The organism is Streptomyces sp. NBRC 110028 (assembly GCF_001417735.1).
GTDB lineage: Bacteria > Actinomycetota > Actinomycetes > Streptomycetales > Streptomycetaceae > Streptomyces.
Genome location: NZ_BBUZ01000035.1, coordinates 115,344 through 171,942, shown reverse-complemented (window position 1 = coordinate 171,942; position 56,599 = coordinate 115,344). Strand labels below are relative to the sequence as shown.

48 protein-coding genes (2 of these 48 only partly in view) are annotated in these 56,599 nt (G+C 73.7%); 23 read left to right on the top strand and 25 right to left on the bottom strand.

Annotation, left to right across the window (positions count from 1 at the left end; genetic code table 11):
- A protein-coding gene (cobN, locus tag ASC60_RS28160; protein WP_055555771.1) for a cobaltochelatase subunit CobN crosses the window boundary here: on the top strand, positions 1-1,436 show its 3' end. The gene continues 2,194 nt to the left of window position 1, outside the view; 1,436 of the gene's 3,630 nt are visible here — the last part of the coding sequence; its start codon lies off the left edge, out of view; the stop codon is at positions 1,434-1,436.
- 33 nt (positions 1,437-1,469) lie between these two features.
- On the opposite strand, the gene ASC60_RS28155 is transcribed toward cobN, so the two are convergent.
- The gene (locus ASC60_RS28155; protein ID WP_055555841.1) at positions 1,470-1,712 is read right to left on the bottom strand and encodes a hypothetical protein; all 243 of its coding nucleotides are present in this window, start codon (positions 1,710-1,712) and stop codon (positions 1,470-1,472) included.
- Positions 1,713-2,003: 291 nt separating this feature from the next.
- Between ASC60_RS28155 and ASC60_RS28150 the strand changes: the two genes are divergently transcribed.
- Positions 2,004-3,020 (top strand): cation diffusion facilitator family transporter, encoded by a 1,017-nt coding sequence (locus tag ASC60_RS28150; protein WP_055555769.1) that lies wholly within the window; start codon positions 2,004-2,006, stop codon positions 3,018-3,020.
- An 89-nt stretch (positions 3,021-3,109) separates the two neighbouring features.
- On the opposite strand, the gene gntA is transcribed toward ASC60_RS28150, so the two are convergent.
- The 6 genes from gntA to ASC60_RS28125 all read right to left on the bottom strand — a co-directional run bounded on the left by gntA (position 3,110) and on the right by ASC60_RS28125 (position 13,118).
- Positions 3,110-3,868, bottom strand: a complete 759-nt coding sequence (gntA, locus tag ASC60_RS28145) for a guanitoxin biosynthesis heme-dependent pre-guanitoxin N-hydroxylase GntA (protein WP_234357178.1) — start codon at positions 3,866-3,868, stop codon at positions 3,110-3,112.
- Between the two features lie 220 nt (positions 3,869-4,088).
- Positions 4,089-4,217, bottom strand: coding sequence for a hypothetical protein (locus ASC60_RS43800; RefSeq protein WP_267892827.1), 129 nt, complete (start codon positions 4,215-4,217; stop codon positions 4,089-4,091).
- Between the two features lie 179 nt (positions 4,218-4,396).
- A complete protein-coding gene (locus ASC60_RS28140) occupies positions 4,397-9,025 on the bottom strand; it encodes a cation-translocating P-type ATPase (protein ID WP_055555765.1) in 4,629 nt (1,542 codons plus the stop codon).
- Positions 9,026-9,160: 135 nt separating this feature from the next.
- Positions 9,161-10,606, bottom strand: a complete 1,446-nt coding sequence (locus tag ASC60_RS28135) for a lipase maturation factor family protein (RefSeq protein ID WP_055555763.1) — start codon at positions 10,604-10,606, stop codon at positions 9,161-9,163.
- A gap of 114 nt (positions 10,607-10,720) precedes the next feature.
- Entirely contained in the window at positions 10,721-11,773 is a 1,053-nt protein-coding gene (locus ASC60_RS28130) for a LacI family DNA-binding transcriptional regulator (RefSeq protein ID WP_055555761.1), read from the bottom strand.
- A 91-nt stretch (positions 11,774-11,864) separates the two neighbouring features.
- Entirely contained in the window at positions 11,865-13,118 is a 1,254-nt protein-coding gene (locus ASC60_RS28125; protein WP_199831071.1) for a hypothetical protein, read from the bottom strand.
- A gap of 171 nt (positions 13,119-13,289) precedes the next feature.
- On the opposite strand from ASC60_RS28125, the gene ASC60_RS28120 reads away from it, so the two are divergent.
- From ASC60_RS28120 to ASC60_RS28100, 5 genes are all read left to right on the top strand, one after another.
- Complete coding sequence (locus ASC60_RS28120) at positions 13,290-14,156, top strand: Fpg/Nei family DNA glycosylase (RefSeq protein ID WP_055555839.1); 867 nt, start codon at positions 13,290-13,292, stop codon at positions 14,154-14,156.
- Between the two features lie 105 nt (positions 14,157-14,261).
- Complete coding sequence (locus ASC60_RS28115) at positions 14,262-15,455, top strand: FAD-dependent monooxygenase (RefSeq protein WP_055555759.1); 1,194 nt, start codon at positions 14,262-14,264, stop codon at positions 15,453-15,455.
- A gap of 129 nt (positions 15,456-15,584) precedes the next feature.
- Positions 15,585-16,901, top strand: a complete 1,317-nt coding sequence (locus ASC60_RS28110; RefSeq protein ID WP_055555758.1) for an NAD(P)/FAD-dependent oxidoreductase — start codon at positions 15,585-15,587, stop codon at positions 16,899-16,901.
- 29 nt (positions 16,902-16,930) lie between these two features.
- A complete protein-coding gene (locus ASC60_RS28105; protein ID WP_055555756.1) occupies positions 16,931-18,763 on the top strand; it encodes a transketolase in 1,833 nt (610 codons plus the stop codon).
- A 149-nt stretch (positions 18,764-18,912) separates the two neighbouring features.
- Positions 18,913-19,983, top strand: a complete 1,071-nt coding sequence (locus ASC60_RS28100) for a phosphatidylinositol-specific phospholipase C domain-containing protein (protein ID WP_055555753.1) — start codon at positions 18,913-18,915, stop codon at positions 19,981-19,983.
- Between the two features lies 1 nt (position 19,984).
- On the opposite strand, the gene ASC60_RS28095 is transcribed toward ASC60_RS28100, so the two are convergent.
- Both ASC60_RS28095 and ASC60_RS28090 read right to left on the bottom strand, forming a co-directional pair.
- Positions 19,985-20,221, bottom strand: a complete 237-nt coding sequence (locus ASC60_RS28095; RefSeq protein WP_055555751.1) for a dodecin — start codon at positions 20,219-20,221, stop codon at positions 19,985-19,987.
- A 102-nt stretch (positions 20,222-20,323) separates the two neighbouring features.
- Positions 20,324-20,785, bottom strand: a complete 462-nt coding sequence (locus ASC60_RS28090) for a universal stress protein (RefSeq protein ID WP_055555749.1) — start codon at positions 20,783-20,785, stop codon at positions 20,324-20,326.
- Positions 20,786-20,892: 107 nt separating this feature from the next.
- On the opposite strand from ASC60_RS28090, the gene ASC60_RS28085 reads away from it, so the two are divergent.
- The gene (locus ASC60_RS28085) at positions 20,893-21,744 is read left to right on the top strand and encodes a metallophosphoesterase (RefSeq protein ID WP_055555747.1); all 852 of its coding nucleotides are present in this window, start codon (positions 20,893-20,895) and stop codon (positions 21,742-21,744) included.
- Between the two features lie 13 nt (positions 21,745-21,757).
- Here the strand turns inward: ASC60_RS28085 and ASC60_RS28080 are convergent, their stop codons facing one another.
- Together ASC60_RS28080 and ASC60_RS28075 are read right to left on the bottom strand one after the other, a co-directional pair.
- Positions 21,758-22,528, bottom strand: a complete 771-nt coding sequence (locus ASC60_RS28080; protein ID WP_055555745.1) for a DUF4239 domain-containing protein — start codon at positions 22,526-22,528, stop codon at positions 21,758-21,760.
- A gap of 949 nt (positions 22,529-23,477) precedes the next feature.
- Positions 23,478-25,133 (bottom strand): acyl-CoA dehydrogenase family protein, encoded by a 1,656-nt coding sequence (locus tag ASC60_RS28075; RefSeq protein ID WP_055555743.1) that lies wholly within the window; start codon positions 25,131-25,133, stop codon positions 23,478-23,480.
- Between the two features lie 131 nt (positions 25,134-25,264).
- On the opposite strand from ASC60_RS28075, the gene ASC60_RS28070 reads away from it, so the two are divergent.
- Positions 25,265-26,005 carry a PaaX family transcriptional regulator C-terminal domain-containing protein gene (locus tag ASC60_RS28070; protein WP_055555741.1) on the top strand — a complete coding sequence of 247 codons (741 nt, stop codon included), beginning with the start codon at positions 25,265-25,267 and terminating at the stop codon, positions 26,003-26,005.
- Between the two features lie 57 nt (positions 26,006-26,062).
- On the opposite strand, the gene ASC60_RS28065 is transcribed toward ASC60_RS28070, so the two are convergent.
- From ASC60_RS28065 to ASC60_RS28055, 3 genes are all read right to left on the bottom strand, one after another.
- Positions 26,063-27,067: a LacI family DNA-binding transcriptional regulator gene (locus ASC60_RS28065; RefSeq protein WP_055555739.1), complete on the bottom strand. Its 1,005-nt coding sequence runs from the start codon at positions 27,065-27,067 to the stop codon at positions 26,063-26,065.
- Between the two features lie 55 nt (positions 27,068-27,122).
- Positions 27,123-28,154 (bottom strand): acyl-CoA dehydrogenase family protein, encoded by a 1,032-nt coding sequence (locus tag ASC60_RS28060; RefSeq protein ID WP_055555737.1) that lies wholly within the window; start codon positions 28,152-28,154, stop codon positions 27,123-27,125.
- Positions 28,155-28,233: 79 nt separating this feature from the next.
- Entirely contained in the window at positions 28,234-29,400 is a 1,167-nt protein-coding gene (locus ASC60_RS28055) for an acyl-CoA dehydrogenase family protein (RefSeq protein WP_055555735.1), read from the bottom strand.
- 54 nt (positions 29,401-29,454) lie between these two features.
- On the opposite strand from ASC60_RS28055, the gene ASC60_RS28050 reads away from it, so the two are divergent.
- The 4 genes from ASC60_RS28050 to ASC60_RS28035 all read left to right on the top strand — a co-directional run bounded on the left by ASC60_RS28050 (position 29,455) and on the right by ASC60_RS28035 (position 32,546).
- Entirely contained in the window at positions 29,455-30,246 is a 792-nt protein-coding gene (locus ASC60_RS28050; RefSeq protein WP_055555837.1) for an SDR family oxidoreductase, read from the top strand.
- 45 nt (positions 30,247-30,291) lie between these two features.
- Positions 30,292-30,915 carry a TetR/AcrR family transcriptional regulator gene (locus ASC60_RS28045; protein WP_370592972.1) on the top strand — a complete coding sequence of 208 codons (624 nt, stop codon included), beginning with the start codon at positions 30,292-30,294 and terminating at the stop codon, positions 30,913-30,915.
- A 13-nt stretch (positions 30,916-30,928) separates the two neighbouring features.
- Positions 30,929-32,086, top strand: a complete 1,158-nt coding sequence (locus ASC60_RS28040) for an acetyl-CoA C-acetyltransferase (RefSeq protein WP_055555732.1) — start codon at positions 30,929-30,931, stop codon at positions 32,084-32,086.
- 142 nt (positions 32,087-32,228) lie between these two features.
- Positions 32,229-32,546, top strand: coding sequence for a hypothetical protein (locus ASC60_RS28035; protein WP_079038681.1), 318 nt, complete (start codon positions 32,229-32,231; stop codon positions 32,544-32,546).
- On the opposite strand, the gene ASC60_RS28030 is transcribed toward ASC60_RS28035, so the two are convergent.
- Entirely contained in the window at positions 32,535-35,993 is a 3,459-nt protein-coding gene (locus ASC60_RS28030) for a SpoIIE family protein phosphatase (RefSeq protein ID WP_055555728.1), read from the bottom strand. The two genes, ASC60_RS28035 and ASC60_RS28030, sit on opposite strands and share 12 nt — an antisense overlap.
- 158 nt (positions 35,994-36,151) lie before the next feature.
- On the opposite strand from ASC60_RS28030, the gene ASC60_RS28025 reads away from it, so the two are divergent.
- A complete protein-coding gene (locus ASC60_RS28025) occupies positions 36,152-37,000 on the top strand; it encodes a ribonuclease BN (protein ID WP_055555726.1) in 849 nt (282 codons plus the stop codon).
- Positions 37,001-37,073: 73 nt separating this feature from the next.
- Positions 37,074-37,808 carry a Mut7-C RNAse domain-containing protein gene (locus tag ASC60_RS28020; RefSeq protein WP_055555724.1) on the top strand — a complete coding sequence of 245 codons (735 nt, stop codon included), beginning with the start codon at positions 37,074-37,076 and terminating at the stop codon, positions 37,806-37,808.
- A 74-nt stretch (positions 37,809-37,882) separates the two neighbouring features.
- Here ASC60_RS28020 and ASC60_RS28015 read toward each other — a convergent pair whose 3' ends face one another.
- Positions 37,883-39,037, bottom strand: a complete 1,155-nt coding sequence (locus ASC60_RS28015) for a PP2C family protein-serine/threonine phosphatase (protein WP_055555722.1) — start codon at positions 39,035-39,037, stop codon at positions 37,883-37,885.
- Between the two features lie 95 nt (positions 39,038-39,132).
- Here ASC60_RS28015 and ASC60_RS28010 point away from each other — a divergent pair, with 95 nt between their 5' ends.
- A complete protein-coding gene (locus ASC60_RS28010; protein ID WP_055555720.1) occupies positions 39,133-39,945 on the top strand; it encodes an Fpg/Nei family DNA glycosylase in 813 nt (270 codons plus the stop codon).
- Between the two features lie 101 nt (positions 39,946-40,046).
- Here the strand turns inward: ASC60_RS28010 and ASC60_RS28005 are convergent, their stop codons facing one another.
- Both ASC60_RS28005 and ASC60_RS28000 read right to left on the bottom strand, forming a co-directional pair.
- Positions 40,047-40,646, bottom strand: a complete 600-nt coding sequence (locus tag ASC60_RS28005; RefSeq protein WP_199831070.1) for a LuxR C-terminal-related transcriptional regulator — start codon at positions 40,644-40,646, stop codon at positions 40,047-40,049.
- A 604-nt stretch (positions 40,647-41,250) separates the two neighbouring features.
- Complete coding sequence (locus tag ASC60_RS28000; RefSeq protein ID WP_107097184.1) at positions 41,251-41,544, bottom strand: hypothetical protein; 294 nt, start codon at positions 41,542-41,544, stop codon at positions 41,251-41,253.
- 25 nt (positions 41,545-41,569) lie between these two features.
- On the opposite strand from ASC60_RS28000, the gene ASC60_RS27995 reads away from it, so the two are divergent.
- The 4 genes from ASC60_RS27995 to ASC60_RS27980 all read left to right on the top strand — a co-directional run bounded on the left by ASC60_RS27995 (position 41,570) and on the right by ASC60_RS27980 (position 47,842).
- Positions 41,570-41,839: a hypothetical protein gene (locus ASC60_RS27995; protein ID WP_055555717.1), complete on the top strand. Its 270-nt coding sequence runs from the start codon at positions 41,570-41,572 to the stop codon at positions 41,837-41,839.
- A 103-nt stretch (positions 41,840-41,942) separates the two neighbouring features.
- Positions 41,943-46,379: a cation-transporting P-type ATPase gene (locus ASC60_RS27990; RefSeq protein ID WP_055555715.1), complete on the top strand. Its 4,437-nt coding sequence runs from the start codon at positions 41,943-41,945 to the stop codon at positions 46,377-46,379.
- A 131-nt stretch (positions 46,380-46,510) separates the two neighbouring features.
- Complete coding sequence (locus ASC60_RS27985) at positions 46,511-46,750, top strand: DUF6296 family protein (protein ID WP_055555713.1); 240 nt, start codon at positions 46,511-46,513, stop codon at positions 46,748-46,750.
- A 102-nt stretch (positions 46,751-46,852) separates the two neighbouring features.
- A complete protein-coding gene (locus tag ASC60_RS27980; RefSeq protein WP_055555712.1) occupies positions 46,853-47,842 on the top strand; it encodes a sigma-70 family RNA polymerase sigma factor in 990 nt (329 codons plus the stop codon).
- Here the strand turns inward: ASC60_RS27980 and ASC60_RS27975 are convergent.
- The 4 genes from ASC60_RS27975 to ASC60_RS27960 all read right to left on the bottom strand — a co-directional run bounded on the left by ASC60_RS27975 (position 47,753) and on the right by ASC60_RS27960 (position 50,335).
- Positions 47,753-48,145, bottom strand: coding sequence for an STAS domain-containing protein (locus ASC60_RS27975; protein WP_055555710.1), 393 nt, complete (start codon positions 48,143-48,145; stop codon positions 47,753-47,755). The two genes, ASC60_RS27980 and ASC60_RS27975, sit on opposite strands and share 90 nt — an antisense overlap.
- Before the next feature lie 131 nt (positions 48,146-48,276).
- Positions 48,277-48,519: a hypothetical protein gene (locus ASC60_RS27970; protein WP_055555708.1), complete on the bottom strand. Its 243-nt coding sequence runs from the start codon at positions 48,517-48,519 to the stop codon at positions 48,277-48,279.
- A gap of 49 nt (positions 48,520-48,568) precedes the next feature.
- The gene (locus tag ASC60_RS27965) at positions 48,569-49,411 is read right to left on the bottom strand and encodes a class II fructose-bisphosphate aldolase (RefSeq protein WP_055555706.1); all 843 of its coding nucleotides are present in this window, start codon (positions 49,409-49,411) and stop codon (positions 48,569-48,571) included.
- A gap of 30 nt (positions 49,412-49,441) precedes the next feature.
- Complete coding sequence (locus tag ASC60_RS27960; protein WP_055555704.1) at positions 49,442-50,335, bottom strand: SIS domain-containing protein; 894 nt, start codon at positions 50,333-50,335, stop codon at positions 49,442-49,444.
- A gap of 143 nt (positions 50,336-50,478) precedes the next feature.
- Between ASC60_RS27960 and ASC60_RS27955 the strand changes: the two genes are divergently transcribed.
- Positions 50,479-51,267, top strand: a complete 789-nt coding sequence (locus ASC60_RS27955; protein WP_055555702.1) for a DeoR/GlpR family DNA-binding transcription regulator — start codon at positions 50,479-50,481, stop codon at positions 51,265-51,267.
- A 59-nt stretch (positions 51,268-51,326) separates the two neighbouring features.
- Here ASC60_RS27955 and aroQ read toward each other — a convergent pair whose 3' ends face one another.
- Positions 51,327-51,800, bottom strand: a complete 474-nt coding sequence (gene aroQ / locus ASC60_RS27950) for a type II 3-dehydroquinate dehydratase (protein WP_055555700.1) — start codon at positions 51,798-51,800, stop codon at positions 51,327-51,329.
- Positions 51,801-51,988: 188 nt separating this feature from the next.
- On the opposite strand from aroQ, the gene ASC60_RS27945 reads away from it, so the two are divergent.
- Positions 51,989-52,366 carry an L-rhamnose mutarotase gene (locus ASC60_RS27945; protein ID WP_055555698.1) on the top strand — a complete coding sequence of 126 codons (378 nt, stop codon included), beginning with the start codon at positions 51,989-51,991 and terminating at the stop codon, positions 52,364-52,366.
- Between the two features lie 200 nt (positions 52,367-52,566).
- The gene (locus ASC60_RS27940) at positions 52,567-54,105 is read left to right on the top strand and encodes a S1 family peptidase (protein WP_055555696.1); all 1,539 of its coding nucleotides are present in this window, start codon (positions 52,567-52,569) and stop codon (positions 54,103-54,105) included.
- An 81-nt stretch (positions 54,106-54,186) separates the two neighbouring features.
- Here the strand turns inward: ASC60_RS27940 and ASC60_RS27935 are convergent, their stop codons facing one another.
- Together ASC60_RS27935 and polX are read right to left on the bottom strand one after the other, a co-directional pair.
- A complete protein-coding gene (locus ASC60_RS27935; protein ID WP_055555694.1) occupies positions 54,187-55,011 on the bottom strand; it encodes a uracil-DNA glycosylase in 825 nt (274 codons plus the stop codon).
- Positions 55,008-56,599: the 3' portion of a DNA polymerase/3'-5' exonuclease PolX gene (gene polX / locus ASC60_RS27930; protein ID WP_055555692.1), read on the bottom strand. The gene runs 154 nt beyond the window's last position; 1,592 of the gene's 1,746 nt are visible here — the last part of the coding sequence; the start codon falls outside the window, past its right edge; its stop codon occupies positions 55,008-55,010. The genes ASC60_RS27935 and polX overlap by 4 nt, the downstream gene beginning before the upstream one ends.

The window sequence follows — 56,599 nt, the reverse complement described above, 5'->3', positions numbered from 1 at the left end:
TCGTCCAGGCGATGGAGGACGCGGACTGGGCCCCGGAGGCCGCCGGGAAGGCCGCTCTGGACCTGCCCGAGGCGCAGCGGGGCGCGGTCACCGCGATCCTGGAGTTCGCCGCCCGCGAGGTCGTGCCGCGCCTCGCCGCCACGACCGACGAGATCGACCACGCCGTGCACGCCCTGAACGGCGGCTTCGTGCCCGCGGGGCCGTCCGGGTCGCCGCTGCGCGGGCTGGTCAACGTCCTGCCGACCGGCCGCAACTTCTACTCCGTCGACCCCAAGGCCGTGCCCAGCCGGCTGGCCTGGGAGACCGGCCAGGCGCTCGCCGATTCGCTGCTGGAGCGCTACCGCGCCGACAACGACGGCCAGTACCCGCGGTCGGTCGGCCTGTCGCTGTGGGGTACGAGCGCGATGCGCACCTCCGGCGACGACGTGGCCGAGGCGCTGGCCCTGATGGGCATCCGCCCGGTGTGGGACGACGCGTCGCGGCGAGTAACGGGACTTGAACCCGTTACTCCCGACCAGTTGGGCCGCCCGCGCGTCGATGTCACCCTGCGCATCAGCGGTTTCTTCCGCGACGCCTTCCCGCACGTGGTCGGGCTGCTGGACGACGCCGTACGGCTCGCCGCCTCCCTCGACGAGGCCGACGACGTCAACTACGTACGCGCCCACACCCGCGCCGACCTCGCCGAGCACGGCGACGAGCGCCGCGCCACCACCCGCATCTTCGGCTCCCGGCCGGGGACGTACGGCGCGGGGCTGCTCCAGCTCATCGACAGCCGCGACTGGCGCACCGACGCCGACCTCGCCGAGGTCTACACGGTGTGGGGCGGCTACGCCTACGGCCGCGGTCTCGAGGGCCGCCCGGCCCGCGAGGAGATGGAGAGCGCGTACCGCAGGATCGCGGTCGCGGCGAAGAACACCGACACGCGCGAGCACGACATCGCCGACTCGGACGACTACTTCCAGTACCACGGCGGCATGGTCGCCACCGTGCGCGCCCTGAAGGGCACCGCCCCGGCCGCGTACATCGGCGACTCCACCCGCCCCGAGACGGTGCGCACCCGCACCCTGCACGAGGAGACCTCGCGGGTCTTCCGGGCCCGGGTGGTCAACCCGCGCTGGATCGAGGCGATGCGCCGGCACGGCTACAAGGGCGCCTTCGAACTCGCCGCCACCGTCGACTACCTCTTCGGCTACGACGCCACCACCGGCGTGGTCGCCGACTGGATGTACGACAAGCTCGCCCAGACCTATCTGCTCGACCCGGAGAACCGCGCGTTCCTGGAGGAGGCCAACCCCTGGGCGCTGCACGGCATGGCCGAGCGGCTGCTGGAGGCCGAGAGCCGGGGCTTGTGGGAGCAGCCGGACCCGGAGGTGCTGGAGCGGGTCCGGGAGCTGTTCCTGGAGACGGAGGGCGGCCTGGAGGGCGGGGACGACTGAAGGTCCCTCCAAGGAAGCAGGACGGGCGGCGGCTCAGCCGGAGGACGGCCGGGCCGCCGCCCGGACCCGGTCCGGCCAGGGCGGACAGTTGACCAGTTCGGTCCACTCCCGGTCGTACGCCCCGGGCACCGCCCGCCCCGCGGACGACCAGCGTTCCACCAGCGCCGCGTAGATCGGTACGCAGCTCGACTGGTGCAGCGTCTGGTGAACCGTTCCGCCGCCTTCGGTGCTCCGGTCCGGCACTCTGCTCGGCTGCGAGAGAGAACGGCGTCGCATCGTCGTCGTCATGTTCGGCCAACGCGCCGCACCGCGCGGGGTCACCTCCTGCGCGCCGACCTCACCCGCACCGGCGTGGCCTCGTACACATCAGCGGACCCGTGATCGCCTGCCCGGGTGACGTCCGCTGCCGGGCCCGGTGGGCCGCGTATTCTCCCGGCGTGACAATGAAAAGCGTTGCCGAATCCATAAGGCAATGCCATCTGATAACCGTGTCCATTGCAGCCTTTGGAGAATTCTCCGAAGTGCTGTTCAATTACCGCTGTCCATAAGCGATCCGAGGAGGAGCGGGTGGAAGCCCATACGCACGGACACGGTGAGGGTCATGGCGGGCACACGCACGGTGTGGCGGAGAACGCCGACCGCCGGTGGCTGTCCATCGCTCTCGCGCTGATCACCGGATTCATGCTGGTGGAAGTCGTGATCGGAGTGATCGCGCGGTCGGTGGCGCTGCTTTCCGACGCGGCGCACATGCTCACCGACGCCGCCTCGATCGTCCTCGCGCTCATCGCGATCCGGCTTTCGGCCCGGCCCGCCCGGGGCGGCTATACGTATGGGCTCAAGCGGTCGGAAATCCTTTCCGCGCAGGCCAATGGGCTTTCGCTGCTGCTGCTCGGCGCCTATCTCGGCTATGAGGCGGTGGAGCGGCTGATCGACCCGCCCGAGGTGACCGGTGGGCTGGTGCTGGCCGTGGCGCTCGCCGGGATCGTGGTGAACATCGCGGCGGCGTGGTGCATGTCGAAGGCGAATCGCGCCTCGCTGAACATCGAAGGCGCCTTCCAGCATGTGCTGAACGACCTCTACGCCTTCATCGCCACCGCGATCGCCGGGCTGGTGGTGGTGACCACCGGCTTCGCCCGGGCCGACGCGATCGCCGGACTCGTCGTGGTCGCTCTCATGATCAAGGCGGGGGTGGAGTTGCTGCGGGCCTCCGGGCGCGTCCTGCTGGAGGCTGCTCCCGCCGGGGTCGAGCCCGACGAGATCGGAAGCCTGCTGGCGTCCCACGCCGAGGTGGCCGAGGTGCACGACCTGCACGTCTGGCAGATCACCTCGGGCGAGGTCTCGCTGTCCGCCCATGTCCTGGTCGCGGCGGAGGGCGACTGCCACGCGGTGCGGGAGGCGCTGGAGGAGGTGCTGCGCGAGGAGTACGGCATCACCCACACCACGCTCCAGGTGGACCACCTCGACACCGTGACGTCCCGGCCCCGGGCGGACGGGGAGGAGCACCGCCGCGCGGACGAACCGCTCGTGGAGCACTGTCTGACCGCCCACGGCCCGGTCCACCGGGCGGAGGCGCACGACCACTGAGCGCGACCACTGGCGGGGCCGCCGCGTGACAGGGCCCGAGGGCGGTTTCCGCCCCCGGGCCCAGCGCTGTCACCGCCGTACGCGGAGCCTCAGCCGACGGTGCCCGTGATGGCCGGGGCGGCCGCCGAGACGGTCAGCTCCCGCTTCGCCGCGCGCTCCAGCTCGGCCTGCCGGGCGGCCTCCCGGGCGGCGAAGGGGCACTGCCAGTCGGCCGGCTTGGGGCGGCCCGAGTACCGGCGGGCCTCGGACAGCTCCTCGTACTCGTACAGGTTGGGATTGATGTCCCCCTGCAGCTGGATGTCCTGCTTGCGGATCTTCTCCGCGAGCCGGTCCCACATCCCGGCGCCCTTGATCCGGCCGAACTGCTCATGGGAGTTGAAGGCCAGCATCGGGAAGGGCGGCCTGCGGCCGAACCGGCGGTGGGTCTCATGCAGGCCGATCACGAAGAAGGGATGGCCGGCCACGCTGAACGCGAACTCCGGGGACTGCGGATCGGACGAATAGCCCTCCGCCCAATGATGGAAATCCGCGTCCTGCTCATGGAGCAGTTGCAACTGCTGCCAGAGGAGCTCTTCGAATCGCAGCTCATCGACCCCGCGCGGTTGCTCGAAGGTCGCGATGAAACTGGTGAACGTCCGGGCGCTCCAGTCCGCCGAACTCACGAACTCCGCCAGATCGAGCGCCAGCAGCCGGGCGGAATCCTCGCCCCCCAGCAGGTCATAGTGGCGGTGAGTGATGCCTCCCCGGCGCCAGGCGGAACGCCCCGCCAGGCACGCGAACCGTTCCCCGAGGATGAACTCCTCGACGTCACCACGCGCATCCACCGTCATGGCCAGCCTTTCTTCCACCTACGTGCCTCCTCGCAGGGGTCATCTCCTTCACACATCCGAAAGCGCCCACCCCTCGCCGACGGTACCCGGAAGGACCGAGTCCGCTGGAGGACGGGGAAGGTCACTTGGTGATTGTGACGGGCCGAGGCCGATCAACGAAATTCGTGGCGAGCTTCGCACCGAAGAAATCGCCCACGGCGGGATGTTCGCCGCGAACGGTCGCCGGATAACGGTCGTATCAGGCGGCGGCCGGGCCGGTCGACGGCTTGAACGCGACGGTCAGAAGCGACTTCGCCACCTGTGCGAGCAGCGCTTCCAGGGTCATGTGGGCCAGCTTGGCCAGGACGGTCGTCAGGATGTCGGCCATGGGGTCACCTCACTGGACGGAAAAACGGAACAATTCGTAAGGGAGGCGGGCGCCGGAAGTGAGGCATCCGCTTCCATTTCCGGAGCCTGACCCGAGTGGGAGAGCGGGTCACGCACGCAGGGTGAAAATCGGGTGAACTCGGATGAACGATGGCAGAACCCCGGCGCGGGCCGGAGCCCCTAAACCGCCCCCTGGGCCGCGCGGGGAACCCGCCGGGAGAACAGCAGCCGCGGTGCGGCGGCGGCGCCCAGGGTCGCACCGGCCGAGCACACGCCCACCACCGTCCAGGCCACCGGCCCCAGCGGCGTACAGCCGAAGAAGTGGCTGACGACCGGCGTCTCGACCACGGCGAACAGGACGGCCGCCGATGCCACGCCGGTGACCAGCACCAGCGGACTGTGCCAGTCGGTGATGAACGTCTGGCCCAGCTGGGTGCCGACCAGCGCGGCGAGCCCCATGGTGCTCGCCCGCCGGTCCCGGCCCGTCATCCGCCCGCATGTCCACGCCGCCGCGGCGCCCAGCGCGGTGGCGGCGCCGCGCACGGCCAGGATCCGGCCCAGGTCGGAGCCGAGCAGGGCGGGGGAGGGGCCGCCGGCCAGCGGATCCTCCCCGTCCGTGCCCTTCCGGGCCCGGGCCAGGGCGACCGCGAGCGCGGGCAGCATGTCGGTGAGCAGGTTGACCAGCAGCAGCTGACGGGTGCCGAGCGGTGCCCGGCCCGCCGCCGCGGCGCCCAGCACGGTGAAAGCGACCTCGCCCGCGTTGCCGCCGACCAGGATCGCCACCGCGTCCCGCACGCTTCGCCACAGCGCCCGGCCCTCCCGCAGCGCGTCGAGGATCCGGGTCGGGTCCGGATCGGTGAGGACCAGGTCCGCCGCGGCCCGGGCCGAGGTCGAACCGTGCGCCGAGAGGCCGATGCCCACGTCCGCGAGGCGGATCGCGGCCGCGTCGTTGACCCCGTCCCCGGCCATGGCCACCACCCGCCCGGCCTGCCGCATCGCCTGGACGATACGGACCTTGTGTTCGGGGGAGACCCGGGCGAAGACGGTGGTCCGGGAGATCCGCTCGACCCGTTCCTTCTCCGGCAGGGTGTCCAGCTCCGCGCCGGTGAGCACCGGACCGGAGTCGGGGATGCCCAGCTCACGGGCGATGGCGGCGGCCGTGGTCGGATGATCGCCGGTGATCATCGCGATGCTCACCCCGGCGTCGGTCAGCCGCTTGACGGTCTCCGCGGCCCCCGCCCGGGTGGTGTCGGCGATGGCGATGAAGCCGAGCAGGGTCAGCCCCCGGGCCAGCTCGGCCAGGGGCACCCCCGGCGTGCCGGGCGTGTCGGCCGTATCGGGCAGGGCCTCGGCCACCGCCAGGACCCGCAGCCCGTCGGAGGCCAGCGAGTGCAGCAGGCGTTCGGTGGAGCGCAGCCGCTCGGGGGTCAGCGGTACGGCGCCGTCCGCCGCCACCGGCGCCAGGGCGGAGGTGCACCGGGCGAGCACGATCTCGGGCGCCCCCTTGACGGCGAGTCGCGGCCGCCCGGACTCGGTGCCCAGACACGCCGAGAAGCCGCGGCTGGCCTCGAACGGCAGCTCGGACGCCGGTCGCCAGGCGTCGTCCCCGTCGCAGTGCGCGGCCGCCGCGTCGACCACGGCCTGGTCGGTGGCGTGGGCGAGCGCCCGGCCGCCGTCGGGGCCGGGGCAGGCCCGGGCCGCGGTGCGCAGCAGCCGGTGGCCCAGGGCGTCGCCGATCGGCAGGTCGTGGTCGTACGCCGCCACCCGGGACACGGACAGTCGCCCCTCGGTCAGCGTGCCGGTCTTGTCGAAGCAGACCGTGTCCACCCGGCCCAGCGCCTCCAGCACCCGGGGCGAGCGGGTCAGCACCCCGCGGTGCGACAGACGGCGCGCCGCGGCGGACTGCGCCACGGTGGCCACCAGCGGCAGCCCCTCGGGCACGGCGGCCACCGCGACGGCCACCCCGGTGGCCAGCGCCTCGCGCACCGGCGTGCCGTGCAGCAGCCCCAGCAGGGTGACGGCGGCGCCGCCGAGCCCGGTGGCGGGTAGCGCGACCCTGGTCAGCGCGGCGAGCCGGCCCTCGATGCCGAGCGGAGTCACGGCGTCCCCGGCCAGTGCGGCGGCGCGCCCCGCCTCGGTCTGTGATCCGGCTGCCACGACCACCGCGTAACCGGTCCCGGCCAGCACGGTGCAGCCCTGGTGGAGCATGCAGGAACGGTCCGCCAGATCGGCGCCGGGCGTGGCGGCGGGATCCTTGGGAACCGGCCCCGACTCGCCGGTCAGCCCCGCCTCGTCCAGCTCCAGCCGGTCGCTCACCAGCAGCCGGGCGTCGGCCGGTACGACGTCCGAGGGCTGCAGCGCGATGATGTCGCCGACCGTCAGGTCCTCGGCGGGCACGCACCGCGCCGGGGCCGCCGCCAGCCCGGCGAAGAACGCCTCGCGGTCCACCACCATCCCCTCCGCCGGGGACATCGCGGGCGCCCAGTCGACCAGCCGGGCGTGCCGCTGCTCGCTCAGCAGCAGGCCCCGCAGCGAGCGGTCGGCCCGCAGCCGCTGCGCGCCGCTGATCACCGCGTTGCCCGCCATGACGCCGACGACCAGGAGGGAGTCCACCCCGGACCCCACCGCCGCGGACGCCGCGGCACCCAGGGCCAGCACCGGGGTGAGGGGATCGCGCAGCTCCTCGCGCACCGTCCCGGCCAGCGCCGTGGCGTCCCGGGCCAGCGCGCCGGCGGGGGAGGCGGCGGCGACCGCGGCCCCGGCCCGTACGACCAGCCCCGCGACCTCGCACACCGGGCGCGTCCCGGCCGCCCACACCGGGCGTGCCGCGGCCTCGGCCTCCTTGCCCCGCGCTCCGCCGGAGGCCGGCGGCTCCGCCCGGTGCTCCTGGAACGCGCGGGTCACGCTCAGCGTCTCCCGCGCCCCCAGCATGTGCCAGTTGCCGCGCACCCGCTCCGCCGGGAGCGGGCTGCGGTGTACCCGGCGCGCCGCGCGCATCCCCCCGAGCACGGCCAGGAAGGCCGCGCTGTACACCGGGGAGGTGGCGAACCCGACCGCCGTGGGCCGGGTGCCCGCGGCGGCGATGAGCGCGCCGAGCGCGGAGCCGCCCATCGACAGCCGGGCCGACCGGTGGCTGACCCCGCGCGCGTCCTCCAGCGCCCGCAGCACGCGCCAGGCCTGGGCGAGCCCGGGGCCGCAGAGCAGATCCGCCGACCAGCACACCCGCGCCGCGCCGCGCCGTACGACGCCGACGCCGAGGTCGGCCGCGCCCAGGGCCTCGTCCTCCTCGGCGCTGATCAGCAGCACCCCGTGGCCCTCGCTCTGCAATCGGCGCACCCGGTCGGGCAGCGCCGTGCCGTGGGTGAGCAGTTCGTCCGCCCACGGGGCGATCTCCTCCGCGCTGGCGTGCTCGGTGAGCAGCAGACGCCCCGCACCGGCGCGGGCGGCGGCCACCACGGCGTCGGCCAGCGGGTCGAGTTCGCAGCCGATGCGGACCCGCGCCTGCCGCCGGCCGTGCGGATCGCACAGGTCCACGGTCATCGCCGATGGGCTCGACGGGCGGGCCGCGAGGACGTCGTCCGGCCGCTCCAGCCGCCAGGAGCCGCGGGACCAGGGCCCCTCGCCGGAGAGTTCCGGCAGCGCGCGGCGGTCCAGCACGGACTGCGCGGCGCTCCACGCCCCGGCCTCGTCCAGGTCGCCGACGGTGACCACCGACAGCAGCCGCGGGCGCCGGGTGCACAGCACCGCCGAGTCGATCAGGACCGCCGAGATCCGGTCCAGCAGCCGCAGCGCGGCGCCGTCCATGGGCACCACGCCCTCGCGGGCCAGGGCGTCGCCCAGCCGGGCGGCGAAGGCCTCCCGGCCCATGGCGGCGGCCCGCGGCACGGTGGCCAGGATCGCCTCCGCGGCCCGCGCCGGCTCCCGCCTCCAGGCCAGCAGCCCGCACGCCCCCATCAGGGACGCCAGCGAGGTGCGGTCGACACAGGTCTCGACCGGCCCGGCGGGCAGCGGCGCCGGGCGGGCCGCCGGGGGATGCGAGCGCGGCGGCAGCCCGTCGGAGCCGGGCACCAGATCCGGTTCGCGGCGCCGCCATACGGCCTGCCGGCCGCGGATCTCGGCGAGCTGCAGGACGCGTTGCACCGCGTCCAGGGCCAGCGGAGCCTCACCCCTGGTCAGCGCGTGCACCACCGCGCCCGACACGCCGAGCAGCAGGGTGGTGTGGGCGTGGCCGAGCCGGGACTCCAGCAACCCGCGCAACCGCGGCTGGATCTCGGCCATCACCACCGGGAGCCGCAGCGCGGGGGTGAGCGCGGGCAGCAGCGTCACGCGCCGGACCGTCGCCGTCAGCAGACCCACGCAGTCGGCGACGAGGGAGGTGGCGGCCAGCGTGGCGGGGGCGGTGTCGTACGGCGGAAACGGGCGCTCGCCGGGGAAGGTGTCCGTGTCGCTCCCGTGCGCCTTCTCGATGTGCTCGACCAGCCGGAGCACCTCGTCGGCGTCGAGGTGGTCCTCGTCGAAGTCGACCAGCACCTGGCCCACCGCCGCGTTCACCTCGGCCCAGTTGACGCCGTGCAGACGGCGCAGCGCGGCCGTCAGCTGCCCGGCCAGCCGGTCGTGCGCCTCCCCGTGTCCGGTGAGCCCGCGCACCTCCACATGCGCCCGGCCCGGCCGCGCCCACACCCTGCGGCGGGTGCGCCGCTCACCGGTGTCCCGCAGGACGTCGGCGGCGTCGGCGAGGCGCGGCCCCAGGGCGCTGACGCCGCGGACCGGCAGGGCGATGAGATCGGACAGCATCGCGAATGGCAGCACCGGCCGCGCTCCCTCGGTCGCCGGAAAACCCACATGGCAGTATGTTTACCTAATTCTCAAGAAAAGTAACAAAAGGGGCGGCCAGAGGGGGAGTGGTCGCGTAACGCCGTTGCCCCGCTGCCCAACCCGCCCTCGTCACGGGCCCGGCGGGTGCACCTCCTCCAGCCGGACCGGCGGCAGGAATTCGCCGATCAGGGTGCGGTGCCACCACCCGCCGCCGGCGCGCCGCTCCCGCCGGGTGGTGAAGCGGTAGAGGTACAGCCGGGCCCGGATGTGGGTGGGCGGCGCGTCCGGGAAGGGGGAGGCGCGCAGCAGCTTCAGCGTGGCCGGGTCGTTCACCAGCAGCTTGCCGACGAGCGGGGTGAACCAGGACCGGGCGTATGCCGAGGAGATCCCGGCGAACCACATCATCCAGTCCAGTCGCAGGTGGTACGGCGCGAACTGACGCGGCATCCGGCGCACATCGCCCGGCTTGCCCCGGAACTCGTACTCCTTCCACACGGTGTCCGGGGTGAGCGCGGGTTCGTCGGTGCCCTCGATCACCACCTCCTGCCGGCTGCGGCTGACGCTGCCGAAGGCGCCGTAGGTGTTGACCAGATGGAGCGGGTTGAAGGAGTAGTTCATCAGCTGGCGGCCCGAGAGGAGATTGCGGGCGGGCCAGTAGCTGAGCACCGCGACGAAGACGAAGACCGCCGCCACCAGGACCTCGTACCAGACCGGGGGAGCGGGAAGCGGGGGCGGCGCAGGCAGCGGCAGCACCCCGGCGGCCATCCGCCCGTCGACCGCGGCGAGGGCCAGCAGGATCGTCACCCAGTTCAGCCAGGAGAAGTTGCCGGAGGCCACCAGCCACAGCTGGGTGACCACGATGATGCCCGCGGCCACGCTCGCGGCGGGCTGCGGGGTGAACAGCGCCAGCGGAACGACCAGCTGGGCCACATGGTTGGCCGCCGTCTCGACCCGGTGCAGACGCTTCGGCAGATGGTGGAAGTACCAGCTCAGCGGGTTGGGCATCGGCTGGGTCTCATGGTGGTAGTACAGGCACGTCAGATCGCGCCAGCAGCGGTCCCCGCGCAGCTTGATGAGCCCGGCGCCGAACTCCAGCCGGAACAGCAGCCAGCGCAGCAGCCACAGCATCAGCACCGGCGGCGCGGTCCGCTCGTTCCCCAGGAACACGGCCAGGAACCCGGCCTCCAGCAGCAGCGACTCCCAGCCGAAGCCGTACCACACCTGCCCCACGTTGACGATCGACAGATACAGCAGCCACAGCGCCAGCCACGCCGCCATCGCGGCCCACAGCGGCACATCGTCGGCGGCGCCCGCCAGCACGGCGGCGGCCAGCGCGGCGCCGAGCCAGGCCAGGGCGGTGAAGAAGCGGTCGGAATAGTACAGATGGAACAGGCTGGGCGAGCGGCGGAACGGCACCCGCGCGAGGAACCGGGGCGCCGGGGTGAGCCCGCGCTCGCCGATCAGGGCCCGGGCCTGGGTGGCCGCCGTCAGGAAGGCGATCAGGTAGACGGCGGCCAGTCCCCGCTGGAGGACCAGCCGGCTCAGCCAGTAGCCGGACGACGTGAACCACTCCATAAGGGCTGCTCCCTGGGCCTGTTGCCGACGAGGCCTGCGGCTATCCGTACCACCTCCGGCGAGTGCCCGCAGCGCGGCGGGGCATGCGGGGCCCGGCGGGGCCGCTGAACCGGTTCAGGCCCGGCGCGCCGGTGGCGGCGCCGTGCTGGCACGGGGGGTGAGGGCCGGGGTGGGGGCCTGATGGGCGCGGGGCTCGGCCCGGTCCAGGACGTCGAACAGCCGGCGCGCCACCTCCGCCCCGAAGCCGGACACATCGTGGCTCATGGCCGACAGCGTCGGATGCGTCAGACGGCACAGCTGGGAGTCGTCCCACGCCAGCAGCGACACATCGGCCGGGACCGTGAGTCCCATCTCGGCCGCCACCGAGAGACCGGCCACCGCCATGATGTCGTTGTCGTAGATGATGGCCGTCGGCCGGTCGCCCGAGGCCAGCAGGGCGCGGGTGGCCCGCGCCCCCTCCTCGCCGGAGAAGTCCGTGGTCACCGTGCGCCCCGCCCCGAGCCCCAACTCGCCCAAGGTGGCCTCGAAGGCCGCCGTGCGCACGGTGCTGTGGCCGAGCGCGGGCGCGCCGCCGACCCGGGCGATCCGCCGGTGGCCGAGGGCCGCCAGATAGCGCACCGCCTCGCCCACCGCGGTGGCGTCGTCGGTCCACACCGAGGTGAGCCCGCCCGCCAGGGACGGGTGCCCGGCGGCGACGGCGGGCAGCCCGAGCCGCCGCAGCGCGGGAACGCGCGGGTCGCCGTCGCGCAGGTCGACCAGGATCGAGCCGCCCACCTGCCGCCCGCGCCACCACGCCTCCTGGACCTCGATCTCCTCCGCCACGTCCCGCACCAGCCGCAGCAGCAGCGAGCAGGACCGCTCGACCAGCACGCTCTCGATGCCCGACACGAACTCCATGAACCAGGGTTCGAGTCCCAGCGTCCGGGCCGGGCGGGCGATGGCCAGCCCGACCGTGTCCACCCTGGAGCCGGCCAGCGAGCGGGCGGAGAGATGGGGGGCCCAGCCCAGTTCGCGGGCGGCCGCGAAGATACGGTCCCGGGTGGCCGGGGAGACTCCGGGCCGGTCGTTGAAGGCGAGGGACACCGCGCCCTTGGAGACCCCGGCGCGCGCGGCCACGTCCCGTATGGTGACGCGCCGCCCCCGGCCCGCCCCGGCCTCGCCGTCCATAACCGCTCCCCCGTGTCCGGCCCGCGTGAACCGGCACACGATATCGCGGTGGTGAACCGGTCCAGCGGGCTGACGGGCATCGGCGTCCGGGCTAACGGGTGTCGGCGTCCGCGTCGAGGAGACGCAGCCGCCGCAGCGTCCCGCGCAGCGCGGCCAGGCCGGGCATCCCCGGCGGCACCGGCAGCCGGTGCCACGGCACACAGCGGTCGACCAGGCCGAGGGCCAGTCGCGCCCCGGCCCGCACCGGCACTCCCAGGACCGTGTCGCGCGGCGGCGGCGCGGCGCCGGCGCACAGCCCGAGCCGGTGCGCGGCGGCCGTCTCGTACGCCGCCTTACGGGCCCGGTTGAGGTTGCCCAGCGGCCGGAACTCCTTCGTGGTGTGCCACGGGTTGAACGCGAGCTGCTCGACCCGGCGGGCCGCCGCCCGGGCCTCGGCGGTGTCGAGATCCTGGCGGGGTACGGTCAACAGCGCCACCGGGACGACCGGGGCGTCGCTCTCCCGCCACTCCACCGAGCCGTCCTCGACCGGGGTGCGGCGCTCGTCCGCGTAGCGCTGCACACACAGCTCGAAACACACATCGCCGGTGGCCAGCCGCATCGTCAGCTCATGGTGGAGGTAGTCCGGGTCGGAGCTGTCGGGGAGCGGTGCGGGGGTGCCGCCGGGGGCCGGGCGCAGCTGGTAGCGCACGGGCCCGGCCGCGCCCCACAGGATCGCGCCCCGGCTCCAGAAGGTCTCGCGGGCCAGTGAGCCGACCATGTGGCGGGTCGCGGTGTGCACATTGCGGCGCATCCGGTCGGCGGCTCCCCAGCCCACGGCCAGCGGCAGCCTGACGAACAGCCCGAACGCCCGCTCGACGGTGGTGTCCGCGCCCGCCGTCGCCTTGGCGAAGGCCACGAACTCGCGGGCGTCGGCGGCGTGGGACACCGGGAAGCTGGTGGCCAGCAGGTCGTGGCTCTCCCCGGGGCGGGCCTGGACCCGCACCGCCATCCCGCGCAGATCGGGAGTGGCGTCATGGCGCTCGGTGCCGCTCTCGTTGGACAGCCGCACCACGGCCGGGTACACGGCGCCCGGCCGGGCGTATCCCACGCACAGCTCGGGCGGCAGGCTGTCGTGGAAGCGCAGCCGCGCGTTCTCCACGCCGAGCGCCGCCTTCGCGTGGAACGTGCGCAGCAGCTGGGCGGCGCCCGACGCCCGCTGGTGCTCCCGCTGGACGCTCATCAGCTCGCGCGCCAGCTTCTCGAAGAGCAGCCGCTCGGCCTCGGGGCTCCCCCCTTCGTACGCCTCATGAGCCTCGTACGGCTCGTACTGTGGTGCGGACCGCTCACGCTGTCCGGTGTCGGGCATGGGGACTCTCCGTGCGGGGCGAATGAGGCATCGGGGGTCAAAGGGGATAAAGGTGTCCAGCGGACAAGAGAGACAGTAGGGGAGGAGGCCGCACCCCGCAGCCCGGAGTGGTACGAGGGTGGGGCGCGGGTGGCCGGGCGCCCCCGGCCGGTGCTGCGGCACACTGGTGGCATGCCGGAGCTGCCCGAGGTGGAGGCCCTCGCCGGGATCCTGGCCGACCGCGCGGTGGGTCGGGAGATCGCCCGCGTCCTGCCCGTCGCGGTGAGCGTGCTGAAGACGTACGACCCGCCGCTGACCGCCCTGGAAGGCCGCACCGTCACGGCGGCCGGCCGCCACGGCAAGTTCCTCGACCTGGCCACCGACGGCCCCCACCTGGTCATCCATCTCGCCCGCGCGGGCTGGCTGCGCTGGAAGGACGGGCTGCCCGAGGCCCCGCCGCGCCCCGGCCGGGGCCCGCTGGCGCTGCGGCTGCTGCTCTCCGGACCGGAGCGCTCCGGTTTCGACCTCACCGAGGCGGGCTCCCGCAAGGGGCTGGCCGTGTACTGCGTGCGCGACCCCGCCGAGGTGCCGGGCGTCGCGCGCCTGGGCCCCGACCCGCTCGAAGGCTCCTTCACCCAGGAGGCGTTCGCCGGGCTGCTGCGCGGCGTACGCCACCGGATCAAGGGCGTGCTCCGCGACCAGAGCGTCATCGCCGGGATCGGGAACGCCTACTCCGACGAGATCCTGCACGCCGCCCGGATGTCGCCCTACCGGCTCGCCTCGGACCTCTCCGAGGAGGAGATCGCCGTCCTGTACGAGGTGATGGGCGCCACCCTGCGGGACGCCGTCGAACGCTCCCGGGGGCTCGCCGCCGGGGACCTCAAGGCGGAGAAGCACAGCGGGATGCGGGTGCACGGCCGCGCCGGAGAGCCCTGCCCGGTGTGCGGCGACACCGTCCGCGAGGTGTCCTTCAAGGACTCCTCGCTCCAGTACTGCCCCACCTGCCAGACCGGCGGCAAACCGCTCGCCGACCGCCGGATGTCCCGGCTGCTCAAGTAGCCGCCTCCGCACACCGCCGTACCGGCCTCGGCGAACCCGCCCCGGGACCCGCGCGCTGGCCCTATGGTGCTGTCACCTTTTCCCGACCCTCTGTCACGGAGCACCATGACCAAGGCCCTGATCATCGGTGGCGGCATCGCCGGCACGGTCACCGCGATGGCCCTGCACAAGGCGGGCATCGACGCGGTCGTCTACGAGGCGTACCCTCCCGAGGCCACCGACACGGGCGGTGCGTTCCTCCTCGTCGCGAACAACGGCCTGGAGGCGCTGCGCACCATCGACGCCCACGGGCCGGTCCTGGAACACGGCTTCCCGGCCACCCGCGTCGAATTCATCAGCAACACCGGCAAACGGCTGGGCGACAAGCCGATGGCCGGCGCGGAGGACGGCGGGCTGGGGGCGGTCACGATCAGACGCGCCACCCTGGCCCGGGTGCTGCGCGAGGAAGCGGTGCGCCGCGGAGTGCGCGTCGAGCACGGCAAGCGGCTGCTGGCCGCCCAGACCGGCCCGGACGGCCGCGTCGTGGGGTCCTTCGCGGACGGCGGCCGGGCCGTGGGCGACGTCCTCGTCGGCGCCGACGGAATCCACTCCCTCATCCGCCGGACCATCGACGCGGGCGCGCCCCGGCCCCGCTACACCGGACAGCACACGGTGTGCGGCTACACCCGCGACGTCGCCGAACCGCCCGCCCCGGAGACCTACCGGATGGTCTTCGGCAAGCAGGCGTTCTTCGGCTGCACCACCGCGCCCGACGGCGAGGTGTGGTGGTTCAGCAACGCCCCGGCGGCCGAACTGTCCAAGGCGGAGCTGGCCGCCGTCACCCCCGGGCAGTGGCGGGAGCGGCTGACGGAACTGTTCGCCGAGGACCACACCCCGGCCGCCGACATCGTCCGCGCCACCGGCGAGAGCATCGTCGCCACCGCCGCGTACGACCTGATCTCCACCCCCGTCTGGTCCGAGGAGGGCATGGTCGTCGTGGGGGACGCGGCGCACGCGTGCGCGCCCAACGCCGCCCAGGGCGCCTCGCTGGCCATCGAGGACGGTGTGGTGCTCGCCAAGTGCCTGCGCGATCTGCCCGGCCCGCGGTCGGCGCTCGCCGCGTACGAGGGGCTGCGCCGCGAACGGGTCGAGACGGTGGCCGCGAACAGCGCGGGCCTGGCCCGCCGCACCGCCCCCGGCCCCGTCAAGCGGGCCCTGCGGGACGCCACGATGCCCCGCAGACTCGACCGGGCGGGCACCACCGGCGGCGACTGGCAGACCGGCTACCGCATCGACTGGGACGAACCGGTCCGGTCGTAGCCCCCGCGACAGCGCCCGGCCCGGGCGGCGGCATTGTCCACCGGGCCGGGGCCGGCCGCACCCCAGGTTTGACCTCGGCCCGCACGGGCACTTGGAGCGCTCTGCCCTCGTCGCGCCCGGGAGTTCCGTGTGAGCCCAGTACGCATCGTGATCGTGGGGGCCGGTTTCGCCGGTTACCAGGCCGCCCGTACGCTGTCCCGCGCCCTGCGCCGTACAGCGGAAATCGTCCTGATCAACCCCAACGACTACTTTCTGTACCTGCCGCTGCTCCCCGAGGTCGCCGCCGGCGTCCTGGAACCCCGGCGGGTGTCGGTGTCCCTCACCGGCACCCTCCCGCACGTCCGGCTGGTGCTGGGCAACGTCGACTCCGTCGACCTCACCGGCCGCCGCGTGGCCTGGACCGACCCCGAGGGCGAGCGCGGCGAGATGAGCTACGACCGGCTCGTCCTGGCGGTGGGCAGCGTCAACAAGCTGCTGCCGATCCCGGGCGTGGCCGAGCACGCCCACGGCTTCCGCGGCATGCCGGAGGCCCTGTTCCTGCGGGACCACGTCACCCGCCAGCTCGAGATGGCGGCCAACACCCGGGACCCCCGCGAGCGGGCCGCGCGCAAGACCTTCGTGGTGGTGGGCGCCGGGTACACCGGCACCGAAGTGGCCGCCCACGGCACCCTGTTCACCGACTCCCTCGCCCGGCGGAACGCCGCGCTGCGCGGCGAGTCCCGGCCCCGCTGGATGCTGATCGACGTCGCCAAGCGGGTGCTGCCCAGCCTCGACGAACGGCTGTCCCGCACCGCGGACCGGGTGCTGCGGCGGCGCGGGGTCGACGTCCGGATGGGCACCTCGGTCAAGGAGGCCACCTCCGACGGGGTGCTGCTCGACGACGGTGAGTTCATCGACACCCGGTCGCTGATCTGGTGCGTCGGCGTACGCCCCGACCCGCTGGTGGACGGCCTCGGGCTGGCGACCGAGCACGGGCGGCTGCGGGTCGACCGGTATCTGGCCGTCCCCGGCCATCCGGAGGTGCTGGCCTGCGGGGACGCCGCCGCGGTGCCGGATCTGACCCGGCCGGGCGAGTTCACGCCGATGACCGCGCAGCACGCGCAGCGCCAGGGCAAGGTGGCCGCCCACAACATCCTCGCCTCCTTCGGACGCGGCACCCCGCGCCCGTACAAACACCACGACCTGGGGTTCACGGTCGATCTCGGCGGGGTACAAGCGGCCGCGGACCCGTTGCACATCCCGCTGGCCGGCCCCGCGGCCAACGCGGTCACCCGCGGCTACCACCTGATGGCGATGCCCGGCAACCGGATCCGGGTGGCCGCCGACTGGCTGCTGGACGCGGCGCTGCCGCCGCAGGCGGTGCAGTTCGGCCTGGTGCCGTCCTGGTCGGTGCCGCTGGACACCGAGTCGCCCGAGGTCGCGCGGCACGGCCGCGGCGGCGGCTGAACCGCGGGGACGAACCTGGAAGGAGAACAATGCGACACGAACAGCTCAGCGAACTGGGGCAGCAGCTGCGGGTGGACTCCGTGCGGTCCTCGGCCGCCGCCGGGTCCGGCCACCCCACCTCGTCGATGTCGGCGGCGGACCTGATGGCCGTCCTCATGGGCAACCACCTGCGCTATGACTTCGAAAAGCCGGAGCACCCGGGCAACGACCACCTGATCTTCTCCAAGGGGCACGCCTCCCCGCTGCTGTACTCGCTCTACAAGGCGGCCGGGGCGCTCAAGGACGAGGAACTGCTCACCTTCCGCAAGCTCGGCAGCCGGCTGGAGGGCCACCCCACCCCCGAACTGCCCTGGGTGGACGTGGCCACCGGATCGCTCGGCCAGGGGCTGCCCTTCGGTGTCGGCATGGCGCTGGCCGGCAAGCGGCTCGACCACGTCTCCAGCCGGGTCTGGGTGCTGTGCGGGGACAGCGAGATGGCCGAGGGATCGGTCTGGGAGGCGTTCGAGCACGCGGGCCACGAACGGCTGGACAACCTCACCGCCATCATCGACGTCAACCGGCTCGGCCAGCGCGGACCCACCCGCCACCAGTGGGACCTCGACGCCTACGCGCGCCGCATCCGCGCCTTCGACTGGCACACCATCGAGGTCGACGGGCACGACATCGCCGCGATCGACCGCGCGTACGGCGAGGCGACGTCGACCGTCGGCCGCCCCACCGCCATCATCGCCCGCACCCAGAAGGGCCGCGGCGTCGCCTCCGCGGAGAACCACGAGGGCATGCACGGCAAGCCGCTGAAGGACGCCGATGAGGCCATCGCCGAACTCGGCGGCGTACGGAACATGGCGGTGCCGGTGCTCGGCCCGCCCGAGGAGAAACCCACCCGGCCCACGTCGGAGGGCCCGCTGAGCCTGCCGCGCTTCAACACCGGCGACACCGTCCCCACCCGCGACGCGTTCGGCGAGGCGCTGGCCGCCGTCGGCACCGCCCGCGGCGATGTGGTGGCGCTCGACGGCGAGGTGGGCGACTCGACCCGCCTGGAGTACTTCCACAAGGAACACCCCGAGCGCTACTTCGAGTTCTACATCGCCGAACAGCAGATGGTGGCCGCCGCGGTGGGCATGCAGACGCGCGGCTGGAACCCGTACGCCTGCACCTTCGCCGCCTTCCTCACCCGTGCCTACGACTTCGTCCGGATGGCCTCCGTCAGCCGCGCCGACCTCAACCTGGTCGGCTCGCACGCCGGGGTCGCCATCGGCCAGGACGGGCCCTCGCAGATGGGCCTGGAGGACCTGGCGGCGATGAGGGCCGTGCACGGCAGCACCGTGCTCTACCCGTGCGACGCCAACCAGACCGCCCAGCTGACCGCGGCCATGGCCGAGCTGTCGGGCATCCGCTACCTGCGCACCTCGCGCGGCGGAACGCCCGTCATCTACCCGTCCTCCGCGCGCTTCCCCATCGGCGGGTCCAAGATCCTGCGCGCCACCGAGAGCGACCGCGTCACCCTCGTCGCGGCCGGGGTCACCGTGCACGAGGCCATCGCCGCAGCGGACCGGCTCGCCCAGGACGGCATCTCCGCCCGCGTCATCGACCTGTACTCGCTCAAGCCGGTCGACGCCGAAGCGCTGCGCACCGCCGCCGAGGTGACGGGCCGGCTGATCACCGTCGAGGACCACCACCCCGAGGGCGGTGTGGGCGACGCGGTCCAGGGCGCCTTCGCCGACGGCGGCCCGGCGCCGCGCATCGTGCGGCTCGCCGTACGGAACATGCCGATGTCCGGCACCCCGGCCGAGCAGCTGAACCAGGCCGGGATCGACGCCGAGGCGATCACCGCGGCGGCCCGCGAACTCGTGGCCGCCTGAGTCGACTTGGGCCGATGAGGCGGATCTGAGCCGAGCACACCCCGACAGACCCCAGAACCCCGCCATGTGACGAAGTCCCTCTCGTCACCCGCGGGCCCCTCCCGTACGCTGCTGCCCAGTTCTGATGGCAGCGGCAGGGGTGGGGTCGGATGGGCAACTCGGGGGGATCCGCGTCCGGCGGGGCGCGGCACACACGAACGGTGGCGGTCGCCGCGGCGGTCGCCGCGCTGTGTCTGACGGCGTCGGCGGGCGCGAGCCCGGCCGCCGCCGCCGCCGAGCCGTCGTACGCCGCCACCACGGGGGTGGGCGTGCACAACGCGTACGAGAAGGCGAAGTATCCGTACTTCGCCGACGCGCTCGACTCCGGCGCCTCCCTGCTCGAACTCGACGTGTGGACCAATGCGTTCGGCGCCGGGTGGCGGGTCTCGCACAGCAATCCGCTCGGCAACGACAACAACTGCGAGAACGCCGCCACCCCCGCCGAACTGCGCACCAAGGCCCGCGACCAGAGCCTGGCGGGCTGCCTCGCCGACATGAAGGCCTGGCACGATGCCCATCCCGGCCACCGTCCCATCGTCATCAAGACGGAGCTGAAGGACGGTTTCTACGACAAGAGCGGCCGCGGCCCCGACGACCTCGACGCGCTCCTCGGCGCCACCCTCGGCGACGCGCTGCTGCGCCCCGCTGACGTGGTGGGCGACCACACCGACTTGGACGAGGCGGTACGGGCCGGGGCCTGGCCGTCCCGGTCCGCGCTCGCGGGCAAGTTCATCGTCGAGCTGATCCCCGGCACCGTCGAGGAGAACAACCCGCTCGACACCCTGTGGACCGATCGTGAGTACGCCACCCATCTGCGTGATCTCGCCGCCGCCGGAAACCTCCGCAGGGCGGCCGCCTTCCCCGCCGTCCACACCGCCGCCGCCGGCGACCCGCGCACCCGGTACCAGGACGCCGCGATCCGCCCGTGGTTCGTGTTCTTCGACGGCGACGCCTCCGCGTACGTCACCCGCGACATCGACACCGCCTGGTACGACGCCCGCCACTACATCCTGATCATGACCGACGCGCAGAACGTCGCGCCCGCCATCGACGGCACCCACCCCACCGAGGCCCAGGCCAGGGCGCGGGTGAACGACCTCGCCGCGCGGCACGCCAGCCTCGCGACCGCCGACTGGTATCCGCTGCCGTCCGTGCTGTCCGCCGTCGTCCCCCGTGGCTGAATCAGCCGGGCAGATCACCGGAGCCGGAGTCGGTCTCCTCCAGCCGGAACCCGACCTTCAGCCCTACCTGGTAGTGCGCGATCCGGCCGTCCTCGATATGCCCGCGGACGGCGCCGACCTCGAACCAGTCGAGATTGCGCAGCGTCTTCGAGGCGCGGCTGATGCCGCTGCGGATCGCGTCGTCGACGCTCTCGGCGGACGAGCCGACGATCTCCGTCACCCGGTAGGTATGCGACATGGCACTCTCCCCGGTCCTGGGGGCGGTCCGATGGTTCCTCTCCCCACGGTGCCTCACCGCGCCCCCGTCCGCGAGCCGGACGCCGCCGGCGCGCCCGGCCGGCTACGGCACCACCGTGACCGGCCAGCGCCCGGCCTTGACCAGCCGGACCGCCACCGAGCCGACGATGCGGTGCCCCGCCCGCTCGGACGCGCCGACCACGACCGCGTCGGCCTTCAGCTCGTCCGCCGCCGTCACCAGGCCGTTGTACGGATCGCCGCGGAAGGTGTGGAACTCCCAGCGCACCTCGAAGGCGCCGCGCAGCCGCTCGGCCGCCTTGCGCACCTCCCGCAGCAGCTCCTCGGCCACCTCTGCCGTGGTGTCGGCCACGGAGGCGCCCAGCGCCGCACCGGCCGCCATCACGGGCTGGATGTACACCAGGGCGAGCAGCGCGTTCTGGCGCCTGGCCAGCCCCGCAGCGTACGCGGCGGCACGCCAGGACGAGTCGGAGCCGTCGACACCGGCCACGATAACCTTCGGACCGTCAGTTCCGCGCTCGAAGGCCGCGGGAAGTTTGTCCACCACATCTGCGAGGCTAGCGCCAGGGAGAAAGGGGTGATCAACCGGCCTGCCCCGCGGCGCGACGACACCGCGACCGCAACATGACCGCCGACCGTACGACAGGAGAAGCAATGGGCGGCACGCACCGGGGCGAACTACTCGCCATCAGTGACCTGCACGTGGCCTACGAGGAGAACCGGGCGATCGTGGAGCGGCTGCGGCCCGGCTCCGAGGACGACTGGCTGATCGTCGCCGGGGACGTCGGCGAGGTCTTCGCCCACATCGAATGGGCCCTGGGGCTGCTGAGCGAGCGCTTCGCCAAGGTCATCTGGTCGCCGGGCAACCATGAGCTGTGGACCCACCCCAAGGACCCGGTGGAGGCCCGGGGCGTGGCGCGCTACGAGACGCTGGTGGAGATGTGCCGGAGCAAGGGCGTCGTCACGCCCGAGGACCCGTACCCGGTGTGGGAGGGCATCGGCGGGCCGCTCACCATCGCCCCGCTGTTCCTGCTGTACGACTACACCTTCCGCCTCGACGGCATCACCACCAAGGAGGCCGCCCTCGCCCACGCCCACGACGAGGGCGTGATCTGCACCGACGAGCACTTCCTGCACCCCGACCCCTACCCCACCCGCGACGCCTGGTGCCGCGCCCGGGTCGCCGAGACCGAGGCCCGGCTCGCGGCCTGCGACCCCGCGCTGAGGACGGTGCTCATCAACCACTGGCCGATGACCCGGCTGCCCACCCGAGTGCTGCGCTACCCCGACTTCGCCCTGTGGTGCGGCACCGAGCTGACCGCCGACTGGCACGTCCGGTTCCGCGCCGAGACCGTCGTCTACGGGCATCTGCACATTCCGCGGACCACGGTGGAGGACGGCGTGAAGTTCCAGGAGGTCTCGGTCGGCTACCCGCGCGAGTGGAAGGCCCACGGCCGGCTGCCCGAGGACCCGCTGCGCCGGGTGCTCCCGGTGCCGGTTTCCTGACCCGGGACGGAGGTCACAGACCTCCTCGGGCACTGGGGAACAGGTCGGTGAAGGGCGTCGTCGCGTCGCCGACCGACCGCCCGAAGGGATCGTCGAAGTCCCACACCAGGTAGAGCAGGAAGATGATGAGGGCGGTGAACATCACCGCCAGCATCAGTTCCCGTGGTGAGCGGCGGATCTGCAGGGTGAAGACCAGCCCGATCACCAGTGCCGCGCCGAACAGCAGCCCGAACCACACCACCTCGGGCATCGTCGGCCCCGCGCTCTGCTGGCGGGCGCCCCGCGCGTCGTCGACGGCGGCCACCTGGTCCATGAGCGGCTGGTAGGCCTGCGCCTGGAGGTCGCTGTGCGGCTCGGCCATGGTGACGTCGTGCCGCAGCCTGGCCAGCAGGTCGGCGCCCCGGTCGGTCAGTTCGCCCTGGTCGACCATCACCTTCCACTCCCGGGACACCACATGGCGCACATACGCGTCGACGTCGTCGCGGATGCGGTCGCGCACCGGCTGGGGGTAGACGCTCACCCGCTCGCTCACCTCGTGCAGCGCCTGCGCCTCCGTCCGCACCCCGTCCTGGGCGGCGCCGCGGGCCTCCCAGACCCCGGCGATGGCCAGGCCCAGCACGATCGCGTAGACCACGCCGATCATCATGATCATGTAGTCGAGGACATCGGGGGTCTCGCTCGGATCGTCGTCCTCGCCGAGCCGGCGGGCGTTGAGGATCGCGAGGACGACGACGACCGAGCAGATCCCGGCCGTCAGAAGAGTCAGAATCAGCCATTCGGGCATGGGTAACCTCCGGTACGAAAAGGCCGGGACGGCCGGCGGTGGGCGCGGGTCAGCCGCGCCGGCCGCGCGAGCCGGAGCGCGAGCGGGGGCGGAGCGCGGCGGCCGCGAGGACCGCGGGCGCGGTGAGCAGCAGGGTGAACGTGACCAAGGAGGTCCCGCCGTCGGGTTGGTGGTGTGCGGGCTTGTGATACGCGCGCACCTCGACGCGGCGGGTCCCGCTCGGCGCGGGGGCCGGCTCGGGGGGCGGTGCCGGAGGTTTCGGGGGCCGGGCCGGCGGAGCGACCGGAAGCGGCGCCGCGGGGCGCCGCGTGGACGGCGCGGGCGCGGGGGCGGGCTCTGCCGGCCGGGTGGGCGCGGGGGCGCGCGGTGGCGTGGGGCGCGGCGCAGGGGTGGCCGAAGGCGACGCGCTGGGCGTGGGCGTCGGCGAAGGGGTCGGCGTGGGGCTCGGCGTCGGCGTGGGCGTCGGTTCGGGCGGAGTGGGCGTGGGGGTCGGGGTGGGCGTCGGCTTGGGCGGCGTGGGCGTGGGCGTGGGTGTGGGCTTGGGCGGCGGGCACCAGCCGTGGCGGAACCTGAGCCGGTCCCGCCGTGCCGCCACCGACGCCCTGACGCACCCACAGAAGCCCGGGCCGATCTGGACCCGCACCCGCAGCCTCACCCCCGCACGCGGTCCATGGTCCGCACCCCCGTCCCCCGTCGCCGCCCCGCCCCGGACGTCGATCGTCCGCCGCGGGGCGGTGGTGGCGGCCGCCCGGCCGTCACCGTCCCCGTCGGCCACGGCTGTCGCCCCCGTCGAGGCGAGCAGCAGGGCCGTCGTGAGGACCCCCGCCCGCCATGCGCCATGCCATCGATTCACGAGGAGATATTCGGCTGAACGGGCCGCCGTCAGCCCTGTGCCCCCGATGATTCGTCCGAATAGGGGAAATAATAAGGAGGTTTCCGTGAGTGAGGTTTACGCTCCCAGGTCCTTGGGCCGGGCCCGGTCAAGGATCGGGCCGGTGTCCGTCCCCGGCGGCAGGGTGCCGAAGGCGTGCCCCCAGTCCCCGTCGAGCCGGGACGCGCAGAACGCGTCGGCGACCGCCGGGTGGCTGTAGCGCACCAGCAGGCTGCCCTGCAGGACCAGGGTCATCTGTTCGGCGAGGCGGCGCGCGAGCAGTTGCGCCCGCTGCGGATCGGCGGCCTGCGGCAGCAGCGCGCGCAGCCGGGCCACCGCCGCGTCCAGCCGTGCGTCGGCCCCGGCCGCAGTGTCCACCTCGGCGAGGAAGGCGTCCAGCGCGCCCGTCTCCCGGCCGAGGGCGCGCAGCACGTCCAGGGCGGCGACGTTCCCCGAGCCCTCCCAGATCGACTGCAGCGGCGCCTCCCGGTACAGGCGCGGCATGCCGGAGTCCTCCACGTAGCCGTTGCCGCCCAGGCACTCCAGGGCCTCGGCGGCGTGGACGGCGCCGCGCTTGCACACCCAGTACTTGGCTACCGCGAGCCCCAGCCGGCGCAGCGCCGCCTCACCGCCGTCCCCGGCCTCGGCGCGGTCCAGGGCCGCGGCCAGCCGCATCGCGAGCGTGGTCGCCGCCTCCGATTCGACCGCCAGATCGGCCAGCACGTTGCGCATCAGGGGCTGGTCGATCAGCTCGGCGCCGAAGGCCCGGCGGTGCTCGCAGTGGTGCAGTGCCTGCCGCAGCCCGGCGCGCATGCCCGCCGCCGAGCCGATCACACAGTCCAGCCGGGTCACGTTGACCATCTCGACGATGGTCCGCACCCCGCGCCCCGGTTCGCCGATCCGCCAGGCCATGGCGCGGTCGTACTCGATCTCGGAGGAGGCGTTGGAGCGGTTGCCCAGCTTGTTCTTGAGCCGCTGGAGGCGCAGGGCGTTGCGGGTGCCGTCCGGCAGGACGCGGGGCACCAGGAAGCAGGTCGGTCCCTCGGGGGTCCGCGCCAGCGTCAGGAACACATCGCTCATCGGCGCGGACGTGAACCACTTGTGGCCGGTGAGCAGGTACGTGCCGTCGTCCGCGGCGGTGGGGGTGGCCTCGGTGGTGTTGGCGCGCACGTCCGAGCCGCCCTGCTTCTCCGTCATCGACATGCCCGCGATCAGCCCGCGCTTGGTGAGCGGCGCGCGCAGCCCGAAGTCGTAGGCGCGGGCGGTCAGCAGCGGTTCGTACGCGGCGGCCAATTCCGGTTCGGCGCGCAGCGCCGGGACCGCGGCGTACGTCATGGAGATCGGGCAGCCGTGGCCGGGCTCGGCCTGGGCGAAGGCGTAGAACGTGGCCGCGCGCGCCAGGTGCCGCCCGGGGCGGGTCTCGGCCCAGGCCGCCGCGTGCTGACCGCTCTCCACGGCGGCGGTCATCAGCTGGTGGTAGGCGGGGTGGTACTCGACCTCGTCGATCCGGTGCCCGTAGCGATCGTGGGTGTGCAGCACCGGAGGGTGCTCCTCCGCCATCCGGGCCCAGTCCTGGACCTCGGCGGAACCGGCCCGGGCGCCCACCTCCCGCACCTGTGGCTCGGCCCATTCGGCACCGTCCCGGCGCAGGGCCTCCAGCAGGGCGGGCTCGTCGGCCGTGCTGAATTCGGCGAGGGGCGGAGCCTGGTTGAGGACTTCGTGCGTCGCGCTCATGGAAAGGGTCTCCTGGGGTCGCCGCGGATGCCGGGCCTCGCGGACTCAAGGGTCTCTTACATTTTCAGTATGCGTGATGGGAAACTGTAATGACAGGTGGGAGGCGGTGATGGATAGGGTTCCGCACAGTTATGGACGACACCGGAACGCTCACGCTGCGCCCCCTGACGGCGCGCTCGATCGTGCTCAGCACCCTGCTGGGCCACCATCCGCCGGAGCTGCCCGCCCGCGCGCTCGTCCGCGTCGGCGCGCTGTTCGGCACGGCCGAGGGGACGGTGCGGGTCGCCCTCACCCGGATGGTGGCCGCCGGTGACCTCGAACAGCACGGCGGCGCCTACCGGCTCACCGACCGGCTGCTCGCCCGCCAGGCCCGCCAGGACGACAGCCGCGCGCCCCGCACCCGGCGCTGGGACGGCACCTGGGAGATCGCCGTCGTCACCCCCGACCGCCGCCCCGCCCCCGAGCGCGCCGCGCTCCGCCAGGCGATGGCCGCGCTGCGGCTCGCCGAACTCCGCGAGGGCACCTGGCTGCGCCCCGCCAACCTCGTACGCCCCCGCCCGCCCGTGGTCGCCGAGCAGTGCGGCTGCTTCACCGCCACCCCGGAGGACGACCCGGCCGCCCTCGCGGCCCGGCTCTGGGACCTGCCGGAGTGGGCCGGCCGGGCCCGCCGCCTCGCCGACGCCCTGGACGCGGTGCGGAGCCCTGCCGACCGCTTCACGGTGGCCGCGGCGGTGCTGCGGCATCTGCTGACGGACCCCGTGCTGCCGGACGAGCTGCTGCCGCGGGGGTGGCCGGGCGCCGCCCTGCGGGGCAGGTACGACGCGTTCGAGCGGGACTTCCGCGGGGAGCTGCGCCAGTACACCGCCCCGTGACGGGGGTGGCCAGGGGGTGTCTTGTGGATCATGCCGGGCTGATCCACAAGACACCCCCTACGCCGAACCGCGCAGCACCAGCTCCACGTCCAGCACCACCGCCGGTTCGATCGTCTCCCCGCCCGCCAGTCGCAGCAGCTGACGCGCCAGCCGCCGCCCGATCTCCGCGATCGGCTGGCGCACGGTCGTCAGCGGCGGGTCCGCGTACCGCGCCGCCTGCACATCGTCGAAGCCCACCACCGCCACGTCCTCCGGCACCCGCCGCCCGGCCCGCCGCAGGGCCCGCAGCACCCCGAGGCCCATGAGGTCGGAGGCCACGAAGACGGCGTCCAGCTCCGCCTGCCGCCCCAGCAGCTCCCGCATCGCGACCGCGCCCGACTCCTGTGTGAAGTCCCCGGCCGCCACCAGCGGTTCCCGCCCCGCCTCGGCCAGCGCCGTCCGGTAGCCGCTCAGCCGGTCGATACCGGCCACCATGTCCTGCGGGCCCGCGACCGTGGCGACGCGGGTGCGGCCGGAGCGGAGCAGATGCGCCACGGCCAGGGCCGCGCCCCCGGCGTTGTCGACGCCCACGTACGGCAGCGCCGTACGTCCCAGCAGCCGTTCGTTGCAGACCACCGGAATACCCATGCGGGCCAGCGCGGCGGGCAGCGGATCGGCGCCGTGCACGGAGGCGACCATGACCCCGTCGACGTGGCGCGCCAGGGCGAAGCGCTCGATGCGGTCCCGGCCGGCGGGGGAGCGGGCCATCATCAGTACCAGCTGCTTGTCGGCGTCCTCCAGCTCCTGGCCGACGCCGCGCACCACGCCGGGGAAGAACTGGTCGTCCGAGAACACCCGGTCCGGCTCCTCGGGCAGGACGAGCGCGAACGAGTCGGTGCGCTGGGTGACCAGGCTGCGGGCCGCCTGGTTCGGGACGTACCCCAGCTCCTCGACGGCCCGCAGCACCGCCGCCCGGCTGTCGTCGGCGACCCTGGTCGAGCCGTTGACGACGCGGGAGGCCGTGGCGCGGGAGACGCCCGCGTGCCGGGCCACGCTCTCCAGGGTGGGCCGGGGCCGGTGCATCGCCGCTACCTCGCTGTTCGCTTCGCCGCCTTTTGTTACGTCGGTACAGCATGGATCAGGACGTGGACCGGGTGACACTCCTTGCGGCGGCGGGAGGCAGCGGCCTTGAGGACGCGAGCACCCGGGCGCGGCAGACCGAGGGCGAGCCCCAGGCGCCCCGCAGGGCGCGAGCCTTGCGGATCCACAGCGACAGGTCGTACTCGTCCGTGTAGCCGATCGCGCCGTGCAGCTGGAGGGCGGTGCGCGCCGCCGCGTACGCCGCGTCGCCCGCCGCCACCTTGGCGGCGGCGACCTCGGCCCCGGCCCCCGGGCCGCCCGCCGCGAGCGCGACGGCGGCCCCGTGGAGCAGCGGCCGGGCGAACTCCACCCCGATGAGCACATCCGCCAACTGGTGCCGCACCGCCTGGAACGAGCCGATCGCACGGCCGAACTGGGTGCGCTGCTTGACGTACGCCACGGTCCGGTCCAGCAGCGCCAGCCCGGCGCCGAGTGACTGGGCGGCCGTGGCGAAGGCGGCCCAGTCCGCGGCGCGCGCGGCGGCCGCGGCGACGGCCGCGCCCCGCGCCAGCCGCTCGCCCCCGGGCAGCGGCGGGGCGAGGCGCCGGGCGGGGTCGAGGGAGGCCCGCACCGGGCCGTGCCCCGGGACCAGCCACAACTCCTCGCCGCGCACGGCCAGGACGGCGTCGGCGGCGTCCGCGTCCAGGGCGTACGGACCGGCGTCGGCCATCGCCACGGTGACCATGGCCTGCCCGGAGGCGATACGGGGCAGCCAGTCCCCGGCCGCGGGGGACGCCGTCAGCAGCACCGCCGCCGCGGCCGTCTCGGCCCACGGCCCCGGCGCGGCGTGCCGCCCCAGCTCGACGCAGGCCACGGCCAGCTCCACCGGCAGCGGCCCCACCCCCTCGTACGCCTCCGGTACGGCGAGCCCGGTCACCCCGGCCTCGGCGAGCCGCTCCCACAGCGCCCGCCCGGGCCCGGGCTCCCCGCGCGCCCACGCCCGCACCGCCCCGGGGGTGTCCGCGGCGCCGAGCATCCGGTCGAGGGTGCGGCCGAACTCGCTCTGCGCCTGGTCCAGCAGGAATCTCATGCGCGGTCGCCCTTCGTCTTCCGCCGGGGTGTCGCCGGGAGCCGTGTCTCGCCGTACGCGGGGTGCGCGAGCGGGCCGCTCATCGCCTGCCCTTCGGCAGGCCGAGCAGCCGCTCCGCCACGATGTCCCGCTGGATCTCGTTCGTCCCGGCGTAGATCGGCCCCGCCAGTGCGAAGACGTAGCCCTCCGCCCAGCGGTCCTCCGCCAGCTCACCGCACGGGCCCAGCAGATCCAGGGCCGTTTCGTGGAGGCCGATGTCCAGCTCCGACCAGAACACCTTGTTGAGGCTCGACTCGGCCCCGAGCGCTTCCCCGGCGGCCAGGCGCGAGGCGCCCGCGTAGGCGAAGAGTTCATACGCGCGGGCGCGGATCACCGCGTCGGCCACCCGATCCCGCAGGGCCGCGGCCGCCTCGGCCGTCTCCTCCCCGGCGTCGGCGTGTGTCCGCCACAGGGCGGCCAGACGGCGGGCGGCGGCGGTGAAACGGCCGGGGCTGCGGAGGGTCAGCCCGCGCTCGTTGCCCGCGGTGCTCATCGCGATCCGCCAGCCCTGCCCCGGCTCGCCGATGACGTCCTCGTCGGGCACGAACACCTCGTCCAGGAAGAGTTCGGCGAAGGCGGGCTTGCCGTCGAGGCGGCAGATGGGGCGGACGGTCACGCCCGGCGCGTCCAGCGGGAACATCAGATACGTCAGCCCCCGGTGGGGCGGGGCCCCGGGCTCGCGGTGGCTGCGGAACAGCCCGAAGGCCCGGTCGGCGAAGGCGGCCCGGGAGGACCAGGTCTTCTGGCCGGTCAGCAGCCAGCCGCCGTCCGCGCGCCGGGCGGTGGAGCGCAGCGAGGCGAGGTCGGAGCCCGCCTCCGGCTCGGACCACGCCTGCGCCCAGATCACCTCGCCGCGCGCCATCGGCGGCAGGATCCGGGCGCGCTGCCCGGCGGTGCCGTGGTCGAAGAGGGTGGGGGCCAGCAGGCTGATGCCGTTCTGGCTCACCCGACCGGGCGCGCCCGCCGCGTAGTACTCCTCCTCGAACAGCAGCCACTCCAGCACCGACGCGCCGCGCCCGCCGTACTCCTCGGGCCAGGTCACCGCCGACCAGCGGCCGGACGCCAGGGTCCGCTCCCAGGCGCGGTGGGCGGCGAACCCCTCGGCGGTCTCCAGGGACGGCAGCGGAGCGGCGGGCACATGGGCCGCGAGCCACCGCCGGGCCTCGGCCCGGAACGCCTCCTGCCGCTCGGTCAGGTCGAGATCCATCGGGCCCCCGGCTCCTTCCCTAACAAGTGTTTGGTAGGTTACCGTGGCGCCGTGATGGACAACAAGCCGTCGTACGTCCCCGGGCACGGCCTGCTCACCGGCCGCACGGCCGTCATCACGGCCGCGGCGGGCGCCGGGATCGGCGGCGCCACGGCCCGCCGGTTCCTGGAGGAGGGCGCCCGGATCGTCATCGGCGACGCCCACGCACGCCGCCTCCAAGAGACGGCCGCCGCCCTCGCCGAGGAGTTCGGAGCGGATCGTGTCGCCGGGCTGACCTGCGATGTCACCGACGAGGACGCGGTGGCGGCGCTCTTCGACCTCGCCGAGGACCACCACGGACGGCTGGATGTCGTGGTCAACAACGCCGGTCTCGGCGGCACCGCCGAACTCACCGAGATGACCGACGAGCAGTGGCACAAGGTCATCGACGTCACCCTGGGCGGCACCTTCCGCTGCACCCGCGCCGCCCTCCGCCGTATGAAGGCCCGCCCGGCAGGCGGATCCGGGACCGTCGTCAACAACGCCTCCGTCGTCGGCTGGCGCGCCCAGGCCGGACAGGCCCACTACGCCGCCGCCAAGGCCGGGGTCATGGCGCTCACCCGCTGCGCCGCCGTCGAGGCCGCCGCGTACGGGGTGCGGGTCAACGCCGTCGCGCCGAGCCTGGCCATGCACCCGCACCTGGTGAGGGTCACCACGCCCGAACTGCTGGCCGAGCTGACCGAGCGCGAGGCGTTCGGCCGGTACGCGGAGCCCTGGGAGGTCGCCAACGTGATCGTCTTCCTGGCCAGCGGCTACGCGTCGTACATGACGGGCGAGACGGTGTCCGTCAGCAGCCGGCACCCATGAGCCCGGCACCCGTAGGCCCGGCAGCGGTGAGGCGAGAATGGGAACGTGCCGAAAATCAGCGGGAACAGCAAGAAGACCACCGTGAGCCCGTCCCCCGAGCGGCGCCGTGAACTGCTCTCGACGGCGGCCGAGGTGTTCGCCGCCCAGGGCTACAACGCGACCACCGTCCGCCGGATCGCGGACGAGGCGGGGATGCTCGCGGGCAGCCTGTACTACCACTTCGACTCCAAGGAGTCGATGGTCGACGAGATCCTCTCCACCTTCCTCGACGAGCTGTGGGCGGGGTACGAGGACGTGCTGCGGGCCGGGCTCGGCCCCAGGGAGACCATCGAGGCGCTGGTCACCGAGTCCTTCCGGGAGATCGACCGGCACCGGGCCGCCGTCGCGATCTACCAGAAGGAGTCCCGGCAGCTCGCCGCCCTGCCCCGCTTCGGGTATCTCACCGACTCGCAGCGCAGGTTCGAACAGGCCTGGCTGGGCACGCTGGAGCGCGGCGTGGCCGACGGGGTGTTCCGCGCCGACCTCGACATCCGGCTGGCCTACCGCTTCCTGCGCGACACCGTCTGGGTCGCCGCGTCCTGGTACCGGCCCGGCGGGCAGCACAGCCCCGAGGAGATCGCCCGCCAGTACGTGTCGATGGTCCTGGACGGCATCACCCCACGAGACTGAAGGAGCAGCAGCCATGGCCGAGGCATTCATCGTCGAAGCGGTACGGACCCCCGTCGGCCGCCGCAAGGGCGGGCTGGCGTCCGTCCACCCGGCCGACCTCGGCGCGCACGTCCTGCGCGCGCTGATGGAGCGCTCGGGCGCCGACCCGGCCGCCGTCGAGGACGTGGTCTTCGGCTGCCTGGACACCGTCGGCCCGCAGTCCGGTGACATCGCCCGCACCTGCTGGCTGGCCGCCGGGCTGCCCGAGGAGGTGCCGGGCGTGACCGTCGACCGGCAGTGCGGCTCCTCCCAGCAGGCCCTGCACTTCGCGGCGCAGGCGGTGCTCTCCGGCACCCAGGACCTGGTGGTCGCGGGCGGCGTGCAGAACATGTCGCAGGTGCCGATCGCCTTCGCCAGCCGCCGGGCGGCCGAGCCGCTGGGGCTGACCGAAGGGCCCTTCGCGGGCTCCGAGGGCTGGCGGGCGCGGTACGGCGACCGGCCGGTCAGCCAGTTCCACGGGGCCGAGATGATCGCCGAGAAGTGGGGGATCGGCCGCCCGGAGATGGAGGAGTTCGCGCTCCGTTCCCACCGGCGCGCGATCCGCGCCATCGACGAGGGCCGCTTCGACCGTGAGGTCGTCCCGTACGGGGACGTCCGCGCGGACGAGGGGCCGCGCCGGGACACCAGCCTGGAGAAGATGGCCGCGCTCGCCCCGCTCATGGAGGGCGGCCGGCTCACCGCCGCGCTCTCCTCCCAGGTCTCCGACGGCGCCGCCGCGCTGCTGGTCGCCTCCGAACGGGCGCTGCGGGAACACGGCTTGACCCCGCGCGCCCGCGTCCACCATCTGTCGGTGCGCGGGGAGGACCCGATCCGGATGCTGTCCGCGCCGATCCCGGCCACGGCGTACGCGCTGAAGAAGACCGGGATGACCATCGCCGACATCGACCTGGTGGAGATCAACGAGGCGTTCGCACCGGTGGTGCTGGCCTGGCTGCGGGAGAGCGGCGCCGACCCGGAACGGGTCAACGTCAACGGCGGCGCGATCGCGCTGGGCCACCCGCTGGGCGCGACGGGCGCCAGGCTGATGACGACCCTGCTGCACGAACTGGAGCGCACGGGCGGGCGTTACGGGCTTCAGACCATGTGCGAAGGGGGCGGCCAGGCCAACGTGACCATCGTCGAGAGGCTGTGAGGGCGCGGTGGGGTGCGGCGATCGGACGCCTCCGCCTGGCGGCCCCCTCCGGCCCCGCACATGATGGCCGCATGGCGTGCGGATCGACCAGTCTCGGGAACGGCGAGGCCACCTGGTTCTGCTGTGGCAACGCCTGGGGCCCGTGCGCCGCAGCAACCGTGTCATCGACCTGACCCCTGCCGCCCTCGATCTCGCCGCGCCGCTGCTCGCCGGGGCGCTGGCGACGGCCGGGGCGGGCAAGCTCGTCGGCCACCGCACGGCCCACACGGCCCACACGGCCCGCACGTCCCACACGGCCCACACGGCGCACCGGACCGCGCTGGCCCGGCTGCCGCGCGGCGGCCGCCGCGCGGCGCGGGACGACGGACCGGTGCCCACGGTGCGGGTGAGCGTCCTCGACGCCGACACCGGCGAACCGGTGGCAGCGGGGGAGCGGGCAGGAGACCCGCTACGGCGTTGACGCGGCCAGCAGCGCCGTGTCGTCGTCCACCCGGCCCGGTATGTCCAGCAGCCCCAGCGCCCGGTCGATGATCACCTGGGGATCGGCGAGGGCGGGCGGGGTGAGCCCGTCGCAGGCGCGCCGCAGCGCCGCCAGACCGTCGTCGAGGGGCAGCCGGCTGTTCTCCACCAGCCCGTCGGTGAACAGCAGCAGCCCCGCGCCGGGCGGCAGCCGCGTCTCGTGGCCGACCGGGGGCTCGTGCGCCAGGCCCAGCGGGGCGCCCGGAGCGACGTCGAGGAATCTCGTCGTCCCGTCCGCCACCAGCAGCGGCGGCAGATGGCCACTGGCCGCGTACCGCAGCCGCCGGGTGCGCGGCTCGTACACCGCGTACAGGCACGTCGCGAAGTGGTCGACCTCCAGGGAGCGCAGATAGGCGTCCAGCTTGCCCAGCAGCACACCGGGGGAGGCGCGGTCCAGGGCGAAGCCGCGCAGGGTGGAGCGCAACCGGCCCATCACGGTGGCGGCGTCCACGTCATGGCCCATCACATCGCCGATGGTCAGCCCCATCTCGCCGTCGGGCAGCGCGATGACGTCGTACCAGTCGCCGCCGATCTCGGCGCCGCTGGCGCTCGCCTCGTAGTAGGAGGCGGTGCGCAGCCCCGGCATCTGGGGGAGGGTCTGCGGCAGCAGGGCGCGCTGGAGGGTCATCGCGAGATGGCGCTCGTTGCGGAAGCGGGCGGCGTTGTCGTAGGCGAGGGCCAGACGGCCCGCCACGCCCCGCAGATACTGCCGGTCGGTCATGGTGTACGCGCCCGCGCGCCGGGCGACGGCCAGGGCACCCAGCATCCGGCCGTGCGCGAGCAGGGGTACGGAGAGCAGGGTGCCGCCGGTGGCGGGCGCCTCGGGGGCGGCGCCCGCGAGCAGGGTGCCGCCGGTGGCGGGCGCCTCGGGGGCGGCGCCCGCGAGCAGGGTGTCGGCAAGGGCCCGGTCCAGGCGGTCGTCCGGCGCCACGGTCTCCCCGGCGGCGTACACGGGCCGCTCGGCGCGGGGGTCGGCGAGGCGGACGCGCATCTCGTCGGCCAGGGCCGGGATGAGCAGCCGCCGGGCGGTGTCCAGGACCTGCGGCGGATCGAGGGTGTCGGACAGCAGCAGGCTCGCCCGGGACAGTGAGGTGAGCATGTCCGCCTGCCGGCGGCTGTCGCTGAGCACCCGCTCGCGCAGCCGGGACAGCTCCAGGTTGGCGCCGACCCGGGCGAGGAGCTGCCGGGCCGAGAAGGGCTTGGCGAGGTAGTCGTCGGCGCCCGTGCCCAGCCCCCGCACCGTGGACTCCTCCCCGGCCCGCGCGGTCAGCATGATGATCGGCAACCGGGCGGTCCTGGGGTCGGCGCGCAGCGCCCGCACCAGCCCGAAGCCGTCCAGGCGCGGCATCATCACATCGGTCAGCACCAGATCGACGGGGTGCTCCAGGGCGGTCTCCAGCGCGGCGCGTCCGTCGGCGGCGAGGAGGACGTCGTGGTCGCGGCCGAGGAGACCGCCGAGATAGGACCGTACGTCGGCGTTGTCGTCGGCGACCAGCAGCCGGGCCCGCCCGGCCGGGGCGGGCTCCGGTTCGGCTTCCGGGGCCCGCGCCTCCGGGGGCTGTGCTTCCCAGGGCCCGGGCGGGGCGGTGTCGAGCCAGTCGCGCGCCTCCTGGGCGTAGGGGGCGGCGCGCTCGGCCTCGTCCGTGGTGCTCCGTACGGACGGCGCCTCGCGCGTGACATCCTCCAGATGCGCGGTGCCGAACGGGATCTCCACCGTGAACTCGGTGCCCCGGCCCGGGACGCTGTTCACCGAGATCGTGCCCGAGTGCAGCTCGACCAGGTCCTTCACCAGCGCCAGCCCGATCCCGCTGCCCTCGTACGACCGGGCCTGTGCCCCGCGCACCTGGTGGAAGCGCTCGAAGAGGTGGGGCAGCTCCGCCGGCGGGATACCGGTGCCGGTGTCGCTCACGGTGAGCCGGGCGTGGCGGCCGGCGGCGGCCGTCCGGACCGTGGCCCCGCCGGTGAAGGTGAACTTCAGCGCGTTGCTGATCAGGTTCAGGACGATCTTCTCCCACATCTCCCGGTCGATGTGCACCGGCTCGGGCAGCGGCGGGCAGTCCACCTCCAGGGTCAGCCCGGCCAGGTCGAAGGAGGTGCGGAAGACGGCCGCCAGTTCGGCGGTGACATGGGACAGGTCCACCGGTTCGAACGCGCCCTTGAGCCCTCCGGCCTCCACCCGGGAGACATCCAGCAGGGTGTTGACCAGCTTCAGCAGCCGCAGCGCGCTGCGCTCGGCCAGCTCCAGCTGGGACCGCCGCGCGGGGCGGTCCTCCTCGGCCAGCGCCTGCTGGACCGGACCGAGGATCAAGGTGAGCGGCGTACGGAACTCATGGCTGATGTTGGAGAAGAACACCGTCTTGGCCTGGTCCAGCTCGGCCAGCGTCTCCGCGCGCCGCCGCTGCTCCTGCTGGGTCAGGGCCGCCGACAGGGCCGCCCCGACGGTGGCCGCCAGCACCTCGAAGAAGTCCTGGTAGGGAGCGGTGGCGGGCAGCCGCGGATTGACGCCCATCACCAGCACGCCCTCCACCGTGCCCGAGCGGACCAGCGGATGGGCCAGCGCCTCCTGTCCGGGCATCGAGAACAGCGCGCCCGGCAGCCGGGCCGGTGCCGCGTCGCCCACGACGGCCGCCAGCCGCGCCGCCAGGCCCGTCACCTCCCCGCTCCGGTCCGGTGACGGTTCCCGGATCGCCTCGACGTCCCGCTCCGGGACGGCGGCGGAGGCGGCGAGCCGCAGCCCGCCGGGGGCGGTCACGAGGTAGAAGGCGGTGAACGGGACGTCGTCCCGGTGGATGTCCAGCATCTCCGCGACGGTCCGGGCGACGCTCCGCGGGGTGCGCAGTCCGGCGGTCCGTGCGCCGAGCCCCGCCAGCAGCCGCAGCCGCCGTTCGCTGAGCACCCGCGCCGTGGTCTCGGTGACGACGCACAGCTCCCCGCCCACCGTGCCGTCCTCCAGCAGCAGCGGCTGGAAGGAGATGTCGAAGAAGGACTGCTCCAGGAAGCCGCGGCGCTGGATGACGAAGGGCCGGTCGGTCACCAAAGAGGGCTTGCGGCTCTCCCACACCCTCTCGAAGAGCGGAGCGGCGGACAGCTCCCAGTTCTCGGGGAAGACGTCCCGGCCGAACCGGCCCAGCGCCCCCGGATGCTTGGAGCCGATGATCGCCACGTAGCCCTCGTTGTAGAGCATCGTGTAGTCGGGGCCCCAGAAGAGGGCCATCGGCTGCTCGCTGAACAACACGATGCGCAACGCCTCGACCAGCCGCGGAGGCCAGGATTCAGTGGCGCCGAGGGGTGTCGCCGACCAGTCGATCGCGCTCATCATCCTGCCGAGCGCACCGCCCTCGGCGAACAGCTCTCCGGCAGGCGTCTGATGGTTCCCGGGCCCGTTCATCGCGGCAGCTTCCTTCTCACATTCTGGCACAGGACCGCCGCCGGGCCGGCGGGCCGCGGGCACCGTGGGTTGCACGGGCATCCGCACTGAGTACGCTGGACGATGCGCTACGTACTGGGGCATATCGCATGATCCGGTGGTGGGGGAGTGGGAGTGGTATGTCCGAGCAGTTCCCCGACTCCTCCCGCCGCCGCTCGCGGTTCCGGCGGCTGCGCCGCACGTTCCACCGGTCCCCGGCCGGTCGGGGGTGGCGCAGGGGGAGCGAATTCGAGCTGATGCACCGGGCGTTGGGGTTCGCCGCGCTCGGCTTCCTCACGCTGGTGCCGCTGCTGATCGTGGTCGCCGCCGCCGATCCGGTGAACCGGCACGGCTTCGCCCAGTGGCTGGCCGAAGGGCTCGGGGTGTCCGCCACCTCACGGGACGAGGTCCTGGACCTGTTCGCCCCGCCGAGGCGGTCGCTGGAGACCACCACCGCGTTCGGTCTGGCCACGCTGGCCCTCTTCGGGCTGACCTTCTGCGGGGCGGTGCAGACCGGCTACGAGAAGGTCTGGGAGCTGCCCCCGGGCCGCTGGCACACCGTGTGGCGCCATCTGGTCTGGCTCACCGTGCTCATCGGCTACCTCCTGCTGTCGTCCCACCTCGGCGCCGGACCCGTCCGGCTGGCCGTCGCCGTCGTCGGCACGGTGCTCTTCTTCTGGTGGTCGCAGCGGCTGCTGCTCGGCGGGCGGATCAGCTGGGGCGCCCTGCTGCCGGGCGCCCTCGCCACGGGCGTCGGGCTGTGGGGGCTGCGGGTCTTCTCCCGGCTGGTGTTCTCGCCGCTGATCGCCTCCAGCGCGGTGTCCTACGGCCCGGTGGGCACGGTGCTGGTCGTGCAGTCCTGGCTGGTCGGCGTCGGCTTCGTGGTCTTCGGCGGGGCGCTCGTCGGCCGGTTGCTGCACGAGGAGTATCTGCGGCTGGTGACCTGGCGCCGCACACGACGGCGCCTGGAACGCTCCGGCGGCGCCTGACCTCGCCGGGAGACGGCGGCGCGGGGGCGAGAACGCGTCGCCCGCGCGTGGTCACGCCTGGCATGCTGGCGGTGTGAACGGACCGGAGATCCAGCTCAGCCTCGCCCCTGAACTGCGGTTTTTCGCCGCCCCCGAACGGCGCCGGGACCGCACGGCCGTCACCACCGACGGCGCCTCCACCCTCGGCCATGTCATCGAGTCGTTCGGGGTCCCGCTCACCGAGGTCGGCCGGCTGCTCGTCGACGGCCGGGAGACCGCGGTCTCGCACGTGCCGGGGGCGGGGGAGTGGGTGGAGGTACACCCGGTCGCCCGGCCGCAGCGGGTCCCGGGCGCCCCGCTGCGCTTCCTGCTCGACGTCCATCTGGGCACCCTCGCGCGCCGCCTGCGGCTGCTGGGCGTGGACGCGGCGTACGAGAGCGAGGACATCGGTGACCCCGCGCTCGCCGCCCGCTCCGCGGCCCAGCGCCGGGTGCTGCTCTCACGCGACCGGGGGCTGCTGCGGCGGCGTGAACTGTGGGCCGGGGCGTATGTCTACAGCGACCGGCCCGAGGAACAACTGCGCGACGTCCTGAGCCGGTTCACCCCCTCCCTCGCCCCGTGGACCCGCTGCACGGCGTGCAACGGCGCGCTGGAGGACGCCGACAAGGACGCGGTCCGCGAGCGGCTGGAGCACGGCACGCGGAGCACGTACGAGGTGTTCGCCCGCTGCGCCGCCTGCGAGCGCGTCTACTGGCGCGGCGCCCACCACTCCCGGCTGGAGGCGATCGTGGCGGCCGCGGTGGAGGAGTTCGGCGCCCCGGTCCCCTGAGCCGCTGGAGGAGCCGGTGTGTCCGGGGGGTGTTTTGTGGATCATGCCGGGCTGATCCACAAGGCACCCCCTAGCTAGGACTCCGGGCGCCACCCCGGCTCGGCGTCCGTCGCCCGCTCGACGAGGATCATCGCCGCGTCATCGGCCAGCCGCCCCTCGGCGTGGTGGACCAGCGCGTGGCGCAGCCCATCCAGGTACTCGGCCGGGGTGGCGCCCTCCACGGTCTCCATGACCCGCGGCAGCGGGAAGAACTCGTTGCAGTGGTTACGCGCCTCCAGCACCCCGTCGGTGTGCAGCAGCAGCCGGTCGCCGATGGCGAACGGGAAGGTCTCGACGCCGATCGGGGGCGGGGTCAGGAACTCGTCCAGGCCGAGCGGCGGCAGCGGGCGCACCGGGCCCAGGGTCCGCACCTTGCGGTCGTGCAGCACCAGTGGCGCGGGATGGCCCCGGTTGATCAGCTGGATCAGGGCGGTGTCGGGCACCACCTGGGCGAGCACCACGGTGACGAACTGCTCGGCCCGTTCGTCCCAGTCCTGGAGCCGGGACCGGTCCAGCAGGTCGTATTCGCGGCCCAGCGCCGCCGAGCACCGCCGCATCACCTCGATCAGATCGTGTTCGTAGTGCACGGCCTCCCGGAAGGCGCCCAGGATCGCCGCGGCGGACCGCACCGCGGCCAGCCCCTTGCCGCGCACGTCCCCGACGATCAGCCGCACTCCGTAGCGGGTGCCCACCGCCTCGTACAGGTCGCCGCCGATCTGCGCCCCGCGCTCGGCGGCCATGTACACGCTGGCGGTGCGCACGCCGCCCATCCGGGCGGGCAGCGGCCGCAGCACCACGTTCTGGGACACCTCGGCGATCCGGCGGACCTGGCTCAGTTCCCGGTCCCTGCGCTCCCGGACGGCGCTGCTCGCCACGCTCGCCACGGACACCACGAGCAGCGCCAGCAGATTCGCGTACACCTGCTGGGTGCCCCAGGCGTGGTTGTGGGTGGCGGTGAGGGCGCTGATCCCCGCGGCCAGCAGCACCACGCCCCCGGTGCCGGCCGGGCCCATGGTCACCGCGGCCAGCGCCGGGGCAGGGCTGAGCAGGGGGCCGGTGTAGATCACGTGCGCGGGGGTCAGCTCGATGGTGACGACCGCCGCCATGACCACGAACGGCAGGCACCGCGCGATCGCGAAAAGCGTCTGATTGCGATCGCTCGCCCTCGACTCGGAGCGGATGAATCGCATAACCAGGTACTTTATCCGACCAAGGCAAAGATATGGATATCCTCGCCTTTCCTCCCCTTCGAGCCGCCCTCCGGAGCCCGGCGTAATCTGGCGTTATGCCCGAGCTGCCGGACGTCGAGGGTTTCCGCCGCACCCTGGTCTCCTGCGCGCAGGGGCACCGGATCGAGCAGGTCGAGGTGTTCGATCCCGGGGTGCTGCGCGAGGTCACCACCGAGCGGCTGAAGCGCGAGCTGGAGGGCCGCCGGTTCGCCGCCCCGCGGCGTCACGGCAAGTGGCTGATCGCCCCGGTTGAAGGTCCGGCCGGAGGTCCGGTCGGGGAACCCACGCTCATCCTGCACTTCGGCATGACCGGGGGGCTGGTGTGCCGCTCCGAGGGCGATCCGCCCGAACGGTTCGGCCGGGTCGTCCTCACGCTCGACGACGGCCATCAGCTCCGCTACCACGATCAGCGCAAGCTGCGGGGTCTGTGGCTCGCCACCACCGAGGCCGATGTGGACCGGATCCTCGGCGCGCAGGGCCCCGACGCGCTCACACTGGGCCGGGGAGAACTGGACACGCTGCTGGAAGGGCGGCGCGGACGGGTCAAGGCCACGCTGACCGACCAGTCCGTCGTCGCCGGGCTCGGCAATCTGCTGGGTGACGAGATCCTGTGGCGGGCGCGGGTCCATCCGAAGAGCCGGACGGGCGACCTGGGCCCCGACGAGCGGCGGCGGCTGCACACCGCGCTGCGCGGGGTGCTGCGCACCTCGGTGCGGGCGGGGCGGGTGCCGCCCCGGCCGTCCTGGCTCACCGGTCACCGCGACGACCCGGATCCGCACTGCCCGCGCTGCGGCCGCCCACTGCGCCGCGGAAAGATCGCCGGGCGGACCAGCGCCTGGTGCCCGCGGTGTCAGCCGGAACGCTCCTGACCGGTCCGCCGCTCAGGGCGGTCGAAGGGGTGGCCGACGGAACCCCCGATCTCGCCGGCCACCGGGAACGTCACCTGACGCGATATCACTTCATGGCCGGGTCACTTGACGAAGTCCGGGCGGACCCGGGCCGGCCAGGTGCCGACGGTCAGCATGCCCGCCGCGTACGCGCGCGAGACCAGGGCCGCCCGGTTGGGCGCCTTCATCTTCCGCAGCATCGATCCCACGTGGTATTCGACGCCCTGGCGGCTGAGGTAGAGCTTCGCGGCCATCTGCACGGTCGAGGCGCCCGTGGCCACGCCCTCCAGTATCTGTGCCTCCAGCGGCGACAGCAGATTGCGGCTCTGGGCCGTGGTGTCCTCCTCGGCCTTCTCATCATCCGGCTTGACCAGCACGACGATCGCCGACAGCGCGTCGGACGGGCCCTGGACGGCCGTGCCGGTCAGCTCGCCCGAGAACACCCGCCCTCCCGGGCGGTGGCCGACCACGCGCTCGGTGAAGCGGGTGCGCCGCCCGTCGTGCAGCCGCAGGAAATGCTCCCGCAGGACGGCGGGTGCGCTGGGGTCGAGCAGGTCGAACAGGTTGCGCCCGCACAGCTCCGCCGACGTTCCGCCGAAGTGCCGGAAGAAGTCCTCGTCTCCGGCGAGGACTTGGAGGTCGAGGGCGAGGGTGGCCATACCGGCGGCGTGGCGTCCGGTCATGGCACGGGCCCGGTTCCGGTCATGGGTCACATCCGATGATGCCTGCCCGGGCAGGCGGCGGGCGCCCTGAGTGGTGTGGGGGTGAGCCATGGAGAGTACCGCTTTCTGTTGTCTCAACAACGGCATGGTCGTGCGCAAACCGAAAAAAGCTGAGGTCACGGCCCTGCCACCCACCTCCGGACCGGCGCTGGAAGCGGACCGTGCGACGGTTCCAGTGACGGGTGTTAGATGCGCTTCATGGTATATACCAACGTTTCGACTGCTTGCCGCTGCCCGTTTGTGGTCAACTTCTGCCCGTTTTCTGCCCGCGTGCCCTGGCGAAATGGTCAAAGGCACCGCGGAATGGGGAAAGCGGGCATCACTCGCGCATCGTGAAGTCTCGGTGATTCCCCAGTCTGTGCCACGTCACCTTGCCGCGGACGCCGGTGATTCAAGGCCGCCGGCCCAGGTCACCGGGCGGGTCGGGGGTGCCTCCGGCGTGCGGGCACGGGGGCGCCGCCCGGGGGCGGCGCGTCCCCGGCGAGGCGCGCCGGACGGGCCCCGGGCGGCCGGAGCCACTGCCGGTGTTCCGGGACCGGGGTGTTCGGGGCGGGGTGGCCGACGGTCAGGCCTTGCGGGTCTCGGACGGTGGTGCCATCACCCCGCCGCGCCGCAGCACCGCGTAGCCGATCCCGACGCCCACGGCCACCGGCCATTCGATCACCTCGGCGACGCCCAGTACCCCGAGTCCCGCGTACAGCGGGAGGCCGCCCTTGGCGGGCAGCACCCGGCGGGCCGCCGCGATGGGCATCAGCGCCACGTTCGCCGCGCTCTTCGCCGCGCGGCCGACGCGTCCACCGTCGACGCGGTCGAGATGGGTCGCGCTCGCGGCGCGGTCGAGATGGGTCGCCTGCGCCACGTGGCCGAGGCTGGGGACCGTCACCGTGAACCGGTGGTCACCCTTCTGGGGGGAGGGCTTCGCCGCCTTCGCCGCCTTCGCCGTCTTCGACCTCTGCGTGCTCTGCGCCGCCTTCGTCTTCCCCGACTGCGCGGACTTGGCGGCCGCGGTCTTCGACGGGGCCCGGCCCTTCGATGTGGCCTGGCTCCGGGCCGACTTGCCGGCGCCGCGCGCCGACGACCGTGCCGTCGCGGAAGTGCTGCGCTTGCGGGAGCTGGTGGGAGTGGTCACTGGTCTCACGTCCACACATGATTGACATCCGGAATCTTCTTCCTATTTCAGGGTAATCGGAATCAACCGGACAGGCCGCTCCACGCGGGAACCGCGCCGCGGACGCCGACACACCGGAGGTCTCACCGATGACGACGCTGCCTGGGCTGCACTTGACGAACCCCCCGATGCTGGAGCCCCTCACCCACGGAGTGGCCGCACGGGTACGGGACGCCGCCGGCGCGGTCGGCAGGCTGGTCCACCCGCCCAGCCGCGGGGTGTGGTCGTACCCGGGCCGCTACTACATCGAGGTGCACGGTGTGCACGGGATCGGCGGGGAGCAGGTGGCGAACCGGGTGGAACAGGCCCTCGAAAAGCATCCGAGCGTGCTGTGGGCGCGGGTGAACGCGCCCTCCGAACGGGTCGTCGTCGCCGTCACGAAACCGTCCCCGCGCGAACTGGAACTCGTCGCCCTGATCGAGCGAGCGGAGACCCACGGCCCCGCCGCCCCCGCCGAGGAGTTCGACGCATGGGCCCCCGAACCCCGCCACCCCTCGGGCGGGCCCCGGGAGGCCCAGTCCCTCGCCGTCGTCGCCGCGGACGTCCTGGGCCTGAGCGTCGCCACCGCCCTGCGGCTGGTCCCCTGGCTCCGGCTCCCGGCCGAGGTGAGCGCGTCCGTATCGGCCATCCAGAACCACCCCCGGCTGCGCCGGCTGGCCCTGGCCGTCACCCGCGGCGAGCCCACCGAGGCGGCTCTGCCGGTACTGAGCGCGCTGACCCAGGGCGTTGCCACCCGCGGCGGCGGGCTGGTGCTCGACCTCGCCCAGCGGCTGGGCCTGTGGCGGGAGGCCAGGGCCGAGGGCGAGGCATGGGCGGCGATGGAGCCGCATCTGGTGCACGGGCCCCAGGACGTGGCCGCCGAGCCCATCGTGGTGGAGCGGCCCGGCCCCACCCCCAAGGACACCATGGAGCGGTTCGCGGAGCGCTCCATGGCCATCGGGGCGACGGTCGGCGCGCTGACCGCCCCGTTCGCCGGACCGCGCCGCGGACTGGCCGTCGCGTTCTCGTCCATACCGAAGGCGCCCGGCGCCGGGCGCGAGGGGTTCGCCACCAGCCTCGGCCGGTTCCTGGCCCTGCGCGGCGTCCTGGCCATGGACCGCAGCGCCCTGCGGCGGCTCGGCCAGGTCGACACCGTGGTGCTCGACGAGGCGGCGCTGCGCGGCGACCGGTACGAACCCGTCGACCTGGAACTCCTCGGCGGCGCCGACCCCGAGCAGGTCGCGATGCGGCTCTTCGACCTCTTCGACCCGGACGAGCCCCTGGAGGTCCGGCGCGGCAACGGATGGGTGCTGGGGCCGCTGGACCGGCTCGAGCTGACCGGCCGCACCGGCCGGCAGACCGCGGCCAGGCTGCGCCGCAAGGGCAGCGAGAGGACCCTGGGCCTCGCCCGGGGACAGCGGCTCCAGGCGGTCGCCGGGCTCGCGGCCCAGGCGGTCCCGGGCGCCGAGGCGGTGGCCGCTGCCGCCCGCCGGGCGGGCGCGCGCATCGTCCTGGCCACCGACCGGCCGCCCCCGACGGCCTTCACCTTCGCCGACGCGGTGGCACCGGCGGGCCGCCGCCTGGTGGCCTCCGTACGCGCCCTCCAGGCCGACGGCGCGGTCGTGATGCTGCTGTCCGGGAACCGCCGGGCCCTGGGCGCGTCCGACTGCGGCGTCGGGATCCACCACGAGGGCGAGCCCCCCGCCTGGGGCGCCCATCTGCTCGTCGGCGCCGACCTGGACTCCGCCGGAATCATCGTGGACGCGGTCGGCGTGGCCGCCCAGGTGGACCGCGAGAGCGCCCTGCTGTCGGCCGGCGGCAGCGGTATCGGCGCGGTCGCCGCCCTCAAGGCCCCCCGGGCCCAGGCCACCGCGCGCGGCGCGGCGGCCGGCACCACCGCGGGCGCCATCGCGTTCGGCCTCGGCAACTGGCGCGCCCGGCAGCTGCTCTCCCGTCCGCTGGTGCCCCCGGTGGCCACCACCCCCTGGCATCTGATGCCCGTACCCCGGGTGCTGGAGCGCCTGTCCTCCGACCCCGGCCAGGGGCTGACCCCGGAGCAGGCCGCCACCCGGGCGGGCAAGGCGCCCACCCGCACCGGCGAACCGACCGGCACCAGCCTCCCGGCGGCGTTCATCGAGGAGCTGGCCAACCCGCTCACCCCGGTCCTGGCCGCCGGGGCCGCGCTCGCCGCCGCCGTCGGGTCGCGCACCGACGCCGCGCTCGTCGCGGCCATCACCGCCACCTCGGCGCTCGTCGGCGGCTTCCAGCGGGTCAGGACCGAACGGGCGCTCGCGGAGCTGTTCGCCAGGTCCGCGGTCGGTGCCCGGGTGCGCCGCGGCGGCACCGAACGCCTGGTCACCGCCGGGGACCTGGTCCTCGGGGACATCATCGCGCTGGGCCCGGAGGACGTCGTCCCGGCCGACTGCCGGGTGCTGGAGGCGGACGGCCTGGAGGTCGACGAGTCCTCGCTGACCGGCGAATCCCTGCCGGTGCCCAAGAACCCGGCGCCGGTGGTCGCCGCGCAGATCACCCAGCGCAGCTCGATGCTCTACGAGGGCACCACCGTCTCCGCCGGGCGGGCGCAGGCCATCGTCGTGGCCACCGGCCCGTCCACCGAGGTCGGCCGGAGCCTGGCCACCGCCCGCCGCGCCGCACCCGTGACCGGTGTCGAGGCGCGGCTCACCGCGCTCACCCGCTCCAGCGTCCCCATCGCGCTCGGCTCGGCCGCCGCCGTGTCCGGGGCCGGGCTGCTGCACGGCCTCCCGCTGACCGAGAACCTGGCCTCGGCGGTCAACCTCGCCGTCGCCTCCGTACCCGAGGGCCTGCCGTTCCTCGTCAACGCGGCCCAGCTGGCCGCCGCCCGGCGGCTGGCCGACCTCGGCGCCCTGGTCCGCAACCCGCGCACCATCGAGGCGCTCGGCCGCGCCGACGTGCTGTGCTTCGACAAGACCGGCACCCTCACCGAGGGCACCCTCCAGCTCGCGGCGGTCAGCGACGGCGGCGGCCCGCAGCCCGCCGACCGGCTCGACGCCCCGCGCAAGGACGTGCTCGCGGCCGCCCTGCGGGCCACCCCGCCCGCCCGCCAGGCCGAGCCCATGGCCCACCAGACCGACCGCGCGGTCATGGCCGGCGCGCGCCGCGCCGGGGTCGCGGTACGCCGGGGCGCACCGCGCTGGCGGCGCACCGACGCGCTGCCCTTCGAGCCCTCCCGCGCCTATCACGCCACCGCCGGGGCCACCGCGCGCGGCACCCTGCTGAGCGTCAAGGGCGCCCCGGAGAGCGTGCTGGAGCGCTGCGTCCGCCGGCAGACGCCCGACGGGGCGGCGACCACGGCCCTGGACGACGGGGGCGTCGCCGAACTGACCTCGGCCGCCGAGGAACTGGCCGGCGCCGGGCGCCGGGTCCTCGCCGTGGCCGAACGCCCCATGCGGGCCGGGGAACAGCTCACCGACGAGTCCGTGCGGGACCTGGTCTTCCGCGGGTTCATCGCACTGGCCGACCCGGTGCGTACCAGCGCGGCCCCCGCGACCGCGCGGCTGCGCGAGGCGGGCGTGCACACCGTGATGCTCACCGGCGACCACCCGGCCACCGCCGAGTCCATCGCGTCCACCGTCATCGAGGCCACCGAGCTGAAGGTGTGCACCGGGCCCGACCTGGACGAGATGCCCGACGCCGAGCTGGACGAACTGCTCCCCACCGTGGACGTCATCGCCCGCTGCAGCCCCCACCACAAGGTCCGCATCGTGCAGGCGTACCAGCGCCTCGGCCGGGTGGTGGCGATGACCGGCGACGGCGCCAACGACGCCCCCGCGATCCGGCTCGCCGACATCGGGATCGCCCTGGGGCGGCGCGGCACCCCGGCCGCGACCGCCGCCGCGGACCTCGTCGTCAGCGACGACCGCCTGGAGACGATCGTGTCGGCCCTGATGGAGGGGCGGGCGATGTGGGCCTCGGTCCGGGCCGCGCTCGCCATCCTCATCGGCGGCAACCTCGGCGAGGTCACTTTCAGCGTGCTCGCCTCCGCCATCGCGGGCAGCACCCCGCTGAGCGCCCGGCAGATCATGCTCGTCAACCTGCTGACCGACCTCGCGCCCGCGCTGGCCATCGCGGTGCGCGAACCCACCGGCCACACCGGCGAGCGGCTGCTCAAGGAGGGCCCGAGCCGTTCCCTGGGCACCGCGCTGAACCGGGAGATGATGCTGCGCGGCATCATCACGGCCGCCGGTGCGGGCGTGGCGTGGACGGGCGCCCGGCTCACCGGCCGCAAGCGCCGGGCCGGCACGGTGGCGCTCGTCGCCCTGGTCGGTACGCAACTGGCGCAGACCCTGGCCACCGGCGGCCTGGACCGGCATGTGCTGATCGCCGGGCTCGGCTCGGCCGCGGTTCTCGCCGGGATCATCCAGACGCCGGGCGTGAGCCAGTTCTTCGACTGCACCCCCCTCGGCCCGCTCGCCTGGGGCATCACCCTCGGCTCCATCGCCGCGGTCACCGTCATCGGCTCGGTCATGACCCCGCTGGCCCGCGGCGCGGTGGCCCAGAAGCCCTGAGGCGTCGGCCCCGTCCGCGGCCCTGCCGCCGCCCGGGATTCCGCGACCCTCTTGCGGTGACGCGTCTGTTCGATAGTGTTGATTGTCCCGGTTTGGGGCGAGGGGGCGGGTCCGTGTGGGAGGAGTGCCTGATGCCGCGACGCGAGAGATACGAGCTGATTTTCGCCGATCCGGTTGCCCCGGAGCCGGAGGCCGAGGACATCGTGATGGTGCACCGCACGGACTCCAGCGGTCCCGGCGGACACCCCGTCTACGCGGACGACACCGGCATCGTGCGGGCCGAGATCAGCGACCGCGCCGAGGTGCGGATGATCGCCAGCGGCGGGCACCAGGTGCACGCCTCGATGGTCCGCGCCCGGCCGGTGGCCTGACCGGATTCCCGGAGGTCTTCGCAGATCAGAGGTTTTGTCGGTGCCGCGCGCTAGCTTTCCTCCCATGGGAGTCCGCAGAAGCAGAAACGTCGAGGTGCGTCGATGAGTGATGTCGCGACAGTGGACGGCACGGCCGGTGCCGAGCTCCAGCTGGAGCCGTACCGGGTCCAGCTCACCGGTTACTGCTACCGGATGCTGGGCTCGGCGTTCGAGGCGGAGGACGCGGTCCAGGAGACGATGGTCCGCGCCTGGAAGGGCCTGGACCGCTTCGAGGGCCGGTCGGCGCTGCGCTCATGGCTGTACCGCATCGCCACCAACGTCTGTCTGGACATGCTGAACGGGAGCAAGCGCCGGGCCCGTCCGATGGACCTCACCGCCGTCTCCTCGGCGACGCCCGCCACCCTCACCACACAGCCCGAGGTCACCTGGATCGGGCCGGTGCCCGACGGGCACGTGCTGGCCGACGGCGGGGACCCCGCCGAGGTCGCCGCCCAGCGGGACGCGGTGCGGCTGGCGTTCGTGGCCGCCCTCCAGCACCTGGCGCCGCGCCAGCGCGCGGTGCTCATCCTGCGGGAGGTGCTGGCCTGGAAGGCCGCCGAGGTCGCCGAGCTGCTGGACACCACGGTCGCCTCGGTCAACAGCGCGCTGCAGCGCGCCCGGGCCACGCTCGCCGCGAGCGAGATCAGCGACACCGATCCGGTCAAGCCGCTGGACGAGGAGCAGCGCGCCCTCCTCGCCCGCTACGTGGACGCCTTCGAGCGCTACGACCTGGACTCCCTCACCTCGCTCCTGCACGAGGACGCCACGCTGTCCATGCCGCCCTACGACCTGTGGCTGCGCGGCCACGACGACATCCGCACCTGGCTGCTGGGGCACGGCATCGGCTGCCGGGGCTCCCGGCTGGTCCCTACCGTGGCGAACGGGACGCCCGCCTTCGGCCAGTACCGGCCGGGCGGACCGGGCGGCGGTCATGAGCCCTGGGCGCTCCAGGTCCTGGAGATATCAGCCGGGCGGATCACCGGGCTCAACTCCTTCCTGGACACCGAGCGGCTGTTCCCGCTGTTCGGCCTCCCTCCCCGGCTCGATCCGTAACGTGCCGTCCAGTCCTGCCCGGGTGAGCACCGCGGCCAGCTCGCCGCCGGTGTTCCGCAGTCGGATCTCCCGCCCCAGACGGCGGGCGGTCAGCCGCAGCCGGGCCAGGGTCTCGACCATGGCCAGATCCGGCCGGTGCGCCGCGCCCACGTCCACCGTGACGGGACCGGGCGCGCTGCGCCGCACCAGCTCGCGCAGCCGTTCACACAGCCGCTCCACCTCGGCGCGGGTCCGCGGCGGCCGGTCGAGGACCAGAACGGCCGGGGGAAGCGCGGGCGGGCTCTCGGGCTCGGGACCGGCCAACGTCCACCTCCTGTTGGGGGGCGCGCGATGGCTCGCGCGCTCATCAGAAGGGACCCTCGGGACGGGGAAAAGTCATCGCGCCACCGGTGCCGGCCGCGCGGGTGCCGGTGCGCGGTGGGAGGGGCGAAAGGTCAGTTGTTCTGGACGAACTGCTCGGCCAGGCCGTCGCCGGCCGAGACCGCCTTGTCGTGGTTCTCGATGGGGGACACCGAGGAGTTCTTGAAGAGGATGTACGTCACGCCCGACTCGGCGCCGCCCGTCTCCGGGTTCGGGTCGATGCCGTCGCAGACCGGCACGGTCGCCGACGTCTCGTCGTCGGCGCGGTACTTGCCGCTGGATATCTGCGAACAGTTCTTGACCGCCCATGTCGACACTGCGGGCGCGTCAACACTGCGGTCACGTCAACAGCGCGAGTGCGCGGTCTCAGCGCGGTACGGCACGCACCAGGGCCAGCAGACGGGTCACCTCGCGGGCCACCGCCTCGCGCCCCGCCGCGACGTAGCGGCGCGGGTCGACCACCTCCGGGTGGTCGGCGAGATGGCCGCGGATCGCCCGGGTGTAGGCCACGTTGAGGTGGGTGGCGATGTTCACCTTCGTCAGACCCGCCGCGACCGCGCGGGTCAGATCGGCCTCGGGTACCCCGGAGGAACCGTGCAGCACCAGCGGCACGGGTACGGCCGCGCGCAGCGCCGCGACCAGCTCCAGGTCCACCACCGCCTCCTTCACCACCATGGCGTGCGAGGTGCCCACCGCGACCGCGAGGGCGTCCACGCCCGTCGCCGCGACATAGGCGGCGGCCTCGGCCGGATCGGTCCGGGCGCCGGGGGAGTGCACCCCGTTCTTGCCGCCCACCTCGCCCAGCTCCGCCTCGACCCACACCCCGGCGGCGTGGCAGTCGGCCGCCACCGCCGCCGTGGCGGCCACATTGGCGTCGTAATCGCGCGCCGAGGCATCGAACATCACGGACCCGAAGCCGAGCCCGAGCGCTTCCCGCACCAGTCCGGGCTCGGTGGCATGGTCCAGATGCACCGCGACCGGCACCCGCGCGGCGTGGGCCACCTCGACGGTGGCCCGGCCGATCGCGGCCAGGGCGCCGTGATACCGCACCGCGTTCTCGCTGATCTGCAGGATGACCGGTGCCCCGGCCGCCTCCGCCCCGGCCACGATCGCCTGGGCGTGCTCGATCTGGATCACATTGAACGCCCCCGCGCCGAGCCCGCCCCGCAACGCCGGTCCGACGATCTCAGCGGTGGTCACCAGCGGCATGGCCCGTCTCCCTTCGCTTGCTCCGCCCGCTCAACCGAGGATCACCGAGCGGGTGAGATTGCGGGGCTGGTCGGGGTCGAGGCCGCAGCGCCCCGCGATCGCCACCGCGAGCCGCTGCACCAGCACCAGTTCGGCCAGCGGATCCCGGCCGTATCCGACGAGCCGGCCACCGGGCCCGGTGACCTCCTCCTCCGCCAGCCCGGACGGGCCCTCGCCGAGCCACCACACCACACTGCGCGGGCCGGTGACGCTGATCGGCCCGTGCCGGTACTCCATCACCGGGTACGCCTCGGTCCACGCGCCCGCCGCCTCGCGCATCTTGAGCGCGGCCTCCTGTGCGACGCCGTACGTCCAGCCGCGCCCGAGGAAGGTGAACTGACCCGCCTCCACGAGCCCGTCGGGCAGCGGCGCGGCGAGCGCCGCCGCGCCGTCCTCGACCAGACCTTCCAGGCCATGCCCCGCATGGGCGCGCAGCAGCGCCAGTTCACTGGTCGCCCAGCGCGTCTGCACCACCGACCGCTCATCCGCGAAGTCGAGCACGACCGCCGCGTCCGCCAGGCCGGTGACCGGGGAGCCGTGGACCGCGGTGATGACGGAGGTCGGCACCCCGCCCCGGAGCCGGCCGAGCAGATCCAGCACCTCGGTCGTGGTGCCCGACCGCGACAGCGCGAGCACCCGGTCGTAGGCGCGCCCGGCCGGCATCTCCGACGCAGGGAACGCGTCCGTCTCGCCCTGGCCCCCGGCCTCCCGCAGCGCCGCGTACGCCTGGGCGATGAACCACGAGGTGCCGCAGCCGACGACGGCGACCCGCTCACCGGGCCGGGGCAGCGCCTCGCGCACCGGCCCGTCCGGATCCCGGGCCAGTTCGACGGCGCGGCGCCAGCAGTCGGGCTGGCTCGCGATCTCGGTCTCGGTGTGGCTCATATGGCTCCCCAGTCCGATGGCTGCGAATGCGCGAAGATGCTTCGTACAGCCCGATAATGCGCATGATCTTGCAGGGAAGTCCAGGGCGCCCACCACCGGGGTAGGGTGAACCGCGACGGTACGACGGGGGTCGAGGAGACGGCGTGAAACGGCCCGAGCGCTGGAACGCCCTGCTGGAACTGCTGGCCAGGGACGGCAGGATCGAGGTCGAGGAGGCCGCCGCCGAACTGGCGGTGTCCGCCGCCACCATCCGGCGGGACCTCGACGAACTCGCACAGCAGCAGATGCTCAACCGCACCCGCGGCGGCGCGGTCGCGCACAACCTGTCGTACGACCTTCCGCTGCGCTACAAGACCGCCCGGCGCGCCTCGGAGAAGCAGCGGATCGGCGCCGCCGTGGCCCGCATGGTCGAGCCCGGCGCGGTCGTCGGCCTCAACGGCGGCACCACCACCACCGAAATCGCCCGCGCCATCGCCACCCGCGGCGAACTGTCCGGCTCCGACGGCGGCGGTCCGGCCGTCACCGTCGTGACGAACGCCCTGAACATCGCCCATGAGCTGGCGGTGCGCCCGCACATCAAGATCGTGCTCACCGGCGGGGTGGCCCGCCCCCAGTCGTTCGAGCTGATGGGGCCGCTGGCCACCGGGGTGCTGGACGAGGTCTCCCTCGATCTGGCCGTCCTCGGCGTGGACGCGCTGGACCCCGAGCGGGGCGCGGCCGCCCACCACGAGGGCGAGGCCAGCATCAACCACCTCATGGCCCGGCGCGCCGCCCGGGTGGTCGTCGCGGCCGACAGCTCCAAGCTGGGCCGGCGGGCGTTCGCCCGGATCTGCGCGCTGGACGAGATCGAGGTGCTGGTCACGGACACCGGCGCCACCGAAGAGGCGATCGCCCCGTACACCGAGGCCGGTGTCCGCGTCATCCGGGCCTGAAGCCGGGCCTGAAGCCGGACCTGACGGGCCCGGGGTTCAGGTCTTCACGTCCATACGTCTCACTTCTTCATGGCCGCGAGCAGCGCGGCCGCCCGCTCCACAGCGAAGGCGTAGCCCTGGATGCCGCATCCGGCGATCACGCCACTGGCGAGCGCGGAGACATAGGAGTGCTGCCGGAACGGCTCACGCTGGTGGATGTTGGAGATGTGCACCTCCAGGATCGGCATGTCGTCGCAGATCGCCAGCGCGTCACGCAGGGCCACCGAGGTGTGGGAGTAACCGGCGGGGTTGATGATGACGGCCGCGTGCCGCTCCCGGGCCTCCTGGATCCAGTCGATCAGCTGCCCCTCGTGGTTGCTCTGCCGGCAGTCGGTGGTGAGCCCGTGGGGGGCGGCCGTCTCGGCGACCAGCTTCTCGATGTCGGCCAGGCTGTCGGTGCCGTAGATCTCCGGCTGTCGGCGGCCGAGGAGGTTCAGGTTCGGCCCGTTGAGAACCAAGATCGTGGAACGGTCGCGCACGGGGGTGCTGGCCATGGCGTTGGGGTCCTTCCGTCGTCGTCGTCGGCGGGTGCGGGGCGTCCGGCGGTCGCGCCGCTCCGCGGAGCATCGTAGATCGCCTGCCCGGAGACCGTTGGCGGCCGGGGCCGGAGGGGGCAGAGTGGCTTCGGGCATGTGCCCATGGACCATGACCGGCCATGACGGTGGATGAAGGGAGATCGCCGATGCGCGTGGCGCTGCACTCGGTCCTCAAGGAGGGCCAGGAATCGGGGTACGAACGGGAGCACGCCACGGTTCCGGCGGATCTGCTGGAGTCGCTGGGCCGGGCCGGGATCACCAACTGGCGGATCTGGCGCAGCGGACGCCATCTCTTCCACCTCGTGGACTGCGAGGACTTCGCCGCGGCGATGGCGGCGCTGGACGAGGACCCGGTCAACCACCGCTGGCAGGAGTTCATCGGCGCCTACGTCGACCACTTCGAGACCACGGAGGGTTCCCCGGTCGGGGAATCGGCGCAGATGGCCCTGGGGGAAGTGTGGCAGCTGCGCGTCCAGGCGGCCGGGGCCGCCGGTGGCGACGGTGCGGGTGGGGACGCGGACTGAGGGCGCGGAACCGGCGGACCCTACCGCTCCGGATCGATCGGCGCAGCCATTCATCACACTGTGAGTCATGGTGAGAACGGAGTAAACGCCTCCCGTACTGCTTGGTGGCCCTGCGCGGGGGCGTGGCGGAAATGCAACAGGCGCTCCGCACACGCCCCGCGCCCCCCTACTGGAGGTCAGTGTTGAGCCACCACCGACGTGTGAACAAGCGGACCCTCGCCGTTTCCGGAGCTGCTGTCGTCGCGCTCGGGGCAGCCGCCCTTCTGCTGCCCAATGCCAACGCGAGCCAGGACAAGACGACGGACGTGAAGACCTTCTCGTCCCCGTCGGCAGTGAAACTCGCGAGGAGCCTCGCCTCTGACCTCGGTGACAACGGCGCTGGCTGGTACTTCAACAACGACACGAGCCAACTGGTCATGAACGTCATGACCGAGGACGCGGCGAAGACCGTGGAAGCCAAGGGCGCCGTCGCCAAGATCGTGCAGAACAGCATGTCCGAGCTGAAGGCCGCCACCAAGACGCTGAGCACCGACGCCTCGGTGGCCGGTACCGCCTGGTCCATCGACCCGGTGACGAACAAGGTCCGGGTGACCGCGGACAAGACCGTGACCGGCGCCAAATGGGACACGCTGACCAAGGCCACGGACGCGATGGACGGCATGGTGACCGTCCAGCGGACGAAGGGCGAGTTCAAGAGGTTCGACGGCGGCGACCCGGCCCAGCAGGACGCGAACGGCGACGCCGCGGGCGCAGGGGACGCGGCGGGCGACGCCGCCGGGAACGCGGGTGCCGGCGGTGCCGGTGACGCCGGGGCCGCGGGCGGCGCCGGAGACGCGGGTGCCGGTGGCGCTGGAGACGCCGGTGCCGGTGGGGCTGGAGACGCGGGTGCCGGTGGCGCGGGCGGTGGCGCAGCGGCCGGCGGTGTCGTCGGCGGCGATGCCATCTTCGGTGGTGGCGCCCGCTGCTCCCTCGGCTTCAACGTCTCCGTCGACGGAGCGCCCGGCTTCCTGACCGCGGGCCACTGCGGCAACGAGTCCGAGGCCTGGACCGCGGACCAGGCGGGTGCGCAGGCGCTGGGCACGGTCCAGGACACCAAGTTCCCCGAGACCGACTTCGCGCTGGTGATGTACGACGACGCGACCACCCAGCCGGAGAGCGCGGTCAAGCTCGCCGACGGCAGCAACCAGGCGATCGGCCGGGCCGTCGAGGCCAGCGTGGGCCTCAAGGTGCAGCGCTCCGGCAGCACCACGGGTGTCAGCGACGGCGAGGTCACGGGCCTCAACGCCACGGTGAACTACGGCGGTGGCGACATCGTCAACGGCCTCATCCAGACGAACGTGTGCGCGGAGCCGGGCGACAGCGGCGGCGCGATGTTCGCCGGGGACGCGGCGGTCGGCCTCACGTCCGGCGGCAGTGGCGACTGCACCCAGGGCGGGGAGACCTTCTTCCAGCCGGTGACCGGTGCCCTGGAGGCCACGGGCGCCGTGATCGGCGCCGGTGACGAGGGCGCGGGCGATGCCGGTGGCGCAGGCGCCGCGAACGCCGGTGCGGGCGCCGAGGGTGCCGCGAACGCTGGCGTGGGCGGCGCAGGTGCCGCCAATGCTGGTGCGGGTGCCGAGGGTGCCGCGAATGCCGGTGCGGGTGCCGAGGGTGCCGCCAACGCGGGCGCGGGCGCCGGTACGGGCGACCAGAGCGGCGCCGGAGCCGGTGACGCCGCCAGTGGGGCCGGGGTCAACTGACCCGGTCCACTCCATGAACGAGGCCCCGGGCACCCTCCTGCCCCAGTGCCCGGGGTCTCACCTTCTCACCGCATGCCCTGATCAGCCGCCCTCCGCAGCGGGGGTCGACGGAGTGGCGGGCGGCGGCAGCAACCCGGCCGCCTCCGCCGCCGCGCCGAGCACATCGTGCAGCATGGCCGGGGTGAGGCGGCCGGTGAAGGTGTTCCGCTGGCTCACGTGATAGCAGCCGAACACCCGTAGCGGGGCGCCCCCGTCGGCGGCCTCCAGCGTGATCCGCGCGCCGTGCCCGAAGGCGGGCCGCGGCCGGGGCACGCTCCATCCGGCGGTGGCCAGCACGGGCAGGGCGGCCTGCCAGCCGAAGGCCCCGAGCACCACCACCGAGCGCAAGGTCGGGCGCAGCAGACGCAGTTCCCGCTCCAGCCACGGGCGGCAGGTGTCCCGCTCCCCGGGGGTCGGGCGGTTGGCGGGCGGGGCGCAGTGCACCGGCGAGGTGACCCGGACCCCGCGCAGCGCGAGGCCGTCGCCGCGGTGGGTGGCGACGGGCTGGTTGGCCAGGCCGACGGTGTGCAGGGCCGCGTACAGGAAGTCGCCGGAGCGGTCGCCGGTGAACATCCGGCCGGTGCGGTTGCCGCCGTGCGCGGCCGGGGCGAGGCCCACGACGGCGAGCGCCGCGTCCGGCGGGCCGAATCCGGGCACCGGCCGGGCCCAGTAGTCCCAGTCGGCGAAGGCCGCCTGTTTGGTACGGCCCACCTCCTCCCGCCACGCCACCAGCCGCGGGCAGGCGCTGCACCGGCTCACCCGCTCGTCCAGCTCGTCGAGGGTACGGGCGCCGGGCGCCCGGCGGGCGGGCTCGGCGCGGACGGGCTCGGCACGGGCCGGTTCGGCAGGAGAATCGCGTGGCGTCATACGTCGCGCGGGTGCCCCGCGCCCTTGCGCAGGAAACGCCGCAGCCGGGTCAGCGGCCAGGTGTTGATGACATCGTCGGTGGTCAGCCAGCCGCGCTGGGCCATGCCCACCCCGTACCGAGGATTGGCGAGGTCCAGCGTCGAGTGCGCGTCGCTGTCGATGGCGAACACCACGCCGTGCTCCTTCGCCCGCAGGATGTTCTCGTCCGACAGGTCCAGCCGGTTCGGATGCGCGTTGATCTCCAGCGCGGTGCCGGTACGGGCACACGCGGCGAACACCGCGTCCAAGTCGGCGTCGACGCCGGGCCGCTTGCCGAGGATCCGGGTCGTCGGATGGCCGATGATGTTGACGTGCGGGTTCTCGCAGGCCCGCAGGAACCGCCGGGTCATGGTGTCCCGGTCCTGGCCGAACTGCGTGTGCACCGACGCCACGCACAGATCGAAGCCCTCGAGGAAGTCGTCGGGCCAGTCGACCTCTCCCTCGGCGTCGATGTTCAGCTCCACACCGTGCAGCAGCCGCATGTCCCGGCGGCCGCGCCCGCGGTCCATGGCGCGCAGCCGCTCCCGCTGGGCGAGGATCTTCTCCTTCGTCATCTGCTGCATGTACAGCTTCGGCGCGTGGTCGGTGACGGCGTAGTACGCGTAGCCGCGCCGCTCCGCCGTGGCGATCATGTTCTCCAGCGGTTCGAGGCCATCGGTGAGGTCCGTGTGGGTGTGCAGATCGCCGCGCAGATCGGATTCGACGACGAGCAGGGGAAGTCGGCCCTCCAGCGCGGCCTTCACCTCGCCGCGGTCCTCGCGCAGGGTCGGCGGGATCCAGTCCATGCCGAGCCGCGCGTACACGTCCTCCTCGCTGCGTGAGGCGATCTTCTTTCCGCTCTTGGTCTCGAAGAGGCCGTACTCCGACAGCTTCAGGCCGTGGCGCACCGCGATCGCGCGAACCCGGATGTTGTGGGCCTTGGAGCCGGTGAAATACAGCAGCCCCGCGCCCCAGGAGTCCAGCGGCAGCACCCGCAGATCCACCTGGAGCCCCTTGGTGGTGCGGATGGACGTCTTCTTCTCGCCATGCGCGATGACCTCCGTGGTGTACGGGAGCGCGGTGAACGCGTCCATGAACGGCGCCGATTCGGCCGCCGCCACCAGGATGTCCACATCGCCCACGGTCTCCCGCATGCGGCGCAGCGACCCGGCGTACGCGACCCGCTCGCAGCCGCGCACCCGGCCCAGCGCGGCCACGATGTCGTCGGCGAGGTCCATGGCGTCGTCGAGCGGAGCCCGGCCGCCCGCGGCCCGCAGCAGCCCGATGCCGTGCAGGATGTTCTCCTCGGACTTCGGGCCGAAGCCCCTCAGATCGCGCAGCCGGTGTTCCTCGATCGCGGTGGCCAGCTGCTCGACCGAGGCGATGTCCAGCTCCTCGTACAGCACCATGGCCTTCTTCGGCCCGAGCGCCGGGATCGCGGTCAGCTCCCGCACCCCGGCCGGGATCGCGGCGCGCGCCTCCTCGACGGCGGGCACATGTCCGGTGCGCAGATACTCGACGACCTTGTCGGCGATCGACTTGCCGACGTTGGGGATCTCCCGCAGCCCCT

What these genes read in the sequence shown, in the direction of transcription:
- ASC60_RS28155 (WP_055555841.1), bottom strand. Translation starts at nt 1,712, where the DNA reads ATGCGACGCCGTTCTCTCTCGCAGCCGAGCAGAGTGCCGGACCGGAGC.
- ASC60_RS43800 (WP_267892827.1), bottom strand. Translation starts at nt 4,217, where the DNA reads ATGGCCGACATCCTGACGACCGTCCTGGCCAAGCTGGCCCACATGACC.
- ASC60_RS28135 (WP_055555763.1), bottom strand. Translation starts at nt 10,606, where the DNA reads ATGGAGTGGTTCACGTCGTCCGGCTACTGGCTGAGCCGGCTGGTCCTC.
- ASC60_RS28130 (WP_055555761.1), bottom strand. Translation starts at nt 11,773, where the DNA reads ATGGACGGCGAGGCCGGGGCGGGCCGGGGGCGGCGCGTCACCATACGG.
- ASC60_RS28125 (WP_199831071.1), bottom strand. Translation starts at nt 13,118, where the DNA reads ATGCCCGACACCGGACAGCGTGAGCGGTCCGCACCACAGTACGAGCCG.
- ASC60_RS28120 (WP_055555839.1), top strand. Translation starts at nt 13,290, where the DNA reads ATGCCGGAGCTGCCCGAGGTGGAGGCCCTCGCCGGGATCCTGGCCGAC.
- ASC60_RS28115 (WP_055555759.1), top strand. Translation starts at nt 14,262, where the DNA reads ATGACCAAGGCCCTGATCATCGGTGGCGGCATCGCCGGCACGGTCACC.
- ASC60_RS28105 (WP_055555756.1), top strand. Translation starts at nt 16,931, where the DNA reads ATGCGACACGAACAGCTCAGCGAACTGGGGCAGCAGCTGCGGGTGGAC.
- ASC60_RS28100 (WP_055555753.1), top strand. Translation starts at nt 18,913, where the DNA reads ATGGGCAACTCGGGGGGATCCGCGTCCGGCGGGGCGCGGCACACACGA.
- ASC60_RS28095 (WP_055555751.1), bottom strand. Translation starts at nt 20,221, where the DNA reads ATGTCGCATACCTACCGGGTGACGGAGATCGTCGGCTCGTCCGCCGAG.
- ASC60_RS28085 (WP_055555747.1), top strand. Translation starts at nt 20,893, where the DNA reads ATGGGCGGCACGCACCGGGGCGAACTACTCGCCATCAGTGACCTGCAC.
- ASC60_RS28080 (WP_055555745.1), bottom strand. Translation starts at nt 22,528, where the DNA reads ATGCCCGAATGGCTGATTCTGACTCTTCTGACGGCCGGGATCTGCTCG.
- ASC60_RS28075 (WP_055555743.1), bottom strand. Translation starts at nt 25,133, where the DNA reads ATGAGCGCGACGCACGAAGTCCTCAACCAGGCTCCGCCCCTCGCCGAA.
- ASC60_RS28070 (WP_055555741.1), top strand. Translation starts at nt 25,265, where the DNA reads ATGGACGACACCGGAACGCTCACGCTGCGCCCCCTGACGGCGCGCTCG.
- ASC60_RS28065 (WP_055555739.1), bottom strand. Translation starts at nt 27,067, where the DNA reads ATGCACCGGCCCCGGCCCACCCTGGAGAGCGTGGCCCGGCACGCGGGC.
- ASC60_RS28060 (WP_055555737.1), bottom strand. Translation starts at nt 28,154, where the DNA reads ATGAGATTCCTGCTGGACCAGGCGCAGAGCGAGTTCGGCCGCACCCTC.
- ASC60_RS28055 (WP_055555735.1), bottom strand. Translation starts at nt 29,400, where the DNA reads ATGGATCTCGACCTGACCGAGCGGCAGGAGGCGTTCCGGGCCGAGGCC.
- ASC60_RS28050 (WP_055555837.1), top strand. Translation starts at nt 29,455, where the DNA reads ATGGACAACAAGCCGTCGTACGTCCCCGGGCACGGCCTGCTCACCGGC.
- ASC60_RS28040 (WP_055555732.1), top strand. Translation starts at nt 30,929, where the DNA reads ATGGCCGAGGCATTCATCGTCGAAGCGGTACGGACCCCCGTCGGCCGC.
- ASC60_RS28030 (WP_055555728.1), bottom strand. Translation starts at nt 35,993, where the DNA reads ATGAACGGGCCCGGGAACCATCAGACGCCTGCCGGAGAGCTGTTCGCC.
- ASC60_RS28025 (WP_055555726.1), top strand. Translation starts at nt 36,152, where the DNA reads ATGTCCGAGCAGTTCCCCGACTCCTCCCGCCGCCGCTCGCGGTTCCGG.
- ASC60_RS28015 (WP_055555722.1), bottom strand. Translation starts at nt 39,037, where the DNA reads ATGCGATTCATCCGCTCCGAGTCGAGGGCGAGCGATCGCAATCAGACG.
- ASC60_RS28010 (WP_055555720.1), top strand. Translation starts at nt 39,133, where the DNA reads ATGCCCGAGCTGCCGGACGTCGAGGGTTTCCGCCGCACCCTGGTCTCC.
- ASC60_RS28005 (WP_199831070.1), bottom strand. Translation starts at nt 40,646, where the DNA reads ATGACCGGACGCCACGCCGCCGGTATGGCCACCCTCGCCCTCGACCTC.
- ASC60_RS27990 (WP_055555715.1), top strand. Translation starts at nt 41,943, where the DNA reads ATGACGACGCTGCCTGGGCTGCACTTGACGAACCCCCCGATGCTGGAG.
- ASC60_RS27985 (WP_055555713.1), top strand. Translation starts at nt 46,511, where the DNA reads ATGCCGCGACGCGAGAGATACGAGCTGATTTTCGCCGATCCGGTTGCC.
- ASC60_RS27980 (WP_055555712.1), top strand. Translation starts at nt 46,853, where the DNA reads ATGAGTGATGTCGCGACAGTGGACGGCACGGCCGGTGCCGAGCTCCAG.
- ASC60_RS27965 (WP_055555706.1), bottom strand. Translation starts at nt 49,411, where the DNA reads ATGCCGCTGGTGACCACCGCTGAGATCGTCGGACCGGCGTTGCGGGGC.
- ASC60_RS27960 (WP_055555704.1), bottom strand. Translation starts at nt 50,335, where the DNA reads ATGAGCCACACCGAGACCGAGATCGCGAGCCAGCCCGACTGCTGGCGC.
- aroQ (WP_055555700.1), bottom strand. Translation starts at nt 51,800, where the DNA reads ATGGCCAGCACCCCCGTGCGCGACCGTTCCACGATCTTGGTTCTCAAC.
- ASC60_RS27945 (WP_055555698.1), top strand. Translation starts at nt 51,989, where the DNA reads ATGCGCGTGGCGCTGCACTCGGTCCTCAAGGAGGGCCAGGAATCGGGG.
- ASC60_RS27935 (WP_055555694.1), bottom strand. Translation starts at nt 55,011, where the DNA reads ATGACGCCACGCGATTCTCCTGCCGAACCGGCCCGTGCCGAGCCCGTC.